General features: G+C 29.3%; 40 protein-coding genes and 1 tRNA gene. 12 read left to right on the top strand and 29 right to left on the bottom strand.

Features of this window, described 5'->3' with window-relative positions; genetic code table 11:
* Nucleotides 1-31 precede the first annotated feature (31 nt).
* Genes AMN95_RS05560 through AMN95_RS05550 form a run of 3 tightly spaced genes read right to left on the bottom strand, consistent with a single transcriptional unit; the run spans nucleotide 32 to nucleotide 2,982 of the window.
* A complete protein-coding gene (locus AMN95_RS05560) occupies nucleotides 32-1,015 on the bottom strand; it encodes an ABC transporter ATP-binding protein (protein ID WP_256997962.1) in 984 nt (327 codons plus the stop codon).
* Between the two features lie 51 nt (nucleotides 1,016-1,066).
* Nucleotides 1,067-2,236 (bottom strand): M24 family metallopeptidase, encoded by a 1,170-nt coding sequence (locus AMN95_RS05555; RefSeq protein WP_075522965.1) that lies wholly within the window; start codon nucleotides 2,234-2,236, stop codon nucleotides 1,067-1,069.
* 2 nt (nucleotides 2,237-2,238) lie between these two features.
* Nucleotides 2,239-2,982 carry a maleate cis-trans isomerase family protein gene (locus AMN95_RS05550; protein WP_075522964.1) on the bottom strand — a complete coding sequence of 248 codons (744 nt, stop codon included), beginning with the start codon at nucleotides 2,980-2,982 and terminating at the stop codon, nucleotides 2,239-2,241.
* A gap of 93 nt (nucleotides 2,983-3,075) precedes the next feature.
* On the opposite strand from AMN95_RS05550, the gene AMN95_RS05545 reads away from it, so the two are divergent.
* On the top strand, nucleotides 3,076-4,131 hold the full coding sequence (locus AMN95_RS05545; protein WP_075522963.1) for a hypothetical protein: 1,056 nt from the start codon (nucleotides 3,076-3,078) through the stop codon (nucleotides 4,129-4,131).
* On the opposite strand, the gene panB is transcribed toward AMN95_RS05545, so the two are convergent.
* Genes panB through AMN95_RS05505 form a run of 8 tightly spaced genes read right to left on the bottom strand, consistent with a single transcriptional unit; the run spans nucleotide 4,121 to nucleotide 10,996 of the window.
* On the bottom strand, nucleotides 4,121-4,900 hold the full coding sequence (panB, locus tag AMN95_RS05540; RefSeq protein ID WP_075522962.1) for a 3-methyl-2-oxobutanoate hydroxymethyltransferase: 780 nt from the start codon (nucleotides 4,898-4,900) through the stop codon (nucleotides 4,121-4,123). The two genes, AMN95_RS05545 and panB, sit on opposite strands and share 11 nt — an antisense overlap.
* 2 nt (nucleotides 4,901-4,902) lie before the next feature.
* Entirely contained in the window at nucleotides 4,903-6,462 is a 1,560-nt protein-coding gene (guaA, locus tag AMN95_RS05535; RefSeq protein WP_075522961.1) for a glutamine-hydrolyzing GMP synthase, read from the bottom strand.
* Nucleotides 6,452-6,892 (bottom strand): tetratricopeptide repeat protein, encoded by a 441-nt coding sequence (locus AMN95_RS05530; RefSeq protein ID WP_075522960.1) that lies wholly within the window; start codon nucleotides 6,890-6,892, stop codon nucleotides 6,452-6,454. Before AMN95_RS05530 ends, guaA begins: the two co-directional genes overlap by 11 nt.
* A complete protein-coding gene (gene guaB, locus AMN95_RS05525; protein ID WP_075522959.1) occupies nucleotides 6,892-7,968 on the bottom strand; it encodes an IMP dehydrogenase in 1,077 nt (358 codons plus the stop codon). The genes AMN95_RS05530 and guaB overlap by 1 nt, the downstream gene beginning before the upstream one ends.
* 37 nt (nucleotides 7,969-8,005) lie before the next feature.
* Nucleotides 8,006-8,626, bottom strand: coding sequence for an RlmE family RNA methyltransferase (locus tag AMN95_RS05520; RefSeq protein WP_075522958.1), 621 nt, complete (start codon nucleotides 8,624-8,626; stop codon nucleotides 8,006-8,008).
* Nucleotides 8,627-9,538, bottom strand: coding sequence for a glycosyltransferase (locus tag AMN95_RS05515; RefSeq protein WP_075522957.1), 912 nt, complete (start codon nucleotides 9,536-9,538; stop codon nucleotides 8,627-8,629). It abuts the gene before it with no gap.
* Nucleotides 9,538-10,347: a CDP-diacylglycerol--serine O-phosphatidyltransferase gene (gene pssA / locus AMN95_RS05510; RefSeq protein WP_075522956.1), complete on the bottom strand. Its 810-nt coding sequence runs from the start codon at nucleotides 10,345-10,347 to the stop codon at nucleotides 9,538-9,540. Before pssA ends, AMN95_RS05515 begins: the two co-directional genes overlap by 1 nt.
* 1 nt (nucleotide 10,348) lies before the next feature.
* Nucleotides 10,349-10,996 (bottom strand): phosphatidylserine decarboxylase, encoded by a 648-nt coding sequence (locus AMN95_RS05505; RefSeq protein ID WP_075522955.1) that lies wholly within the window; start codon nucleotides 10,994-10,996, stop codon nucleotides 10,349-10,351.
* 77 nt (nucleotides 10,997-11,073) lie between these two features.
* Between AMN95_RS05505 and AMN95_RS05500 the strand changes: the two genes are divergently transcribed.
* A complete protein-coding gene (locus AMN95_RS05500) occupies nucleotides 11,074-12,288 on the top strand; it encodes an NADP-dependent isocitrate dehydrogenase (RefSeq protein ID WP_075522954.1) in 1,215 nt (404 codons plus the stop codon).
* Here the strand turns inward: AMN95_RS05500 and alaS are convergent.
* The 6 genes from alaS to AMN95_RS05470 form a co-directional block, all read right to left on the bottom strand.
* The gene (gene alaS, locus AMN95_RS05495) at nucleotides 12,280-14,946 is read right to left on the bottom strand and encodes an alanine--tRNA ligase (protein WP_075522953.1); all 2,667 of its coding nucleotides are present in this window, start codon (nucleotides 14,944-14,946) and stop codon (nucleotides 12,280-12,282) included. The two genes, AMN95_RS05500 and alaS, sit on opposite strands and share 9 nt — an antisense overlap.
* Before the next feature lie 99 nt (nucleotides 14,947-15,045).
* Nucleotides 15,046-16,194 carry a recombinase RecA gene (gene recA, locus AMN95_RS05490; protein WP_075522952.1) on the bottom strand — a complete coding sequence of 383 codons (1,149 nt, stop codon included), beginning with the start codon at nucleotides 16,192-16,194 and terminating at the stop codon, nucleotides 15,046-15,048.
* A 107-nt stretch (nucleotides 16,195-16,301) separates the two neighbouring features.
* Nucleotides 16,302-17,597, bottom strand: coding sequence for a TolC family protein (locus tag AMN95_RS05485; RefSeq protein WP_075522951.1), 1,296 nt, complete (start codon nucleotides 17,595-17,597; stop codon nucleotides 16,302-16,304).
* Entirely contained in the window at nucleotides 17,594-18,517 is a 924-nt protein-coding gene (locus tag AMN95_RS05480) for a uridine kinase (protein ID WP_075522950.1), read from the bottom strand. Before AMN95_RS05480 ends, AMN95_RS05485 begins: the two co-directional genes overlap by 4 nt.
* 5 nt (nucleotides 18,518-18,522) lie before the next feature.
* Complete coding sequence (locus AMN95_RS05475) at nucleotides 18,523-18,885, bottom strand: GFA family protein (RefSeq protein ID WP_082256677.1); 363 nt, start codon at nucleotides 18,883-18,885, stop codon at nucleotides 18,523-18,525.
* On the bottom strand, nucleotides 18,885-19,235 hold the full coding sequence (locus AMN95_RS05470; protein ID WP_075522948.1) for a cupin domain-containing protein: 351 nt from the start codon (nucleotides 19,233-19,235) through the stop codon (nucleotides 18,885-18,887). The genes AMN95_RS05475 and AMN95_RS05470 overlap by 1 nt, the downstream gene beginning before the upstream one ends.
* Nucleotides 19,236-19,419: 184 nt before the next feature.
* On the opposite strand from AMN95_RS05470, the gene AMN95_RS05465 reads away from it, so the two are divergent.
* Both AMN95_RS05465 and AMN95_RS05460 read left to right on the top strand, forming a co-directional pair.
* Nucleotides 19,420-19,815 (top strand): LexA family protein, encoded by a 396-nt coding sequence (locus tag AMN95_RS05465; protein ID WP_075522967.1) that lies wholly within the window; start codon nucleotides 19,420-19,422, stop codon nucleotides 19,813-19,815.
* Entirely contained in the window at nucleotides 19,793-21,070 is a 1,278-nt protein-coding gene (locus AMN95_RS05460) for a Y-family DNA polymerase (RefSeq protein ID WP_075522947.1), read from the top strand. Before AMN95_RS05465 ends, AMN95_RS05460 begins: the two co-directional genes overlap by 23 nt.
* Before the next feature lies 1 nt (nucleotide 21,071).
* Here the strand turns inward: AMN95_RS05460 and AMN95_RS05455 are convergent, their stop codons facing one another.
* From AMN95_RS05455 to AMN95_RS05440, 4 genes are read right to left on the bottom strand one after another with little or no spacing between them, the layout of a single operon-like run.
* Nucleotides 21,072-22,313: a heparin lyase I family protein gene (locus AMN95_RS05455; protein WP_075522946.1), complete on the bottom strand. Its 1,242-nt coding sequence runs from the start codon at nucleotides 22,311-22,313 to the stop codon at nucleotides 21,072-21,074.
* Nucleotide 22,314: 1 nt separating this feature from the next.
* Nucleotides 22,315-23,514 (bottom strand): alginate lyase family protein, encoded by a 1,200-nt coding sequence (locus tag AMN95_RS05450; protein ID WP_075522945.1) that lies wholly within the window; start codon nucleotides 23,512-23,514, stop codon nucleotides 22,315-22,317.
* Nucleotides 23,511-24,380, bottom strand: a complete 870-nt coding sequence (locus tag AMN95_RS05445) for a glycosyltransferase (RefSeq protein ID WP_256997961.1) — start codon at nucleotides 24,378-24,380, stop codon at nucleotides 23,511-23,513. Before AMN95_RS05445 ends, AMN95_RS05450 begins: the two co-directional genes overlap by 4 nt.
* Nucleotides 24,381-24,386: 6 nt before the next feature.
* Nucleotides 24,387-25,775, bottom strand: a complete 1,389-nt coding sequence (locus AMN95_RS05440; protein ID WP_075522943.1) for a glycosyltransferase family 39 protein — start codon at nucleotides 25,773-25,775, stop codon at nucleotides 24,387-24,389.
* Nucleotides 25,776-25,854: 79 nt separating this feature from the next.
* Here AMN95_RS05440 and AMN95_RS05435 point away from each other — a divergent pair, with 79 nt between their 5' ends.
* Entirely contained in the window at nucleotides 25,855-26,355 is a 501-nt protein-coding gene (locus AMN95_RS05435; protein ID WP_075522942.1) for a TraR/DksA family transcriptional regulator, read from the top strand.
* A gap of 231 nt (nucleotides 26,356-26,586) precedes the next feature.
* Here the strand turns inward: AMN95_RS05435 and AMN95_RS05430 are convergent, their stop codons facing one another.
* The 4 genes from AMN95_RS05430 to AMN95_RS05415 form a co-directional block, all read right to left on the bottom strand.
* Nucleotides 26,587-27,213, bottom strand: a complete 627-nt coding sequence (locus tag AMN95_RS05430; protein WP_075522941.1) for a glutathione S-transferase family protein — start codon at nucleotides 27,211-27,213, stop codon at nucleotides 26,587-26,589.
* Entirely contained in the window at nucleotides 27,206-28,225 is a 1,020-nt protein-coding gene (locus tag AMN95_RS05425) for an NAD(P)/FAD-dependent oxidoreductase (protein WP_075522940.1), read from the bottom strand. The genes AMN95_RS05430 and AMN95_RS05425 overlap by 8 nt, the downstream gene beginning before the upstream one ends.
* Nucleotide 28,226: 1 nt before the next feature.
* Nucleotides 28,227-28,547: a 2Fe-2S iron-sulfur cluster-binding protein gene (locus AMN95_RS05420; RefSeq protein WP_075522939.1), complete on the bottom strand. Its 321-nt coding sequence runs from the start codon at nucleotides 28,545-28,547 to the stop codon at nucleotides 28,227-28,229.
* 80 nt (nucleotides 28,548-28,627) lie between these two features.
* A complete protein-coding gene (locus AMN95_RS05415; protein ID WP_075522938.1) occupies nucleotides 28,628-29,401 on the bottom strand; it encodes a bacteriorhodopsin-like in 774 nt (257 codons plus the stop codon).
* Between the two features lie 189 nt (nucleotides 29,402-29,590).
* Here AMN95_RS05415 and AMN95_RS05410 point away from each other — a divergent pair, with 189 nt between their 5' ends.
* Both AMN95_RS05410 and AMN95_RS05405 read left to right on the top strand, forming a co-directional pair.
* Nucleotides 29,591-31,510, top strand: a complete 1,920-nt coding sequence (locus AMN95_RS05410; RefSeq protein WP_256997963.1) for a propionyl-CoA synthetase — start codon at nucleotides 29,591-29,593, stop codon at nucleotides 31,508-31,510.
* The gene (locus tag AMN95_RS05405; protein ID WP_082256676.1) at nucleotides 31,510-31,842 is read left to right on the top strand and encodes a DMT family transporter; all 333 of its coding nucleotides are present in this window, start codon (nucleotides 31,510-31,512) and stop codon (nucleotides 31,840-31,842) included. The genes AMN95_RS05410 and AMN95_RS05405 overlap by 1 nt, the downstream gene beginning before the upstream one ends.
* Here the strand turns inward: AMN95_RS05405 and AMN95_RS05400 are convergent.
* On the bottom strand, nucleotides 31,835-33,142 hold the full coding sequence (locus tag AMN95_RS05400; protein ID WP_075522936.1) for a dihydroorotase: 1,308 nt from the start codon (nucleotides 33,140-33,142) through the stop codon (nucleotides 31,835-31,837). The two genes, AMN95_RS05405 and AMN95_RS05400, sit on opposite strands and share 8 nt — an antisense overlap.
* A gap of 43 nt (nucleotides 33,143-33,185) precedes the next feature.
* On the opposite strand from AMN95_RS05400, the gene AMN95_RS05395 reads away from it, so the two are divergent.
* Entirely contained in the window at nucleotides 33,186-34,073 is an 888-nt protein-coding gene (locus tag AMN95_RS05395; protein ID WP_075522935.1) for a CAF17-like 4Fe-4S cluster assembly/insertion protein YgfZ, read from the top strand.
* 5 nt (nucleotides 34,074-34,078) lie between these two features.
* Here the strand turns inward: AMN95_RS05395 and AMN95_RS05390 are convergent.
* A tRNA-Leu gene (locus AMN95_RS05390) sits at nucleotides 34,079-34,164 on the bottom strand.
* 56 nt (nucleotides 34,165-34,220) lie between these two features.
* Between AMN95_RS05390 and nadA the strand changes: the two genes are divergently transcribed.
* A complete protein-coding gene (gene nadA / locus AMN95_RS05385; protein WP_075522934.1) occupies nucleotides 34,221-35,210 on the top strand; it encodes a quinolinate synthase NadA in 990 nt (329 codons plus the stop codon).
* Nucleotides 35,211-35,216: 6 nt separating this feature from the next.
* Complete coding sequence (gene nadC / locus AMN95_RS05380; protein ID WP_075522933.1) at nucleotides 35,217-36,050, top strand: carboxylating nicotinate-nucleotide diphosphorylase; 834 nt, start codon at nucleotides 35,217-35,219, stop codon at nucleotides 36,048-36,050.
* Between the two features lies 1 nt (nucleotide 36,051).
* Here the strand turns inward: nadC and AMN95_RS05375 are convergent, their stop codons facing one another.
* The gene (locus AMN95_RS05375; protein ID WP_075522932.1) at nucleotides 36,052-36,423 is read right to left on the bottom strand and encodes a pyrophosphohydrolase domain-containing protein; all 372 of its coding nucleotides are present in this window, start codon (nucleotides 36,421-36,423) and stop codon (nucleotides 36,052-36,054) included.
* Nucleotides 36,424-36,489: 66 nt separating this feature from the next.
* On the opposite strand from AMN95_RS05375, the gene fumC reads away from it, so the two are divergent.
* Nucleotides 36,490-37,878 (top strand): class II fumarate hydratase, encoded by a 1,389-nt coding sequence (gene fumC / locus AMN95_RS05370; RefSeq protein WP_075522931.1) that lies wholly within the window; start codon nucleotides 36,490-36,492, stop codon nucleotides 37,876-37,878.
* Here the strand turns inward: fumC and AMN95_RS05365 are convergent.
* Nucleotides 37,865-39,358: an AsmA family protein gene (locus tag AMN95_RS05365; RefSeq protein ID WP_075522930.1), complete on the bottom strand. Its 1,494-nt coding sequence runs from the start codon at nucleotides 39,356-39,358 to the stop codon at nucleotides 37,865-37,867. The two genes, fumC and AMN95_RS05365, sit on opposite strands and share 14 nt — an antisense overlap.
* Nucleotides 39,359-39,387: 29 nt before the next feature.
* Between AMN95_RS05365 and AMN95_RS05360 the strand changes: the two genes are divergently transcribed.
* Nucleotides 39,388-40,979, top strand: a 1,592-nt coding sequence (locus tag AMN95_RS05360; RefSeq protein ID WP_075522929.1) for an ATP-dependent helicase, incomplete at its 3' end; no start/stop codon positions are given.

The raw sequence follows: 40,979 nt of genomic DNA, 5'->3' as shown, positions 1-40,979 counted from the left end.
ATACTTACGTTAAACAGTCTAAAATTGATGGTTATAGAGCTAGGTTACCCAATAAATTAATTCTTACTCTAGTATGATCACCATGATAAATCACTTCTTCAATTTTCCCTTTGTGAATATTATCCATTTTATCGTCTGGGTTAATCAATGCCCTTTCAGGTCTTAAGGATACAGTCGTGCGTTCCCCTTTTCCTTTTACAGAAATAGGATTAGCTAATATTTCTGAATTAGATAATTTTACCTTACATTTTCCATCAGAAATATCCGAAATCTCTCCAGCAAAAGTATTATTTTCCCCAATAAATTCTGCAACAAACGAATTGACAGGTTTTTCATACAATTCATCAGGACTAGAAAGCTGTTGTACTTTACCATCATTAAACACTGCAATACGATTGGACATGGTTAAAGCCTCACTTTGATCATGAGTAACATAAACAACTGTTACACCAATGCTCTCATGAATATGTTTGATTTCATACTGCATGCTTTCTCTTAAATTTTTATCAAGAGCACCAAGAGGTTCATCCATTAAAACTAGTTGTGGATCAAAGACCAATGATCTTGCAACTGCTACCCTTTGTTGTTGTCCACCTGACAATTGACCTGGCATCCTTGCGGCAAAACCTTGTAGAGATACCATTGATAACGCTTTATCAATTTTTTTATCAGCTTCGTCTTTCGGAATTTTTCTCACTCTTAATGGAAAAGCTAAATTTTCATACACAGTCATGTGCGGGAATAAAGCATAATTTTGAAATACCATTCCAATTCCTCTTTTGTGAGGAGGTATACTGGATATAGCTTTACCATCCAAATAAATTTCACCGTTAGTTGGTGTTTCAAAACCTGCTAACATCATTAAGCAAGTTGTTTTACCTGAGCCAGAGGGTCCTAGCATCGTTATGAACTCACCTTCTGCAATATCTAATTGAAGGTCTTTTACAACTAAGACTTTACCGTCGTAGCTTTTATCGACTTTATCAAATTTAACAAAATCTTTTTTTGAGACCATAATTAATGGAACTTTAAAACATTTGTGTGACTAAATATCAACCTTAAATAATTAGCTTTTAACGTGAAGTTCTTTAGACATATTGCAAAATAATTCCGCTCCTTTATCTGTCACCCTAATTGCCTCTGAAGCTTCTACACCCCAATTTCCAAACTGCATTACAGCAATCATATGAAAACAAACATTAGGTTTTAAAAGTGTCATGTCTCCTTTATATATATTAAGTGTATGTTCACCCCAATCTGGAGGATAACCAATACCAATCGAATAGCCAGTTCTAGATTTTTTTTCTATCCCGTATTTATCTAATACTTTCCAGAAAGCTTGAGCGACGTCATCAACTTTATTGCCAGGTTTTGTAGCATCTATTCCTGCTTGAAGTGCCTCAATTGTTTTTTTCATCGTATCAATTTTTAATTGATCAGGTTTTCCTAACAAGACTGTTCGAGCCATTGGAGCATGATATCTTTTATACACTCCTGATAGCTCAATAATTGTAGCCTCACCCTCTATAAATTTATCTTGTGTGGCAGTTAGGTGTGAGGCTGAAGTTCCTTTTCCAGTTGGTAATAAAGTTGCAATACTTGAATACTCTCCACCAAATTCAGGTGTTCCATAAAATAGTGCTTTTTGTATTTCCCCAACAGCATCACATTGTCGAACACCAGGTTTAATTACATCAAAAGCTGTTTTCATTCCTATTTCTGAAATTTTTGCTGCAGATTTCATATAATCAATTTCGGTATTAGATTTTACTAATCTTGCCCAATTCACTAATCTTTCTGAGTCTTTTATTTTTGCATTTGGCAAACCTTGTTTAATTTTTTCATAGCAAAACGCTGTGAAATAATGGGCATCCATTTCTAATCCTATTGAAAGTTTATCCCACTTTTTATCCTTAATTATTTTAACTAAATAATCATAAGGATGTTTTGGCCATGTATGAATATAGTGTTCATCATAAACAATTATATTTTCTTTTTTTAGATAAGTTTTAATAAAAGCTCCTCCTGCATCTTGATCCCTCACAAAACATATTGGCTCATCAGCATTAACATGTACTATTACACATTGTGCATAATAAAAGGACCATGCATCATAACCTGTTAAATAATTCATATTATTTGTATCGTGAGAAATTAGAATTTCGATGCCTTTTTCTTGCATCATTTTTTGAACTTTTAAAAGTCTTTGTTTATATTCCTCTTCGCTAAATAGCATAATTAATTTTTAAATAATTCCCCATAACCTTCAATTTTATTTTTATATTCTATTTGATTAAGCGTCTCCCAAATCAATGTCTGATTACTTGACAACACTATTTTTCCAAGTTTTTTTTCTAAATCTTTAATTATAGATAAGACTGGTAATGCTGTGCAAGAAACAAACAGTGCATCACTTTTTGAAAGATCTTGTTTACTCAACACATCATATAAATGATCAGAATCGACTTTTCCGATATCTATATCCGATGCTATATCAAAATAAGATAGTTCTGAAATTTCTATATTTTCTTCTTTAAAATATTTTATAACAGACTGGTTAATTTCGTCTGTATATGGAGTGAATATTGATAATTTATTTATCTTAAGATTTTTTAATGCATTGATTGTTGATGTAATTGGTGTGGTTACTTTAGTATTAGGTTTAGCTATGTTTACTTTCTCATAAATAGATTTATATCCTACAGCTATAGTTCCTGAGGTACATCCATATGCAACACAATCAAGTTTTTGTTCTGGCAAAATTTCCTTGGTCACATCAATGATATCATCAGCCATTTTTTTTAAAGTTTCATTAGTAAGTGGATTATATGATTTAATTCTGTTTGAATACAAATCTATATCTTTTCCATAAATTATATTATTAAAATCTTTTTCAATTCTAAAATCGCTAGCTAAGGTGATTAAGCCAATTCTTGGATTAGAAGAAGTTTCGTATTTTGGTTTAATTTTAGTAAGTTTCATTTAAAAATTAATAGTAATTACCTATACTTTAAATTATTAGTAAAATAAAATTTTGAATTTTATATGTAAATAATTACTGTATAACAATAAATAATGAAATACCTGATAAATTTTAAAAAAACTTTGTTATATAAAAAATTATTATCAATATTTGTATGCCCTGTTTATGAAATATTTTGGCAATATTTCATTAATTTTGACAGAAAAATCATTTTTATTATGTGGAAATTAAAACACTTAAGAAATTCAAATGAGCACAATGAGGAATTGAAAAAAAATTTTTGTAAATTAGTCAATAAAGATAATGATTTAGATGTTTTAACTCAATCTATTAATAATGAACTTAATGAAAACGACCTAAAATTATCGAAAATAATTGATGATGAATTTTCCAAACTTAAAAATGAAACACGATATAATGTAACAAATTCTGGCAATCAAACTTATAAAATTGAAATTTTTGATTTTTTAAGCTCTAAGCTTAAACAAGATATTTTGAAGTTTGCTATATCAGATAAAATGATCTCAATAAGCACTGATTATTTAAAAGTTTTTCCAATTTTAAATCAAGTAAAAATTTACAAAAATTATCCAACTAAATTTCCTAAGAGAGGAGCCATGTTATGGCATAAAGACGATTTTGGTTACAAAAGTTTAGATTTGTTTATAAATGTTAGTGATGTTGATCACGAAAATGGGCCTCTACATGTTATAAAAAAGAATAATCCTCTAGGAGTTTTTTCCAAGTCTGCTCATGAAATTTCTAATCCAGTTATTGGTGAAAGAGGTAAGATAGACGATAAGTACATAGATGAAAAAAATAATTCAGAAAATATTTCGATAGTAAAAGGACAAGGAAATGGAGTCTTAATTGACTCATTCAGGGTTTATCATAGAGGCGGCCATTGTAAGAAAAAAAATAGAATTATGATGAGATTAAGTTATCAAACTAAAGACAGTTTAACCTTTAAAACGAAAGAAAATAAGATAAATTTGATAGAAAATTTAAATGATATTGATTTAAAAAAATTTTTTATCAAAGAATTAGTTAATTATAAACCTGGTGTAATAGTAAATAATCTAAAATTTATTCTAATGAAATTTTACAGGATTTTGCACTATAAAAATCAAAACATCTTTAAAGTTTGAATGAATGCTTGTCTGTTGGAAATTTTTCATTTAACACTTCAGTCTTAAATTGGTTTATAGACTTGTTAATTATTTTTTTCAAATTTATATATTTTTTAACAAATCTAAAATTTTGATTTGTTAGTCCTAATAAATCATCAGTAACTAATACTTGACCATCACAATTTACTGAGGCTCCAATGCCAATGGTTGGTATCTTTAAATTTTTAGTTAACTCTTTTGAAAGTTTTTTTTCAATACATTCTAAAACAATCGAAAAAGCTCCTGCTTTTTGTAATAAAATAGCATCATTTATAATCTTATTTTTTTCTGTCTGTTTTCTACCTTTAAAGAAAAATTTTTTATCTGTTTGAGGTAAAATACCAATATGGCCCATCACTGGGATTTTGTTTTTAATTAGAGTTTTTATAATTGGAATTATTTTCTTACCACCTTCAAGTTTTACTGCGTCACATTTAGTTTCTTTTAAAACTAATTTTGTATTTTTAAGAGCTTCCCTTGGGTTTCGATATGTTTTATAAGGCATATCAACTACCATCAAAGCTTTTTTTAGTCCAAGCTTTACACTTTTTGAATGATTTATCATGTTATTTAGGGTTACTTCTTTTGTGGATTTATAATTATAGAGAACAGATCCAAGTGAATCTCCTACCAACACAATATCACAATGTTTATCTAGGATTGAGGCAATATTTTTGGAGTAAGCTGTAAGACAAATTATTTTTGATTTATTTTTTTTTTTAAGAATTTTTTTTATCTTTTTATTCATTCTTACTCTAGCTCAATAGTGCTTGGAGGTTTTGAAGTTATATCATAAACTACTCTATTAATACCTTTTATACTATTCACAATTTTGTTTGAGATTTCCTGAATAAATGGTTTTTTAAATTCATAAAAATCAGCAGTCATGCCGTCCTCAGAGGTTATAGCTCTCAATAAACATAAATACTCGTAAGTTCGATTATCACCCATTACTCCCACTGTTTTAACTGGTAGTAACGCAGCATAAGCCTGCCAAATTTTATGATAAATATTATGTTTTTTTAAAGCTTCTATAAAATAAAAGTCTGCTTCTTTTAGAATATTAATTTTTTCCTTAGTAATTACACCTGGCATTCTTATTGCCAAGCCTGGTCCTGGAAAAGGATGTCTTTGAATAATTTCTTTATTAAGATCTAATTCTAATCCCAGTTTTCTTACCTCGTCTTTAAATAAAAACTTTAATGGCTCCACCAACTTTAGTTTCATTCTTTTCGGTAAACCTCCGACATTATGATGGGATTTAATTTTTGATGTTTGACTTCCAGTGACTGATCTGCTTTCAATCAAATCTGGATAAAGTGTTCCTTGGGCAAGATATTTTACATCTTTAATCTTTTTTGAGTATTTTTCAAAAATTTTAATAAATAAATTACCAATTATTTTGCGTTTTTTTTCTGGATCTGAAACATTTTTTAAATTTCTAATAAATTCCCTCTCGGCATTTACATAAATTAAATTCATCTTCAATCGTTGTTTAAATGTTTTTATGACCTGATTTTCCTCATATTTTCTTAAAAGACCTGTGTTAACAAAAATACAGTATAATTTTTTACCTATTGCTTTATTAAGAAGTTGAGCAACAACACTGCTATCTACTCCACCAGATAATGCACATATTACTTTATTTGATCCAACTTGAGATCTAATTTGATTAATAAGTTGAATTTTTTGATCTTTGAGAGACCAATTTTTTTTTATCTTGCATATCCTAAATGTGAAATTACTAATTATTTTAAAACCATTATCTGTATGAGTAACTTCAGGATGAAATTGAACACCAAAAAATTTTTTATTTGTATTTTCTATAATTGCATATTTTGAATTTTTACTTGATGCAATTACTTTGAATTTTTTTGGTAACCTGTAAACTTGATCTGAATGGCTCATCCAAACTTTATTTATTTTTTTATTAAAGAAATTTTTTGTGAGTAAACTCTCATTTTTTTTAAAAATTCTTGCTAAACCAAACTCTCTATGTTTGGATTGTTTTACTCTTCCACCATTAAATTTTGAGAGAATTTGATGTCCAAAACAAATTCCTAAAATTGGAATTCCAAGTGTCAAAATTTTTTTGTCAAATAAACGATCATTTAATTCATAAACATTTAGAGGCCCTCCTGATAAGATAATGCCTTTTACAGACTCCTTAATATGAAAATTTCTGATCTTTTTATGGCTAACTAGTTCTGAAAATACACCTAGTTCTCTTACTCTTCTTACTATCAATTGTGTAAATTGGGAACCAAAATCAATTATTAGGATTTTGTCTAAATTTATATTAAGACTCATTATTTTTTGGTTCTAGATTCTTCAAGTCTTTTAAAATTTTTTTATTTTCGTTACATAGTTTTTTACAAACTTTTGTAAATCTTTCAGATAACTCTTTTACCTTTGAATAGTTAGTTTTTTCAATACCAATTTCCATAAGCATCAAAATCGCATCCTCATTAGATGGATCTATTAACAAAGTTGCCTCTAAATTTTTTTCTTCATTTTTTTGATCTTTTTCTTCTTTGTAAATTTTTGCTAAATATAAATATGATTTTGCATGTTTAGGATTGAAAACAATACTTCTTTCTAACAAAAATTTTGCATCTTCATATTTCTTCTCTTGGAATAATCTTAACCCTTCATCAAAAAAATTTTCTTTGCTATAGGATGTGTTTAAAAATCCAAGAATTAAGAATGTTATAATTGATATTTTTATTAATTTAATCATCAGTACTTTTTTTCATTTTTAACAATATCTACATTATGAACCATGCTCTCGTAAAATCCTGCTTTTGTTATTTTTACAAATTTTGGCTTATTTCTTAAATATTTTATTTGTTTAGATCCCAAATAGCCCATGGAAGATCTTAATCCACCTATCAGTTTATGAACAATGTTTTTAACATCACCCTTATATCTGGCAAAACCCTCAACACCCTCTGGAACATATTTAGAAATATCTTTTTGTTTAGTTTGAAAATATCTATCTGCTGATCCTTTGTTCATTGCCCCTACAGATCCCATGCCTCTGAAACTCTTAAACAATTTTCCATTTCTTTTTATAATTTTTCCTGGAGTTTGATCTGTACCAGCAAATAAAGATCCTATCATTACTGCGTCAGCACCAGCAGCAAAAGCTTTGGCTAAATCTCCTGAATATTTGATTCCGCCATCAGAGATAATCTTAACATTTTTATTTCTAACTCCATTTCTGACAGAAAGAATTGCACTTAATTGAGGTACTCCTATACCAGCAACTAATCTTGTTGTACAAATTGAACCTGGCCCAATTCCAACTTTGATAATATCGACACCTAATTTTAACAAAAATTTTGCAGCCTCAGGAGTTGCGATATTGCCTGCACACAAAGCTGTCTTTTTAGGCTTTAATCTTTTAATCAACTTAACTATTTCTGAAACTTTCTTTGTATGTCCGTGTGCAGTATCAACTACTATTAAATTCACTCCCTCATTAATAATCGCTTTAGCTCTTTTAAGCTCATTCGGACCAGCTCCAACTGCTGCTCCTACAATTAGTTTGTTTTTTTTTACCTTTTTAATCTCATCAATTTGTTTTTTAATTTCTAAATTTCTATGAATCACGCCAATTCCTCCTACTTTAGCAATTGCAATTGCCATTTTGCTCTCTGTCACTGTATCCATTGCAGATGATAAAAGAGGAATTCTTAATTTAAGAGTATCTGTGAGTTTTATACTTGTATCAACTTCTGTTGGTAATATCTCAGAGTACTTTGGTACAAGAGTTACATCGTCAAAGGTTAATGCTTCATTTATAGGAACCATAATGATTTATATATGATTCCTTTTATTTTTAAAGTGTCTAAAGTGTCGTTCGGATTTTTTTGCAAATTATAAAGCTTTCTTTTGAGTCTTTTCTACTAGATTTAGGTTTAAACACTTTAACTTCTTTAAATATTTTTTTTCCAAGATCTATTATCTCATTAAATGACCCACCCATAAAAATTTTAGAAATAAAATATCCATTGTTATTAATTACATTTTTTGAAAAATTCATTGCCTCCATACATAATTCTCCTGTCTGAATTGAATCAATATTTTTAATACCAGTTGTATTAACAGCCATATCAGACATGATTACATCTGATTTATTAATTAATACTTTTTTAATTTTGTCTTGTGTAATTTGTTCTGTAAAATCTCCTTTTATCTGAATTGTATTAAAAATTGGTGTCATCTCTTTTAAATCGACAGAAATAATTTTACCATTTTTTACAACTCTTGAGGCATACTGAGACCAACTTCCTGGTGCTGCACCGATGTCAATTACAGTCAGCCCTCCTTTAAAAATGTTAAATTTTTCATCAATCTCAATTAATTTATATGCTGACCTAGCTCTATAACCATCAATTTTAGACTGTTTAACGTAAGTATCTCTACGTTGTTTGTTAATCCAGTTTTTTGAAATCTTATTTTTTTTCAATTAATTTTCAAATCTTAAACTCTTTTCTAAAAGCTTACCCTCAAGATTTTCTATTTGTATTTTAACTTCTTTATTTGTTCGCATATCTTTTCCATCTTTCCAGATACCTGCTGCGAGATGCATAATTCCAATTTTATTGTTTGGTAAAAAAGGTTCTACAAAAGTGTTTTTATTCTCATCAAATTTAGGCAACAAATTACTCGTAATCCAATTACAATTAAGAGGAAGAAACTCCGTAATGAGTTCGTCTATATAAACCGACATGTTTATTGCTAATCCCTCTGATCCAAAAATATTTCCAGCCTTTAATGTTTGTATTAGATTTTTTTGCCATATTTGCCAACCTGGAGAATTTTTTTCCATTGAAAAAACTCCAATATTAATATGTGGTGCAAAGGCTAGTTTTCTTGCTTTTGCATAACCTATTTTGGATTTTATTGCGTGTTTGAAATTTTGTGATTTAATAATTGCAAGCTTTCCAAATAACCAGTTTACTTTTGATGTAATTCTATAACCTGGTCCTATTGTTTGTGTAATTCCAAGTTTTCCATTTTCACATGCTTTAAAGTAAAGCTCAACGCAGTCCCAGTCGTTAACCCATGCATCACAATCAATCCACAAATACTTTTCGTAATTAGGAAAATATTTTGGTAGATATGCTCTTGATACTTGGCTTTTAAGCCACTCTTTATCTTTAACCTTATAAGCAGGAACATCAATATCCCATTCTGCTGTTTTAATTTCATCAACTTTTTTAGCTAATTCTTGTCTCTGTTTTTTTTCTAAACCCGCATCTAAAATACAAATCGAAAAATTTTCACTTTGTTTAAATTTTCTTATTGAATTTATCAATTCATCTAAAAGTGGATAATAATTGGCATCAGCTAATGAAACAATTACATTTTTTTTCATCAAAGAACATCCTCAAGATTATCATCATCATCTTGGGTTTTTTCATTGCGATTTTTTTTATTTAATTTTTGATAATGTAAAAAACTTATTGGTAAAAGACCTAAATAAATAAATGAGCTAATTGCAATAACATTGAAAGTATAAATCAGTAATAGACCAAAGAATAAAACAATACCAAATAGTAAAAAAATTGTAGTTTTTCTTGGAATAACAATTTTTTTAAAAGAATAACTTGGAAATTTACTAATAAGTAGAAAAGAGATGATTATAAAAAAAGTTGGAACTATGTAGTCATAATTAATTTGAACTAAATCAAATCCACTTAAACTATAGATTAATGGAGTTAATACTAAAATTCCTCCAGCAGGAGAAGGTATGCCCTCAAAAAAATTATCTTTCCAAGATGGTTCTTGGTTTGAATTTATATTAAATCGAGCAAGTCTTAACGCTACACAAATTACATAGATCAAACATAGTAACCAACCAAATCTTCCTAAACTATTTAATTTCCAAAAATACATTATAAAAGCTGGCGCAACCCCAAAACTTATCATATCTGTGAGTGAATCTAATTCTTTTCCAACTTTTGAAGTTCCCTTTATCAATCTTGCGATTCTTCCATCCAATCCATCAATTAAAGCTGCAAAAATAATTGCGATTATAGCAAACTCAAATTTTTCATCTAACGCAAAACGTATAGAAGTTAATCCAATACATACACCTATAAGTGTAAGCATATTCGGCAATATACTTCTTGCGCTTTTTTTGTCAGTTATAACTTTAAAATTATCTTTTTTAAGTTGCTGCATATTATTTTTTTGCTAAAAGTGTTTCTCCTGAAATTGATCGCTGACCAATTTTTACTAAAGGTTTATAATTTTCATAATAAACATCTGCTCTACTTCCAAATCTTATCATTCCAATTCTTTCTCCTTGCATTAATTCCTGATCTTTGCTTGTTTCGCAAACTATTCTTCTAGCAACTAATCCAGCTATTTGAACTATTATAATATTGTTTCCATGAACATCTTTAATTCTGTAATAATTTCTCTCATTTTCCTCGCTTGCTTTATCAAAAGAGGCATTAAAAAATTTTCCTGGTTTATATAAAATTTCTTCAACTGTTCCCTTACAGGGTGTTCTATTTACATGACAATCAAAAACATTCATAAATATACTTATTTTATGAAATCTTTTATTTTCTAATCCTAGATCTTTTGGGCCTTCAATTTCTTCAACTTTAATTACTTCCCCATCTGCAGGACTCACTAGATAATTATCATCATTAATTATTACTCTTTCTGGATCTCTAAAAAAATAATAAACCCAAACACTTAAGAGAATTCCTATTAAACCTAGAAAGCCACTAAAGTTATAAAGAATAATCGTTAATACAACTGCGATTATAATAAACTTATAACCTTCAGAGTGGAGTTTTGGAAAAATTTTACTAAACATGTTCTTATATTTGATAATTTTTGATTAATATGTATATAAAACTACGAAATTCAATTAATAAGATATATTTCAATTAAATGAGTAAAATCAAAGTAAAAAACCCTATAGTAGAGCTCGACGGCGATGAAATGACCAGAATAATCTGGGACTTTATCAAAATCAGATTAATTCTACCTTATCTAGATCTTGGCATTGAATATTATGATTTAGGCATGAAAAGTAGAGACAAATCTGATGACCAGATAACAATAGACTCAGCGAACGCAATTAAAAAAGTTGGTGTAGGTATTAAATGTGCAACTATAACCCCAGATGAAGCAAGAGTTGAGGAATTCAAATTAAAGAAAATGTGGAGATCTCCAAATGGTACAATTAGAAATATTATTGGAGGCACAGTATTCAGAGAACCAATTATTTGTAAAAATATTCCCAAATTAGTTCCCTCATGGACTGATCCAGTAATAATTGGAAGACACGCATTCGGCGATCAATATCGTGCAACAGATTTTAAAGTTCCAGGAAAAGGAAAAATGGAGGTCAAATGGACATCTGAAGATGGAAAAAATGAAATTAAATACGAAGTGTTTAATTTCACTGGTCCAGGTGTAGCTTTATCAATGTATAATCTTGATAAATCTATTAAAGATTTTGCGAGATCTTGTTTTAGTTATGGATTAATAAAAAAATGGCCAGTCTACATGTCAACAAAAAATACAATTCTAAAACAATACGATGGTAGGTTTAAAGATATTTTTCAAGAAGTTTTTGACAAAGAATACAAAAAAGAATTTGATAAAAATAATTTGACCTATGAACATAGATTGATCGATGACATGGTCGCATGTGCAATGAAATGGAGTGGAAAATATATTTGGGCTTGTAAAAATTATGATGGGGACGTCCAATCAGATACCATGGCCCAAGGTTATGGTTCTTTAGGTTTAATGACTAGTACTTTATTAACACCAGATGGGAAAATTATGGAGGCTGAAGCTGCTCATGGCACTGTTACTCGACATTATAGAATGCATCAACAAGGAAAAGAAACATCAACAAACCCAATTGCATCAATTTTTGCGTGGACAAGAGGTTTGGCGCATAGAGGAAAGCTTGATGCAAATAAAGAATTAATAAATTTTGCTAATACAATTGAAAGTGTTTGTATTGAGTGTGTTGAAAGTGGTGCTATGACCAAAGACTTAGCTATATTGATTGGACCATCAAGTAAATATTTAACTACTAATCAATTTTTAGATGAAATAGATGGTAGATTAAAAAAAAAATTAAATTAAAGATTTAATTTTTTCAAATGCTTCATTGATCTTGTTTGAATCTTGTCCACCAGCTTGAGCAAAATCTTTTCTACCACCACCTCCTTGTCCACCAATAATTTCGGAACTCAATTTAACAAATTTGACAGCATCAAACTTATCAGTCAATTTATTTGTTACACCAACTGCAACACCCACTTTATCGTCTTTAAAAGCAAAAACTACAACAATTCCCTCACCTAATTGTTTTTTACCATCATCTACAAGTTTTCTTAATTCTTTAGTAGGAAGGCCATCTACTTTTTGAAATCTAATTTTTGTACCTTTAATTTCCTCATCCTTAATTTGATTTTTTGTCTTATCATTTAATATAACTTTAACAGACAAGGTTTCTAATTGTTTGGTCAAGTTTTTAATTAACAACTTTTGATCTGATTGATCTATATTTGGTTTGCCACCCAATCCAATTATTTGTTTTGTAAGATCCTTAATTAACTCTTCATTTTTCTCAGATGATTGATTGAGTAATTTTTCTTTATTCTTTAAAAAATCCTCTAATTGTTTATCTCTTAAAGCTTCAACTCTCCTTATTCCTGCTGCAATGGAAGACTGACTAGTAATTTTAAATTGACCAATTTCACCTGTATTTTTGACGTGAGTTCCACCACAAAGTTCAGTAGAAAAATATTTTCCATCATCATCACCCATTGAAAGAACTCTTACCTCTTCTCCATATTTTTCACCGAATAAAGCTAAAGCGCCATTTTCAACTGCTTCATCAGGTGTCATTAATCGTGTTTTAACGTCTGTTTTTTTAGATACCATTAAATTTACGAATTTTTCAATTTTATTGATTTCATCTTCTGAAATAGGTTTCATGTGGCTAAAATCAAATCTCAATCTACTTGGCTCAACTAAAGATCCCTTTTGAGTTACGTGTGTACCCAAAACTCTTCTCAAAGACTCATGTAATAAATGTGTTGCTGAATGATAAGCCCTTGTATCATTTCTTCTTGTTTCGTTTATTTTCATCTCAACACTGTCATTCAATTTTATTGATCCACTAATTACTTTTCCATAATGAACAAAAAGATCTCCTAATTTTTTTTGTACATCTGTTACTTCAAATCTAAAATCTCCAGAAATAATTTCTCCGGTATCACCAACTTGACCGCCCGACTCTCCATAAAAAGGTGTTTGATTGGTTATAATCATTCCTTCATCATTTGATTTTAAGTCTTTAACTTCTTTGTTATTTTTTAATAATGATAAAATTACACCTTCAGCTTGATTTGTTTCATACCCCAAAAATTCCGTTGCACCTAATTTATCTTTAATTCCAAACCAAATATCCTCTACTGCAGCATCTCCTGATCCTTTCCAATTTTTTTTTGCAAGTTCTCTACTTTCTTGCATTAGCGATTGAAATTTTTTTGTATCGATAGATAAAGATTTATTTCTTAAAATGTCTTCTGTTAGATCTAATGGAAACCCATAAGTGTCATATAATTTAAATGCAACATCACCAGGAAGAACTTTATCTATTTTAGAAATTTCATCATTTAATATTTTTATTCCCCTATCTAAAAGAATTAAAAATTTTTCCTCCTCCATTTTAAGTGTTTCTTTAATCAATGACTCTGCTCTATTTAATTCAGGATAGTTTCCTGACATTTCATTTTTTAATGTTTCGAATAAATTATAGAAAACTGGGTTCTTTGATCCTAACAAGTGAGAATGTCTCATTCCTCTTCTCATAATTCTTCTAAGAACATAACCTCTTCCTTCATTAGATGGCAAAACTCCTTCCGCGATTAAAAATGAACTTGCTCTTAAATGATCTGCAATAACTCTAAAACTTGAAAGATTGTTTTGGTCTGGTTTTTTCTTGACTATTTCTGAAGTCGATAGAATTAGTTTTTGAAAATGATCTGTTTCATAATTATCATGTGTGCTTTGAAGTAAAGCTGCAATTCTCTCTAATCCCATTCCTGTATCTACCGAAGGCTTTGGTAAATTAATTCTTTTATCTTTTGAAACTTGTTCGTATTGCATAAAAACTAGGTTCCAAATTTCAATAAATCGATCTCCATCTTCATCTTTAGAACCAGGTAAACCACCTTTTAAATGGTCTCCATGATCATAAAAAATTTCTGAACATGGGCCACATGGTCCAGTTTCACCCATGGACCAAAAGTTATCAGATGTTGAAATTCTTATAATCCGATCATCACTAAAACCCGCTATTTTCCTCCAAAAATTGAAAGCTTCATCATCCTCATGAAAAACAGTTACATAAAGCCTATTTTTATCTAAACCAAAATCTTTAGTAATTAAATCCCACGCATAGTATATTGCTTTCTCTTTGAAATAATCACCAAAAGAAAAATTTCCTAACATTTCGAAAAATGTATGATGTCTTGGTGTGTAACCAACATTTTCTAAATCATTATGTTTTCCACCAGCTCTAACACACTTTTGCGAAGTAGTTGCTCTTTGATAATCTCTTTTTTCTAAACCAGTAAATACATTTTTAAACTGGACCATTCCAGAATTAGCGAACATTAGGGTTGGATCATTATTTGGAACTAAATTACTAGACTCAACAATTTTATGATCATTTTTCTCGAAGTATTTGAGAAAAGTACTTCTTATTTCATTTAATGATTTGTCTGCCATATTTTTAAAATACAGCTTTTTTGTTCTATGTCTAGATAACGATAAGGGGGAAAGGCGCTTATAATAAGCGCCTTTATAATTTAAAGATGACCTTTAATTCTAGTTCTTTTTAGTAGGAGTAGCTTCTTTTGTAGCCTCTTCTTTTTCAGCTACTTTCTTCTCCTTTTCAATTTTTTCAGGACTTAATGGATTTCCTTCAATTTTCTTTGAAATTACACCAGCTTTTTCTCTAATTGCCATTTCTATTTCAGCTGCAACTTTAGGGTTTTGAGCAAGATAAGATTTTGCGTTCTCTCTACCTTGTCCTATCTTTTCACCCTTGTAAGCATACCATGCTCCCGATTTTTCAATAATATCAGCTTTAGCACCTAGGTCGACCAATTCACCCATTTTGCTAATTCCTCTTCCATACATTAAATCAAACTCAACAACTTTGAATGGTGGTGCAACTTTATTTTTAACTACTTTTACTCTTGTAGTATTTCCAATAATTTCATCTTTATCTTTAATTGCACCAATTCTTCTAATGTCCATTCTTACAGATGAATAAAACTTAAGTGCATTTCCTCCTGATGTTGTTTCAGGACTTCCAAACATAACTCCAATTTTCATTCTAATTTGATTAATGAAAATCATCATTGTATTTGTATTTGAAATTGAACCGGTTAATTTTCTTAAAGCTTGACTCATTAATCTTGATTGAAGACCAACGTGATGATCTCCCATCTCACCTTCAATTTCAGCTTTTGGAGTTAGAGCTGCAACTGAGTCGATTACAATAACTGAAATAGAGCCTGATTTTACTAACGTATCAGCGATTTCTAAAGCTTGCTCACCAGCATCTGGTTGAGAGATTAAAAGCTCTTCAGTATTTACTCCTAATTTTTTTGCATAAACAGGATCTAGAGCATGTTCCGCATCAACAAAAGCACAAATTCCACCAGCTTTTTGAGCTTCAGCGACAACTTGTAGTGCTAATGTTGTTTTTCCAGATGACTCTGGTCCATAAACTTCAACAATTCTTCCTTTAGGTAAACCACCTATTCCTAAAGCTAAATCCAAACTTAAAGAACCTGTAGATATTGACTCAATATCCATAGCTCTTTTTTCACCTAGCTTCATAACTGAACCTTTTCCGAAGTTGTCAGTTATCTGGCTAATTGCAGCATCTAATGCTTTATTTTTTTCTTTAATATCCATTTCTTGATCTTTGGTAGATTTAACTACCTTTAAATTATTTTTTGTCATTTTTTGCCTCTTTTCTTGCTTTTTTTAACATTCGAATCATACTTTAAATGTACACATTTTGTTCTCATTAGCAAGAATAATTTAATTAGGGCTAAAAAATCAGATATTTAGTTAATTTTTAAATATTCGCTGTGAAGCAAGCCAACCGACTTTAATAAATTAAACTTTGAGAGAATGAAATTTCTCTCTGAATTAGCAAGTGAGATCTGGGCATTCAAAAGAAGTGAATTAGATTGAATTACCTCCAAAGTAGTTCTTCCCGCTCCACTATTATATTCAGCAGAAATCCCTTCATTTGCAATCTCTGCAGCTCTAACTTGCAATCGAACGGAATTTAATAAACTTTTGTTAGATTGATAGTTAGACCATGCGCTAGCAACGTTTGTTTGATTTTGTTTTGAAACACTATCCAAAAGTAATCTCGATCTTGTTTCTAAACTCGAGTTTTTATTTAATGTGGCTAAATTTTTTCCACCTGAAAAAAAAGGCCAAGTAACAGTTGCTTTAAGAGTATCTTTCTCTCTTTCATCATATGTTGCACTTAAATCATCTGAATAAGATCTTTCTAAAGATAAATTTGCTGTTGGAGCGAGATCTGATTTTGCAATAGATTTATCTTTTTGAGCTTGTTCATATTCTAATTTAGCAATAATTAAATCAGGATTATTTTTTTTAGAAATCTCAATTGCCGAATTAAGATTATCAGGTAATGGATATTCTTTAATTGATTTTTTATCCAAAGATTTTACATCGCTTAAAGATCCAATTATATTTTCATAATTAAGCTTACTAGTTAAAAGTTCATTTTCAGCTTGAATTAATTTTGCTTGTGCTTCGGCTAGAGAAGATTCTGTTTGAGATACATCAGATAAAGTTATTTGCCCTCTTGCAACTCGGATCTGATCTGTTTCTACTTGTCTGCTTAACAATTCAACATTATCTCGATTAATCTTTAATTTTTCATTAGCTAAGGCTAAACCTGTGTAAGCTTCAGTAGTTTTAAATAAAATATCTTGTTCTTTTTTTAAAAGTCTTGCTTTTGCTAAATCTAAACCAATTCTACTTTTGGATAACTCTGCACCTCTTCCAAAATCAATTAGTGTTTGAGAAATTGAAATAGATCTAGTGAAAGTATTTACATCGTTTATAGATGCATTACTGCCTGACTGGTTTGTAAGTTTATTTGTATCTTCCTGACTTTTAGATCCAGATAAAGTAACTGTTGGCAAATAATTTCCTTGTGAAATTTTCAATTCTTGTTCAGAAATAATTATATTTTCTCTCTCAGCATTAAGTTCAGAATTATTCTTAAAAGATTTAGATAAAGCAGTAGAAAAACTTTCTGCATTTGAGTTTGTAATAATTGCTAAAAATCCAATTAATATAAATAAAATTTTCTTCATTTCTTTTTATATACAGCAGATTTAATTTGATGGTTACTATTTAAATTGAATATAACTGATGCATATTTTGGCATATTTCTAAACATGTTTTGAGTAATTCTTTGATAAGTTTGCATAAAATTTAATACATCCCCTCTACTCATTATTTTTGATTTCACTTTACTTTTGATCCAAAGTTTTCTTTCTTGTTTCATTCTCCATTTTTGTAACAAACTAAAATTTTTTGCTTTTAGATAAATCAAACAATTTAATTGTGAATATAAATTTTTATATTTTGATTTTAATTGATTATTAACATATTTTCTCCAAATCTGTTTTTGATCTTTTGCTTTTTCCAGAGAATTAATTGTTTTTTTTAAAGTAGTATTTTTTTCTGATTTTGCACCAACACACCATCCTTCAAAAATAACTACATCCGGTCTCTTCTTTAAATCGTACCATTTTTTTTTATTAAACCTATCATCAATAGCTTTATTAAATGTTGGTAATTTTAGTCTTTTGAATTTCTTACTTTTTGATTTTCTGAAGAAATTCAGCATCATATTTATATCATGTGTTCCAGGAACTCCTCTTATTAAAAGCATAGGATGTACTCTTTTTGATAGATTTATTCGCTCTTTTCTTGTTTTATAAAAATCATCTATTGAAATCCTAAAAACATTTAATTTAAAGTATTTAGTTAAGATAATTCTGATTAATGAACTAATTGTAGTTTTACCAGTTCCTTGCCCTCCTGCTAATCCTACAAAATATGGTCTTTTATTTTTAGCTTTTTTACTGATCCAAAAACATAGAGGAATTAAGAAAGATTTAATCATTCTTTCTTTATTTTTAAATTTATCGGCTTTTGTCTCTTGAGATTTAATAAACTTTAAACAATCTTTTTTTACCTTACCAAAGCATAAGCTGAATTGTTGCATGAAAATTATTTTTTATCTAATGGATGATTTTGACCATCGTTTACTGGAACATCTTTGATATCAAAAGTATTTACTTCATCAATACACCCAACATTAAATCCTGTCATCGCTGGATTTATTCTTGGGATGTGATGGGTATAAATTCCACAATCTGAGCAAAAGTAATGTTTGGCAACTTTTGAATGAAATTGATAAAGTTTTAATTTATCTTGGCCTTTAACAATTTTAAAATCTTCATTTTTTACCATAGACATAATTGCTCCTTTTCTTTTACAAATAGAACAATTACATTTTATTACTTTGGCTAAGTCTCCCTCTAAATTTATTTCAGCCTCTATAGCACCACAATGACACGATAGTTTTTTCACTATTCTCCCCATTTTCCATGAAACTCATAAACTACTGCAGGTTTATCACCTACTACCCAACCATCATGACCTGGTTCTATTGAATATGCATCACCAGCCTTATAAGTTAATTCAGTTCCATCATCATGTTTTGCGCAAACTGCTCCTGAAACAATTACACCTAGATGTTTTGCTTTACAGCTATCTGTGCCAACTGTTGGCTTGATGTCTTGTGACCATTTCCAACCTGGTTGTAAAACTAATCTCATAACTCTTTGATCTCCTACTTTCACAATATCTATTTTAGCATTTTTAAAATTCGTGTTACTTTCGTCTGGATTGTCAAAAGTTTTGACTTCAATTGAACTCATTATTTTTCTCCTTTTATAATTAAATTAGAATTTAAAACTATCCTTGGTTGAAGTTATCCACAAGCATACAAAATATAGTTTTGATGTTCACGTTTTGATTCACTTTTGATTCAATTACGGACTCAAAATACAACCTCTTGCGTGCATTGTATAAATGGGCTATAAATTAGAACAAAACAAGAACATGAAACTAACAGTCCCTTATTATCTACATAAAGCTGGTGCTGGTTTCCCATCACCTGCCACTGATTATATCGAAGAAGATATCGATCTGAACATGCATTTAATCAGAAATGTTCCAGCCACTTTCATTATCAGAGTGCAAGGAAAATCCATGGTCGATGTTGGGATTAATGATGGAGACTTATTGGTGGTTGATAAAAGTTTAAAGCCAAAAAACTTTTCAACAGTTATTGCAAATGTTCATGATGAACTTGTAGTTAAAACTTTAGTCCAAGAAAGAGATAAAAAATTTCTAACATCTGGATCTAAAGATTTTTCAAATAGAATTTTAATTAATGAAGAAGAAGATGTTTTTATTTGGGGAGTTGTGACTTATGTCATCCATTCAACGTACTAAAAAAATAGGCTTAGTTGATTGTAATTCTTTCTACGTTTCATGTGAAAGATTATTTAATCCAAAAATAAGAAAAAAACCTGTAGTTGTTTTGTCCAATAATGATGGTTGTATCATTTCTAGATCCAATGAGGCAAAAGCTTTAGGGATCAAGATGGGTGAGCCTTACTTTAAAGCAAAAGATATTATTGTTAAAAATAAAGTTGAAGTTTTTTCATCAAATTACTCATTATATGGAGATTTATCTAGAAGAGTAATGAGAACTCTAAAAAGATTTAATACTGAAATAGAGGTGTATTCAATTGATGAAGCATTTATAGATTTGTCCAATTTTCCAGATACTGAAGTTGAAAAAGTTGGAAGAGAAATTAGAGAAACAGTTTTACAATGGACTGGTATTCCAACTAGTATTGGTATCGCTAAAACTAAAACTTTAAGTAAAGTTGCAAATCATATTGCAAAGAAAAAACAATCGGGGGTAACAAGCTTAATTGGAATAGAAAATTTAGATCCAATCTTAGAAAAAGTTGAAATTAATGATGTGTGGGGTGTTGGTAGACAACTTACCAAGTTTTATCAGAAGAACGGAATTTATAATGCAAAACAACTTAAAAATAAATCTAATACCTGGATCAAAAAATGTTCTAATGTTTTAAGTTCTAGAACTGCAATGGAACTTAGAGGAATACCATGTATTGGTTTAGAGACAACACAAACGAAAAGAAAAAGCTGTGTAGTTTCAAGATCATTTGGGAAAAGGATTGAAAAATTTCAAGAATTAAAAGAAGCAGTTGCAAACTATTGTTTAAATGCATCTGAAAAAATTAGATCAGAGTCTTTAGTTGCAAAAGCAATTACAGTTTTTGTGAGAACTAGTCCTTTTCAAAGAGATTATGGTTATTATTCAAATGCAAAGACAATTGATTTTCCAATTGCAACAAATAATAGTATTGAAACTGTTAAAACTGCAGTTTCAATTTTAGAAAGTATTTTCAAAGATGGATATCGATATCAGAAAGCAGGTGTCATGCTTACAGGACTACGTAACGATGATGGTAGAAAAAATTTATTTTCTTCAGAAAAAGATGAAAAGATAAAAAGTTTGATGAGATCAATTGATAATACTAATTATAGATACGGAAGATCCACTTTAAGTCTTGCAAGTGCAGGTGTTCATAAAAAATGGAGCATGAGAAGACAATATTCTTCTAAAATAGATACAGCTGACTTTTATTGTCTACCAACTATTAGAGCTTAATTTATTGACCAAAAGCTACTTGGCTCGAATAATGAACATAACAACCTTCTTTATTTTTATCAGTACACTCTTTCATTCCTTGTTCGGTCAAACTTTTTTTATCAAAACCTCTAAGTTTAATTAAAACATTTTTATCAATTTTATTTTTTACAATAACAATATATTCTTGTTGTTGATGTCTAAATACACTGAAAGGTCTAGTAACATCATCAGATTGGCTCTCTAAATTTTCACATGAGTAACCTAATCGTTCTAATTCAAGATCTTTACACTTCTTTTTAGCCCATATTTCATCATAAAACATGACCGTAGGTGTATCTTTCATTTCCTGTAATGTGCCTGTTTTTCCTTTAAAAGTTTTTGCTTCTTTGCTCTGATAAATACCAAATTGCATTACAGTTAAGCCAACATCCCACATAGATTGACCTTCATAGTGTAATTTTTTTTTTCCATTAACAAATAGCTCAATCATACCTTTATTTTTTTTATCGTCAGATGCACGTTTATCCCAATTCGCATGTATTACTAAATCAGTCCATTTTCCTAAACTATCCTCAAGCTCATCAGGACTCATAATTAAATAATCTAGTGCCGCTTTTTCACAATAATTTATTTCTTGCTTAACACTTCCTCCACATGCATTTTCTCTATCTTCATATACTCCCTCAGAGGTACTAATTTTGGCCATTAATCCTTCCCTCGGAAAAATTTCTAAATGAAACGGTGGGTGATAAGGTCCTTCACTTGAGTGAAATTGAAATACTGATTGTTTACGATAAAATTTATGCTCCTTTGGAAAATAAAATGAAGCTGTGTACCAATAATCTTGTTTATGTTTAAATCCTAAACTTACATCTGAATTCTGACCTTGACCTAATTCGACCCGATGATGAGGTGTTGATCTAATACAATCTCTTTCTTTTCCATCTTTAAATAAAAAACCACAATCATCATAGCGAAGCTCAAACCTAATTGAAGTATCACCATATCTAATTGGAAATCCATCAGAGGGTTTTACAACTTTAATTCCATATTTTGTCCAACCATAATTCTTTTTTACAGAATGTTTAAAGGCTTCAATTTTTGTAATTGGTTTAAGTTTAATTCCTTGGATAGTGGTATCTTTCTTGTTTAGCCCTAAATTATAACTTTCACTTTTAAATACCATTTTTTTAATCTCTTCTTGGTTAGCAAATACATTATTCGTTAAAAGGATAAAAATTAAAATAATAATTTTTTTCATTTTATTTTGTAAAGTGACAGTTAGCTTCAACTACCGTCCAAGAAGCTGAACCAAAAGGTCTATTACCAATATTTAAATAATGATGAACTATATCCCACTGATAACTATTAAGTTTATTTTTATCTTGAGACCATTGTTTTAATCTTCGTACATTTTCATGATCAGGAAATCTTGAAGCATAGGCATATAACCATCCCCAATTACTACTTGAACGACTATTGAGATCTTGTTTTTTATAATTTTTTGCAGGCCCTGGGTGCTTCATGCTTTTTGCATACTTAAAAACGATTTCATTATTTTCAGTAAAATCTATAAAAAACTTAACAATGTTATGATAATTTTTTCCTTTATGCTCATAATCCCAAATATTATAACCTTGGTTTTCTGCTAACGTAGCAATAACAGCTAGCGCATTCATAGCTCTTGCTTGATAAAACATTGCTCTCCCACCTCTTCTTGTTTCAATAGGCATGCTTCCATCTTTTCTTTGATATTTAATAGCTGCTTCAAAATTTTTAAATGCAGTTCTAAATAACTTATTATCATTTAGTAAAATTCCTAATTGCATATGACTCATTGCAGATGATAAAGCATGATTATGTGCTCTTTTAGGTGTGCCAGCTGCACCAGATCCTGATTTATAGTTTGAATATTCATACATTAAATGTTTATTTTTTTTGACAATCTTTTTAAACCAATCTTTGATAATTTTGTCTTCAGCTTCTGTAACGTCAATAACTTGTTTGGCAAATGAATATGCTGCCATCATTGGTGAAGCTATATAAAGATTAACAGTTAAAGTATCGTTCCAGTGTCTTCCTTCTCCATCAGAAGGTCCAGTTCTTTGGGCAGCATTAGCTTTTGCCCATTCTAAAATAACTCTTTTTACATTTTGACATGCCTCTATATTTCCACTACCACATGGAAAACTAAAATCTTCAAATTTACTTAAAGCATAATCAAATCTATTATCGAGACCGTATCCAGAAGGTGCTTCGACTTTTAATACAGGCAAAACATAGTTCTTGTCTGGACTTACATATAAATCTTTAATGCATCCTTTTTTGTCTTTTTGAATTGGAAAAATAATTTCTGGTTGATTAACTGTTGCTTTTTTTTTTATTTTCTTAAAATTTGCTTGAGAAATATTTGAAATAAAAAATAATACTATAATTGATAATATAAATTTTTTAAAATTCATTTTATATTATCAATATTTTTAATATTTTCTAAAGATTTTTCAAACTCGTCCATATTTTCTCTCAATGATAAACTTGAGATAGAATAGATCATAACTAATAATAATATCAAAGGTATTGCAGTTATAATTGAGGCATTACTCTTAATCATCAAAATATAAACAATTATAAATAAAGCAGATCGAATTAAAACTGTCATTCTAAAAACACTAATAATTGATAAAGAGTGTTTTACTAAATTTGAAAAGCTCATTTTAGACGGACCAAAATATCTAATGCCTCTAGTCGAAGGTATGGCTATTAAGTTATTTTCTATTTTTCTTAATGAACCTGAAAAACTATTCCATGTTGCTTTTTCATTTATCAATTTTTCCACAGTTAATTTAGGTAAGCATGTAAAATTTCCAAATTTGATCGACTTTCCAGTAAAAGTTAAAGTTATTAATTTATGAAGCTGGTAGAAGATCTTAAACATCAAATTTTCTGATCTTTTTACTCTTTCTCCAACTATAGGTCTATTGTTTGAACTTCGTATCTGGCTTATTAATTCCTCAATTTCTTCTGGTCTATCTTCGCCATCACCATCCATTGGAATTACATAATCAAACTCATCTTTTTCAAAGATATATTTTAGTCCTGTTGCAATACATCTTGCATGACCTTGGTTTATTTTCATATTCAAAATTTTTATAGAATAGATATTTTCAAATTTTTTTTTTTCATCAAGACGGTCATGTGTCGATGCATCATTAACAATTATTACCGATATTTCATTTTCTATACCTGATAATTTAGAGTTAATCTCATCTAATAATTTGAATAAAGACTGCCAATCATTATAAACTGGTATCAAAATTTTGATTTTCATAATTTCTTACTTTGTCCCAATCATACAATAACCCTGTCTATCAATTTTTCCAAAATCTCCAGGGCATATTTCTTTTAAAATTTCTGCGTTTCCAACATATATGATCCCTCCATTAGGATCTAATTCGCTGGTTTTCTTATTTAAATCTAAAAACCATTTAGGTCTTGAGCTCATATGATAAGATAAGTTTCCTGCATACCATTCATCGCCAACAACATACAATATCTCATTAGAAAAATTTTGACCCCATCTTCTTTCGACAAGTTCTGCTATTTCTTTTCCAAAATAATCAGTTCTCTTATCTGTTTCATTGATCGAAATGTAAGAATATAAAGCTGGTGAAAGAAAAAATAGAAAAATAAATCCATATAAAAAAGAATTAATTTTTTTAAGATCAATTTGTAATTGCAAAATATAAACTATTAATAAACCAAAGAATAAATAGAAAGGTGTCATCCACATAGTTCTTATTTTAGATCCGGTAATTAAAGAAGTAATGAAAATTAAAAAAATTGGAAAAATATTTATGAAAATCAAAAAAATTAAATCTTTATCTTTAGGATTTAATCTTAATTTAATTTTTTTAACTAATAAAAATATCAAGATAAAAAAAGGTGTTAATAATCCAAATTGTTTAGCAATGAAAATTATTGGATATTTTAAATGATCTATAAAAATTGAGTTCTCAAGATCTGTTCTATTTAATCCATAAGTAAGGGTAATAAAATCATTATTATTTAACCAAATTAAATGTGGAATTAGTAATATTATAAAGACTTCAAAAATTATGAAGTATTTAAATTCAAACTTCATAGTTTTTTTAAGAAAGATAAAATAAAAAAATAAAATAAAAATAGAAAATAGCAAATAGATAAAAAGATATTTTGATAAGAAACCTATCGAAGCAAATGATCCGACAATTAAACAATCTTTAAATTTTATATTTTTATTCTTAAATATTTTCCAGCTGTAATAAACCACAATTGACCAAAATGGTAATTGACATACATTCACATTAAACTCGGGAGTAGTAAAATTATAAAAAAATATAGATTCTAATAGAAGGACTGAAATTAAACTTAATACAGGATTTTTTAAAATTTCATTTGATAATTTGAAGACATAATAAAAGGAAATTATTACAAAAATTTGACTTAATAAATAATATGACCAATCTTGTGCACCAAAAATTTGAAAAAATATTTCAACAAAAAAAGCGCTTGCTGGTGGGTGTTTATTGAATCCCCAATCCAAATTACTTCCCCATGCCAGCGCTTCAATAGTATCAAGAGGTAGATTTTGATTTGTAATAGTTGGTACCAAGGTCCAAATTATCAAGTGTGACAATACAAAAATAAAAAAAATATTATTAATATTTCTTTTAAAAACATTCATATTTAAACATTTACATCAATTAACCAATGTTGACACCTTTATTTTGCTGAATATACTGCCCCGCTATTAAATTGAAATAATGCCTAAAACTACAAAATCAAAAAGAAAAGTAACCAAATCAAAAACTAAAAAAATTAGCAAGGTTAAGACTGTAGTAAAAGCTCCAATTAAAATCTCAAAAAATTATGTACCTAAAGATAGTGAAAAATATATGTGTGATAAACATAAAGTTTTTTTTAGGATAAAATTACAAGAATGGAGAAAAGAGTTGGTTAAAGCTAACAATGAAGCTTTATACAATGGAAGCATGGATGATAATAGTATCTCTGCAGATATAGTTGATCAAGCTAGTTCTTACACAGACAAAAATGTTGAGATGAAAGCAATAAACCGACAAATAAAATTAATTTCTGAAATAGATAAAGCACTTATAAGAATTAAAGATGAAACATATGGTTATTGTTTAGATACAGCTGAACCAATTGGATTGAAAAGGTTAATGGCAAGACCTGTGGCGAAATATACGATTGCTGCACAAGAAAAACATGAGAAAAACGAGAAAGTTCATGCTGATGACTAAAAAAAGCAATAAAATTAAAAAAAAAAAATTGGTTGGTAATCCAATAACATATAATTTTACAAAAAAGTACATTTACTTTTATTATGCTTTTTTTTGGATTTTATTATTAGTATTTGTGTTTAGCAGATGAATAAAAGCTTTATATTAATTATTATAATTATTATAGCTATAGAATTATCTGGTCACGGAATTTTTGCATCATTATTTAGATTATTAAGCTCGATGAGCTAATTAAGGTTTAGGTGGAAATTCATCTTTTTTCATAAACTTAAAACCTTTTATCACGGCATCACGTTTTGAAATTTCATTATACCATCTAGTAAGATTCTTATATTGTACTAAACCGATATCGTGCCATTCATGACGGGCAATCCAAGGAAAAGTCGCAATATCTGCAATTGTATATTCCTCACCAGATAAAAATCTGCAATTTGACAGTCTTTGATCAAGCTCATCATAAATTCTTTTTGATATTTTAAAATATCTGTCTTCACCAAATTTACTTTTACCGGGATTATAATGATGAAATTGATGATGTTGACCTAACATAGGACCTATGTAGCCCATTTGAGCCATCAACCATTGGTTTATTATTAATCTATCTTTAATATCATAAAATTTTCCACTTTGCTCAGCTAGATATATTAGTATTGCTCCTGACTCAAAAACAGTTATATTTTTTTTATGGTCGATAATTACTGGAATTTTACTAAAAGGACTAATTTTTTTAAATTTTTCTGAAAATTGTTCTTTTTTATCAAGATCTATTTTAGTAACTCTATATTCATAGCCAATCTCCTCAAGCATAATGCTAATTTTTTTTCCATTTGGAGTATTAGCTGTAAATAGTTCAATCACTTTTTACACCAAGTCGATTTTTAATCGTTTTTGATGATGTAGTAAATTCAAACCTGTATTTTTCATTTGGTCTAGCTAATTTAAAACATGCTCTCGCAGCTAAAGCACCTTCATGGAAACCTGATAAAATTAATTTCAATTTTCCAGGATAGCTACATATATCTCCAACTGCATAGATTCCCTTCTGATTTGTTTCAAACTTTTCTGTGTCTACTTCTATTGTTTTTTTATCAATGTTTAGCCCCCAGTTTGCTATGGGGCCAAGCTGCATAATTAAACCAAAAAAACCTAGTGCATAGTCAGTTTTTATTTTTTTTATCTCTTTATCATCACTTTGTATCTCTATATTTTCTAATTTATCTTTACCCTCAATTGCAATCATTTGATACTTGGTAAAAAGATGAATTTTCCCCTCCTTTTCTAGCTGTTTTACTTTCTCAACAGTAGCTTCTGCCCCTCTAAAATCATCTCTTCGATGAACTAAATTTACTTTTGAATTTTTAGATAATTCAACCGCCCAATCTAGCGCGCTATCACCACCACCAAAAATAGTAACTGTTCTGCCCTTAAATATTGTTTTATCTTTTATTGAATAAAATACAGAAATATTTTCAAATTTTTCAGTATCCTTTACTGGAAATTTTCTAGGTTCAAACGAGCCTACACCGCCAGCAATTATTACATTCGGTGTTAAAAAAATCTTGCCCCCACTAGTTTTTACAATCCACTTTTCATTCTCTTTTTTAACTTCCTCTACTCTCTCACTTAAATGAAATTTAATTTCAAATGGTTTTAATTGATTTATCAAATTATTTGTTAAATCCTCCCCAGTGCACTCAGGAATTGCAGGAATATCATAAATAGGTTTATCAGGGTAGAGCTCAATACACTGACCACCAATTTTATCCAAATTATCTACAATCTGGCAGTCAAGTCCAATTAATTTTAATTGATGCGCCGTAAATAAACCAGTAGGTCCAGCTCCAATTATTAATGCATCTGTTTTTATCATTTTAACTTTGTTTAGAAGGTAAGTTGACTATTAAACCATCTAGTTCATCTGTAACTGTAATTTGACAACTTAGTCGACTATTTTTTTTTGGCTCAAATGCCATATCCAGCATATCTTCTTCACCATCCTCTTTGGTTGGAATTTTATCAAACCAATTTTCGTTAACATAGACATGGCAAGTTGCACAAGCCATGCCTCCTCCACAATCAGCATCTATTCCTGCAATATCATTTTGAATAGCACCCTCCATAACAGTCAGTCCATTCTGAACATCTATGGTATGGGTTTGTTGATCATGAGTTATGTAAGTAATTTTAGCCATTAATATTATATATAATCATACAAAAAAAAAGGGCAAGTATGTGAAAACATACCCGCCCTTTAATAATTATATTTTAGTTATTATCTGCTTCTTGCAGCTCCAGAACTAACTGCAGCAGCCCAGATTACTAGACCGAATGCAATTTTATTAATGAAGTCTGCTAAGTTGTAAACAACGTTTAATGAGTTTGCATCTACACCACCAGTTAGGTAACCAAATACATAACCTAATGGATAAATAGCCCAACCAACGGTTACAATCATTCTCATTGCACCGAACGCAGTTACTAGAGCTTTATTTCCGCTCTTGCCAGCAGCTTTTCCAGCTTCACCTGAGAATATTTCATAAAGAATGTATACCCAACCTGCCATACCGATAATGAAACCAAGTGTAGCGTTGATGTATCCAGCTTCTCCTAAATATCCACCGATTAACATTACTAATGAACCGATTAACAATCTCCAGAATATTCCAGAATTTGCTTTTCTTACAGCTACTAGAATTAAATAAAACTCTATCATCTGTAATGGCACAGTAATTAGCCAGTCAATATATCTGTATACTGTTGGTGAGTCACCAGTCATAACCCATACTTCTCTCATGTACATGTAGTGAATGAAAGCAATACCAGTTACAAGACCTGCAACAGTTACTGATGTTTTCCAAGCAGGATTAACTGTACTTCTTTCCATAAAGAAAAATGCAGTCGCAGCTAACATACCCATTGAAATTATCCAAAAAGATATTCCAACGAAGTCATCCTGGGCTAACATCGTAGCGTCTGCTGCATGCGCAATTCCTGTTAAACCCGTTAAGGCAACAACTGCAAGAGCAAACATTTTAAGTTTTTTCATAAAAAACTCCCTCTTTAGTTAGTTTTTACTTTTAGTTTATATAAACTAGGCTTAAGCTTCCCTAAGCCAAAGTTGAGCGTTAATTACCAAATTAAAGGACATTATAGAAGACTTAAATGGCATTAATTTACATTGATTTTATTGGTTTTTTAAAATTAAATACAATTTATAAGTTAAAAATCAAAAAAAATAAGGAATTCGAATCAAAATTTTATGTCTAATAAATTTCAAGAAATATATGAGCAATCTATTAAAAACCCAGAAAAATTTTGGCAACAAGCCTCTGAAGATATATTTTGGTTTAAAAAACCCACTAAAATTTTGAATAAATCAAATCCTCCGTTTTATAAATGGTTTGAGGATGGCATTACAAATACCTGTTATAATGCTTTAGATATACACATTGATCAAGGCAGAGGAAAAAAAACCGCTTTAATTTACGATAGTCCTATAACTGGTAACAAAAATCATTTTACGTATGAGCAGCTAAGATCAAAAGTTTCGAAATTTGCAGGAGCTTTAAAAGCTCAAAATATAAATAAAGGGGATAGAGTTATAATTTATATGCCAATGATCCCTGAAGCGGTTATTGCAATGCTAGCTTGTGCAAGAATTGGTGCAATTCACTCTGTTGTGTTTGGTGGTTTTGCCTCTAATGAACTTGCAAGTAGAATAGATGATAGTAAAGCAAAACTTTTAGTTACAGCTTCTTGTGGTTTTGAACCAGGCAGAACTGTGGAATACAAACCTCTTGTAGATGAAGCAGTTAAACAAGCCAAACATAAGATTAGTAAGATGATTTTGTTTCAAAGAGAAGGTCATGAAGTTAAATTAAATGCTCCAAAAGAAATAAGTTGGGATGAAGCTCATACAGACTCAGAGGAAGCAGATTGTGTTGAAATGAATTCGAATGAATTTGCCTATATTCTTTATACATCAGGAACTACCGGGACTCCTAAAGGTATAGTAAGAGACATTGGTGGACATATAGTGGCTCTTAAATGGACGATGAAAAACATCTATAACATAGATGAAGAAGATATTTGGTGGTCAGCAAGTGATATAGGATGGATAGTCGGTCACTCTTACATTGTCTATGCACCATTGTTCAAAGGATGCACTACTGTGCTATTTGAAGGAAAACCAGTAGGGACACCTGATGCTGGAGCATTCTGGAAAATTATTTCTGATTACAAAGTAAAGTCTTTATTTACAGCTCCAACAGCATTTAGAGCTATTAAAAAAGAGGATCCAGAGGGAAAATTTTTTTCAAAATATGATTTAAGTAAATTTGAGAGTCTTTTTCTTGCAGGAGAAAGAGCAGACCCAGATACTATCAAGTGGGCTGAAAATTTATTAAAAGTGCCTGTGATTGATCATTGGTGGCAAACTGAAACAAGTTGGGCAATAAGTTCAAATTGTACAGGAATTGAAATGATGAAAACAAAATACGGTTCAGCATGTAAAGCTGTGCCTGGTTATGATGTCAAAATCATTAAACCCGATCAATCTTTGGCAAAGCCAAATGAGATGGGGGATATAGTTGTTAAATTACCACTTCCACCAGGAACTTTTCCAACACTGTGGAATGCTGATAAGAGGTATAAAGAAAATTATATGAGTAACTATGAAGGTTTTTATCAAACTTATGATGCAGGTCATATCGATGATGATGGTTATATCTGGATTATGTCTAGGACAGACGACATAATAAATGTTGCTGGACACAGGTTGTCTACCGGTGCAATAGAGGAGGTCTTATCAGAACATCAGTCAGTTGCTGAATGTGCAGTTCTTGGTATCGCAGATAAATTAAAGGGACAATTGCCTATTGGTTTAGTAGTTTTAAAAGCTGGTGTTGAGAAAAGTCATGAAGATATTTCAAAAGAATGTATTCAAATGGTTAGAGATAAGATTGGTCCAGTAGCCGCTTTTAAAGTAGCAATTGTAATAAAGAGGTTACCCAAAACTAGATCAGGTAAAATTTTAAGAGGAACAATAAGAAAAATTGCAGATAAAGAGGAATATAAAATGCCACCAACAATCGACGACCCGGCTATATTAGACGAAATAAAAACTGATCTTATTAATAATAATATAATTAAATAGTGATAAAAACTTATTTATTTCTTGTTGGTGCAATTTTTTGTGAAGTAGCCGGAACAATGTTGTTACCAGTATCACAAAATTTTACAAAATTCTTACCGACTTTTGCTCTTGCAATTTTTTATTTGACTGCCTTTTATCTTTTAACTTTTGTAGTTAATAAACTACCAATAGCGATTGTTTACGCAACATGGAGTGGACTTGGAATTTTCACAATAGCAATATTAGGTTATATATTCTTTAAACAAACATTGGCCTGGCAAGCGATCGCAGGACTATTTCTAATTGTTATCGGAGTTATATTAGTAAATAGTTTTGCAGGAAAAATTAGTTAAATTTCAAAGGTGTGCCTTCAGGTTCACCAATAATTTTGCCGTCTTTCATTTTCATTTTACCCTTAATTATTGTTGAAACTGGTGTTCCTTTAAATTCAACTCCATGAAAAGGTGACCATCCACATTTACTCTCAATATTTTCATTTTTGATAACAATTTTTTTATTCATATCTACTATCGTAAAATCAGCATCATAACCCTCTTTAATAAATCCTTTATTCCTAATTCCAAAAATTTTAATTGGATTTTCACACACAAGATTAATTAGTTGTGTGAGTGATAATCTTCCTGCATTAACATGATTTAACATCACAGGCATAAGTGTTTGAACACCTGGCATGCCCGATGGAGAATTTGGATATTCTTTTTCTTTATTTACTTTTAAATGTGGAGCATGATCTGACCCAATAGTATCATTCAAATTATTTTTTACTGCATACCATAATCTATCATAATGAGACTTATCTCTTAAAGGAGGATTCATTTGGGCGTATGTTCCAAGTTTATTATAACAATCGGGTGCATAAATTGTTAAATGTTGAGGTGTAATTTCAAAAGTAATATTACCTTTATGTTGAGATAAGAAATCTATCTCCTGTTTTGTAGTTACATGTAGCACATGAGCTTTTTTATTATACTTCTCAGCAATTCTTACAATTCTTCTTGTAGAAGACATTGCGCACTCTTCACTTCTCCAAATAGGATGAGAATGCACATCTCCAGCTTTAATTAGTTTTTTATTTTTAATTAAAATTTCTTCATCCTCAGAATGGACAGCTACAACCTTGGAGCTATTTTTGAATACTTTATCTATATCTTTTTCTTCTGCCACTAAAAGATTACCAGTTGAAGATCCTGCAAATAATTTAATACCACAGCATCCTTCTAAATCTTTTAATTCAGCTAATTGACTTACATTATTTGCTGTTGCTCCAAAATAAAAAGCGTAGTTGCAGTACATTCTATTTTTTGCAAGGTCCAATTTTTTTTGAAATTCTTTTAAATTTGCGGTCGGTGGGTTAGTATTTGGCATTTCAAATACCGCAGTAATTCCTCCAGCAACCGCAGCTCTACTTCCAGAATGAAGGTCCTCAGTATCTGTTGAACCTGGCTCTCTAAAGTGTGTTTGAGTATCTATACATCCCGGCAACACAATTTTACTTGAGGCATCATAAACCTCTTTTGCGTCTTCAGACACTTTGCCAATTTTAAATATTTTACCATCTTTAACAGCAATATCCTTATCTTCTAACTTTCCATCAATATAGCACTGTCCATTTTTGATAATTATATCTAACATTTATTGAAAAAGTTATTATATTAAAATCAGACTTCAATCAAATATGAATAACAGTGTTTATATATTAGAAGATAGAGCTATTCTTTATGTGAATGGTGAAGATGCTCAAAGTTTCCTACAAAACTTAATTAGTAATAACATTAATAAAGTTAATGATAATTCAAGCTGTTTTGCTTCATTGCTTACTCCTCAGGGTAAATTTCTTTATGAATTTATAGTTATCAAACATAAATCAGGTTACTTCATTGATTGTGAAAAATCTCAATCTGAGGAAATTTTTAAACAATTGAATTTATATAAAATAAGATCAAAGGTAGAAATTTTAAATCTTAGTAATGAGTTTGTGGTTGCAAGTTTTGGATATAAAAAATATCTATCTATAGAAGGTTCAAAAGATATTTTAGGTTTTACTTTTAAATACAGAGAAGACCCAATATTATTAGATCCTAGAAATAAAGATTTAGGTGCTAGATTGATTATTAATTTAGAAAAACTTTATTTATCTTTAAAAAAACTTGAATTAAAAAATGAAAATATCAAAAATTATTATAATGAGTGTCATAAACTTGGGATTGTTCCAAAAAATTTAGATAAGTTAAAAAATAAATTATTTGGTATTGAGTGTAACTTTGAGGAGTTGAATGGTATTGATTTCAAAAAAGGCTGTTATGTTGGTCAAGAAAATACAGCAAGAATAAAATTAAAAAATAAACTTTCAAAGAGATTATTGCCGATTAAGATAATTGATGGAAAGCTATCTGAAGATGAGAAGATCTTTTGCAATGATATAGAAATTGGAAAAGTTTTAATTAACGAGGAATATCCATTTGCACTAGTAAAATTTTCTGATGAGAATTTTGATAAAGATTTTCTATTTAAAGGTAAAAATGGATCTTTTAAAATTTTTATTCCTGAGTGGCTTAAAATTTAAGATTTTGGTGCGGCTAGAGAGACTCGAACTCTCATGGACTAAGTCCACACGGCCCTCAACCGTGCCTGTCTACCAATTTCAGCATAGCCGCAAATATGACCCACATTAATTCAATGACAAGTAGGTTTCAAATTGATAAATTTTATTATGGATTTTAATCAAGAAGTAAGAGAGGCAACAGATCGCATCTATCAAAAAATATCAAAGGTTATGCCTGAGATTGAGTGGTCTATACACGCTCCTTACATTCATAAAATAAATAAACTTAAAAAAGAAAAAAATGCAGTTATTCTTGCTCACAATTATCAAACACCTGAAATCTATCATGGGATTGCGGATTTTTCAGCTGATTCTTTAGCCTTAGCTGTAGAAGCATCAAAAACTTCAGCAGATATTATTGTAATGGCTGGAGTTCACTTTATGGCAGAAACAGCAAAGTTAATGAGTCCAAATAAAAAAGTTTTGTTGCCAGACATGGATGCTGGATGTTCTCTCTCATCTTCAATTACTGGAAAAGATGTAAGATTGTTAAAAGAAAAATATCCCGGAGTACCTGTTGTCTCTTATGTAAATACATCTGCTGATGTTAAAGCTGAAACTGATGTTTGTTGCACCTCTGCAAATGCCATCAAAATTGTTAAATCATTAGGAGTTAAGAAAGTAATATTTCTACCAGATGACTATTTAGCCAAGTATGTTGCGTCTCAAACAGATGTTGAAATAATTTCTTGGAAAGGAATTTGTGTTGTTCATGATCAGTTTAATGAAAATGAAATTAAGAATATTAGAAAAAATAATCCAGGGATAAAAATAATTGCTCACCCAGAATGTCCTCCTGAAGTAATTAAAGCTAGTGATTTTGCTGGCTCAACATCAGGCATGATTAATTATGTGAAAGATAATCAACCAAAAAAAGTTATGATGGTAACTGAATGTTCAATGAGTGATAATATTCAAGTCGAAAATCCTAACGTGGAGTTTATTAGACCCTGCAACATGTGTCCTCATATGAAAAAAATTACCTTACCAAAAATATTAGATTGTTTAGAAAATGAAACTGGTGAAATAACTATGGATCAAGAAACTATTGACAAAGCTAGATTATCAGTAGAAAAAATGGTTGCAATTGGTAGATAAGACCTTGTGTCAAAAATTAAATTAAGTGAATCTTTTATAAAAGATAGAGTTAAGCTCGCATTAACAGAGGATTTATATCCTTATGGAGATATAACCTCTTCTTTATTAAGCAAAAATAAAGTTATAACGGCAAAACTTGTGTCTAATCAAAAAGCAGTTGTAGCAGGATTGTTATTTGCAAAATACACATTTAACCAAGTTGATAAAAAAATAAAATTTATTACAAAAAAAAAAGAGGGATCATTAGTAAAAAAAAATTCTTTAATTGCGATAATTAAAGGGAATGCTAATTCTGTATTGATTGCAGAAAGAGTTGCTCTAAATTTCTTGTCTCATATATCGGGTATTGCAACTAAAACCAATCAGTTTGTAAAATTAGCTGGAAAGAAATGTAAAATTTGTTGTACAAGAAAAACTTTACCAACTTATAGAGTTATTCAAAAATATGCAGTTAAATTAGGAGGTGGCACAAATCATAGATTTAATTTAAGTGACGAATTTTTAATTAAGGACAACCATATCGCAAGTTCAAATTTAAAAGAACTAGTTAAACTTGCAATTAAAAATAAGAAAGGGAAGAAAATTACTGTCGAAGTGGATAGTTTGAGACAGCTTAGGGAGATAATTGGTCTAAAGTTTAATACTGTTTTATTTGATAATATGAATATTAAAAATTTAAGAACAGGTATAAAACTTGCAAAAAAATACTATGAAACTGAAGCTTCCGGAAACATAAATCTTAAGAATATTAAGTCTGTAGCCTCAACTGGTGTGAATAGAATTTCTGTTGGAAGCATTACTCACAGTGTTTCAGCTGTTGATTTTAAATTAGAAATTTAAATCAACTAACAAATTTAGAAAGGTTTGGCTTAAAGTAATTTGGTCCTTTCATTACTTTTCCATGTTCATTATAAATAGGTTTGCCATTATCATCTAATTTACTCATATTTGAATTTTGAACTTCATCAAAACACTTATCTAGATTAATACCAAATGCATGCCCTGCTCCGTAAGTAACATATAGTATATCTGTTAAAGCATCAGCTACTTCTAGCAAATCTTTTGTGTTCATTGCCTCTGTTAGTTCAATAAGTTCCTCTTTAATCAAATCAAGCCTTAATTTGTTAATTTTATCTGTGCTAAATGATGGTCTTGTTTTGACTTCTTGCCCAAAAGTTTTCATAAAAGTTCCTACTTTATCGAAATTTGTCATTTTGCTCCTGTAAGTTTAAATAAAATTAATATATATCTATTGTATATACTTTAAGAAATAATATTCATGAAATTTAGAAAAGAATTTGATAGCATTGGGAAAATAAGTGTTCCAGATGACAAATATTGGGGTGCCTCAACTCAAAGATCAAAAAAGTATTTTGATATTGGTGAGTTTTTAGTAAGACCTACTCTTATTAAATCAATTGCAATTATTAAAAAAGCAGCCGCAATTACTCATAGTAAAGATAAACAAATTTTACCTAGAATTTCAAAAGCAATTATAAAAGCATCAAATGAAATTATCTCAGGAAAATTAGATAATCATTTTCCTCTGAAAGTTTGGCAAACCGGGTCTGGCACTCAAACAAATATGAATGTTAATGAAGTTATTGCGAATAGAGCAATTGAAATTTTAGGAGGAAAAAAAGGTTCAAAAAAACCTGTTCATCCTAATGATCATGTAAATAAATCACAGTCTACAAATGATGTATTTCCGACTGCAATGCACATTGCAATAGCAATTGAAACTAACAAAAAACTTTTACCAGCACTTGATTTGCTAAATAAAGAACTTAAAAGGAAGATCTCACAATTTAAAAAAATAGTTAAAGTTGGAAGAACTCATTTGCAAGACGCAACTCCTTTATCTCTTGGTCAAGAATTTTCTGGTTACCAGTCCCAATTAAATGATTGTATACAAAGAATAAAGAGTGCGTTGAAAGAAATTTACATGTTAGCTCAGGGAGGTACTGCTGTAGGAACAGGTATAAATAGTAAAAAAGGTTTTGATAAAAAAATTATTAAAGAAATTAGAAAAATTACTAAACTTCCATTTAAACCAACAAAAAATAAATTTGCTGCTCTAGCTGCTCATGATGAAATAGTTAACTTTTCTGGTACCTTAAATACTACTGCAGTTTGTTTAATGAAAATTGCAAATGATATTAGATTTTTGGGATCAGGACCAAGAGCTGGTTATGGAGAATTAATTCTCCCAGCTAATGAACCAGGTTCATCAATTATGCCTGGCAAAGTTAATCCTACTCAATCTGAGGCAGTAACCATGGTATGTGTTAAAGTTATAGGAAATCATAACGGTATAACAATGGCGGGATCACATGGTCACTTTGAATTAAATGTTTTCAAACCATTAATTGCGCATAACATTCTACAATCGATAGATCTACTAGCTGATAGCTCAAAAAATTTTGGAAAGTACTGCATAAAAGGATTAAAGGCAGATAAAGAAAAAATTAAATTTTATTTAGATAATTCATTAATGCTTGTAACGGCGCTTGCACCAAAAATTGGATACGATAAGGCTGCTCAAATAGCTAAGTCAGCTCTAAAAAATAACACGACTTTAAAAACTGAAGCTCTTAAGTCAGGTTTGATTAATGAAAAGGATTATGAGAAAATTGTTAATCCTAAGAAAATGATTAATCCATACTAATTATTTTAAAAAAATCTTTTACTGAGTTTCTTAAAACAATTTTGTTAAAAATTATTTCTTTTTTAGAATTAAAATCTTTTATTAAATCATTTAGTTTTTGATTTGTATTTCCATCAATTTTCAAATTTTCAATTTCAATAAATTTTTCATCTAAATGAAATAAAAAACCAAAATTTACTTTTTTTATATATTTTCTATCTTTAATTGATATTTGAAAATGTTCAAAAAATTTTTTAACATCTAAAAAATCGAGTGCCACATAACCTGCAAGATTAAGTTTATTATTATCAACAATTAGCTGTGTATCATCCAAATCAATTCTAATAAAATTATTAAAAGTTGTCTTAAAATCTTCTATAAATATATTTCCCTCTTCTAATAGTATAATAAATTTTGTTTTTTCAAAAAAATTAACACCTACCATATCTTTAATATTAAAAGTTAATTTTCCATTTAAATTATTATTATTAAGAATCTCTGACTTCAGAATGTTAATCAAAATTGAATCATTTTTAGAAATATTCTTAAAATCTATAGGAGACAAATTCAATTCAGTCGACAGAAAAAAAGGTTTTATATTTATTTTACCTTTAATTTTTTTATCGTTAGTATTAAATTGAAGAAAATTATCTTTAAAAATATAAGAAATTTTTTTATTTTTATTAATTATAGTCAAATCTAATTGACCATCAAATTTTTCGTTATCAAAGTTTGAATAACCTTCTAAACCTAATCTTAATGGATGCGAATTAATTTTTGTTATGATCTTCTTATTTTCTTTATCTAACTCAGAAATTATATTTATAGGAATATTAAAAATTTTAATCTTTGATTCAAGTTTTTTTAATGAATTTTCTTCAAATGAAAAATTTAGATTTTTTATATCTGAAAAAAAAATTACATTATCATTTTGATCTATAAAAAATAATTTACTATTTAAAAAGCTTAACCGTTTTTTATTTTTAATGTTTTTTAATTGGTCGGTGAAAAATTTGATATTGGTGCTATCAATTTTAAAATCTGTTTTTCTAAATCTTAAATTTTTTATTTTTAAATTACTAAAAGAAAAAAGATTATTTGAAAATATTGAAACTTTTAGATTATTTGATTTTGCTATTTCATAAGAGTTGTAACTGATAATCGTATTTTCTGAATAAAAATGTGGTTTTGGTAATAAGCCATATTTCAAAGAGCTTCCTAATTTAACTTCTAAATTGTATTGACTAAATATTTGGTTTTCTATTTCAGCTCTCAACTTATTTTTATCGTAGAACGCTGGTATCGAAAAATAACTTATAAAGGTGATACAAATTATCGCTAATACTAAAAATATTCTTTTATCGATTGTCTTTATACTTTTTGATATATTTTTTTTATAGAAAAATTTTTCTCTAAAAAAGTTAAAAAAACTTTCAATTGTGTTAGTAATAGATAATACTAATTTATTGATTTTTTTTTGAAAAATATTTTTTTTTTGCATAAAGGAAAGTTTATAAATAAATAATTGAAATGGTAAACTCAGATTATTTAAAAAATCTCAATGAGGCACAATCTCAAGCAGTAACACATTTGGATGGTCCATTGCTAATCGTTGCTGGGGCTGGCTCAGGCAAAACTAAAGTGCTTACAAGTAGAATAGCTCATTTAATTGCAAAGAAAAAAGCGTATCCTAATCAAATATTAGCAGTAACTTTCACTAATAAAGCAGCAAAAGAAATGCAAACAAGAGTGAGTAAGATAATTGGGGCAGATGCTATAGGTTTATCTTGGTTAGGTACTTTTCATTCAATATGTGCAAAATTATTAAGAAAACATGCAGCTGCGGTGAATCTAAACTCAAATTTTACAATTATTGATACTGATGATCAAATTAGACTAATCAAAAATATTTGCAAAGCCGAAAATATAGATGTTAAGCAGCTATCACCTAGATATATTCTTGCAATCTTAGATAAATGGAAAAACAAAGGTCAATATCCAAATGAAGTGGTAATCAATAAAAAAGATATATATGAAAAAACAATCTTACCAGTATATAAAATTTATCAACAAAAATTAATTGATTTAAATTCATGTGATTTTGGAGATTTGATTTTACATGTTGTAAAAATTTTAGAAAAAAATAATAATATAAGAGAAATATATTCAAAAAATTTTAAATATATCTTAGTTGACGAATATCAAGACACAAATTTCATCCAAAGCAGATGGTTAAATTTACTCGCACAAAAAAATAAAAATCTTTGTTGCGTAGGAGATGATGATCAATCAATTTATAGTTGGCGTGGAGCTGAAATTAAAAATTTTTTAGAATTTGATCAAGTTTATAAAGACACAAAAATTATTAGACTTGAAGAAAATTATAGATCAACAAAAAATATACTTTCAGTTGCATCTCAATTAATTTCAAATAACCAAAACAGAGTGGGCAAAACGCTAAAGACGACTTTAGAAGAAGGAGATTTAATTAAATTAAACTGTTTTAAAAATGGTAAAGATGAAGCTACTGGAGTTTCAGATGAAATAGAAAAAATAAAAAAAGATTTTAGTTTAAATAATATTGCAATACTTGTTAGAGCAATATTTCAAACAAGAGAATTCGAAGAAAGATTTTTGAAAATTGGTTTACCTTATAGAATCCTAGGGGGAACAAAATTTTATGAAAGAGCAGAAATAAAAGATTGTGTTGCATATCTAAGATTAGTTTATCAAGATAAAGATGATTTGGCTTTTGAAAGGATTGTAAATAATCCTAAAAGATCTATTGGTGATGGCACACTTAAATCAATCCATGAATTTGCTAAAAAAAACTCTTTATGTTTAGAAAATGCATCAAAAAAAATGTTAGACGAGAACCTGATTAAACCAAAAACCAAAATTGGATTATCTACATTTTTAAATTGTTTATCTAAGTGGAGAAATGATATTAAGCAAAAAAAAATAAATCATATCAAATTATTGCAAACAATTCTAGATGAATCAGGTTATTCAGCAATGCTTAAAAACAAAAAAGATCTAGAAAATGAAAATAGATTAGAGAATATTAAGAGAAAAATTCATCATTTTTTGGAACTATATACCCATCTAGATTGTAATTTGAA

This window comes from Candidatus Pelagibacter communis (assembly GCF_001180185.1).
GTDB lineage: Bacteria > Pseudomonadota > Alphaproteobacteria > Pelagibacterales > Pelagibacteraceae > Pelagibacter > Pelagibacter ubique_F.
Note: the sequence above shows the minus strand (reverse complement) of the source record. Positions and strands in the feature narration are given on the sequence as shown.

Bases quoted from the DNA above. Each gene is read 5' to 3' on its own strand.
- AMN95_RS05560 (WP_256997962.1), bottom strand. From the start codon at position 1,015: ATGGTCTCAAAAAAAGATTTTGTTAAATTTGATAAAGTCGATAAAAGC.
- AMN95_RS05555 (WP_075522965.1), bottom strand. From the start codon at position 2,236: ATGCTATTTAGCGAAGAGGAATATAAACAAAGACTTTTAAAAGTTCAA.
- AMN95_RS05550 (WP_075522964.1), bottom strand. From the start codon at position 2,982: ATGAAACTTACTAAAATTAAACCAAAATACGAAACTTCTTCTAATCCA.
- AMN95_RS05545 (WP_075522963.1), top strand. From the start codon at position 3,076: ATGAAATACCTGATAAATTTTAAAAAAACTTTGTTATATAAAAAATTA.
- panB (WP_075522962.1), bottom strand. From the start codon at position 4,900: ATGAATAAAAAGATAAAAAAAATTCTTAAAAAAAAAAATAAATCAAAA.
- guaA (WP_075522961.1), bottom strand. From the start codon at position 6,462: ATGAGTCTTAATATAAATTTAGACAAAATCCTAATAATTGATTTTGGT.
- AMN95_RS05530 (WP_075522960.1), bottom strand. From the start codon at position 6,892: ATGATTAAATTAATAAAAATATCAATTATAACATTCTTAATTCTTGGA.
- guaB (WP_075522959.1), bottom strand. From the start codon at position 7,968: ATGGTTCCTATAAATGAAGCATTAACCTTTGACGATGTAACTCTTGTA.
- AMN95_RS05515 (WP_075522957.1), bottom strand. From the start codon at position 9,538: ATGAAAAAAAATGTAATTGTTTCATTAGCTGATGCCAATTATTATCCA.
- pssA (WP_075522956.1), bottom strand. From the start codon at position 10,347: ATGCAGCAACTTAAAAAAGATAATTTTAAAGTTATAACTGACAAAAAA.
- AMN95_RS05505 (WP_075522955.1), bottom strand. From the start codon at position 10,996: ATGTTTAGTAAAATTTTTCCAAAACTCCACTCTGAAGGTTATAAGTTT.
- AMN95_RS05500 (WP_075522954.1), top strand. From the start codon at position 11,074: ATGAGTAAAATCAAAGTAAAAAACCCTATAGTAGAGCTCGACGGCGAT.
- alaS (WP_075522953.1), bottom strand. From the start codon at position 14,946: ATGGCAGACAAATCATTAAATGAAATAAGAAGTACTTTTCTCAAATAC.
- recA (WP_075522952.1), bottom strand. From the start codon at position 16,194: ATGACAAAAAATAATTTAAAGGTAGTTAAATCTACCAAAGATCAAGAA.
- AMN95_RS05485 (WP_075522951.1), bottom strand. From the start codon at position 17,597: ATGAAGAAAATTTTATTTATATTAATTGGATTTTTAGCAATTATTACA.
- AMN95_RS05480 (WP_075522950.1), bottom strand. From the start codon at position 18,517: ATGCAACAATTCAGCTTATGCTTTGGTAAGGTAAAAAAAGATTGTTTA.
- AMN95_RS05470 (WP_075522948.1), bottom strand. From the start codon at position 19,235: ATGAGTTCAATTGAAGTCAAAACTTTTGACAATCCAGACGAAAGTAAC.
- AMN95_RS05465 (WP_075522967.1), top strand. From the start codon at position 19,420: ATGAAACTAACAGTCCCTTATTATCTACATAAAGCTGGTGCTGGTTTC.
- AMN95_RS05460 (WP_075522947.1), top strand. From the start codon at position 19,793: ATGTCATCCATTCAACGTACTAAAAAAATAGGCTTAGTTGATTGTAAT.
- AMN95_RS05455 (WP_075522946.1), bottom strand. From the start codon at position 22,313: ATGAAAAAAATTATTATTTTAATTTTTATCCTTTTAACGAATAATGTA.
- AMN95_RS05450 (WP_075522945.1), bottom strand. From the start codon at position 23,514: ATGAATTTTAAAAAATTTATATTATCAATTATAGTATTATTTTTTATT.
- AMN95_RS05445 (WP_256997961.1), bottom strand. From the start codon at position 24,380: ATGAAAATCAAAATTTTGATACCAGTTTATAATGATTGGCAGTCTTTA.
- AMN95_RS05440 (WP_075522943.1), bottom strand. From the start codon at position 25,775: ATGAATGTTTTTAAAAGAAATATTAATAATATTTTTTTTATTTTTGTA.
- AMN95_RS05435 (WP_075522942.1), top strand. From the start codon at position 25,855: ATGCCTAAAACTACAAAATCAAAAAGAAAAGTAACCAAATCAAAAACT.
- AMN95_RS05425 (WP_075522940.1), bottom strand. From the start codon at position 28,225: ATGATAAAAACAGATGCATTAATAATTGGAGCTGGACCTACTGGTTTA.
- AMN95_RS05420 (WP_075522939.1), bottom strand. From the start codon at position 28,547: ATGGCTAAAATTACTTACATAACTCATGATCAACAAACCCATACCATA.
- AMN95_RS05415 (WP_075522938.1), bottom strand. From the start codon at position 29,401: ATGAAAAAACTTAAAATGTTTGCTCTTGCAGTTGTTGCCTTAACGGGT.
- AMN95_RS05400 (WP_075522936.1), bottom strand. From the start codon at position 33,142: ATGTTAGATATAATTATCAAAAATGGACAGTGCTATATTGATGGAAAG.
- AMN95_RS05395 (WP_075522935.1), top strand. From the start codon at position 33,186: ATGAATAACAGTGTTTATATATTAGAAGATAGAGCTATTCTTTATGTG.
- nadA (WP_075522934.1), top strand. From the start codon at position 34,221: ATGGATTTTAATCAAGAAGTAAGAGAGGCAACAGATCGCATCTATCAA.
- AMN95_RS05375 (WP_075522932.1), bottom strand. From the start codon at position 36,423: ATGACAAATTTCGATAAAGTAGGAACTTTTATGAAAACTTTTGGGCAA.
- fumC (WP_075522931.1), top strand. From the start codon at position 36,490: ATGAAATTTAGAAAAGAATTTGATAGCATTGGGAAAATAAGTGTTCCA.
- AMN95_RS05365 (WP_075522930.1), bottom strand. From the start codon at position 39,358: ATGCAAAAAAAAAATATTTTTCAAAAAAAAATCAATAAATTAGTATTA.